General features: G+C 33.3%; 49 protein-coding genes and 1 tRNA gene (1 of these 50 running past the window's edge). 20 read left to right on the forward strand and 30 right to left on the reverse strand.

The window, feature by feature from the left end:
- Nucleotides 1–53: 53 nt before the first annotated feature.
- From nuoF to aspS, 9 genes are all read right to left on the reverse strand, one after another.
- Nucleotides 54–1421, reverse strand: coding sequence for an NADH-quinone oxidoreductase subunit NuoF (gene nuoF, locus BC748_RS09740; protein WP_133533298.1), 1368 nt, complete (start codon nt 1419–1421; stop codon nt 54–56).
- A 4-nt stretch (nt 1422–1425) separates the two neighbouring features.
- Nucleotides 1426–1956, reverse strand: a complete 531-nt coding sequence (locus BC748_RS09745) for a complex I 24 kDa subunit family protein (protein WP_133533299.1) — start codon at nt 1954–1956, stop codon at nt 1426–1428.
- 74 nt (nt 1957–2030) lie between these two features.
- Nucleotides 2031–3266, reverse strand: coding sequence for an NADH dehydrogenase (quinone) subunit D (gene nuoD / locus BC748_RS09750; protein WP_133533300.1), 1236 nt, complete (start codon nt 3264–3266; stop codon nt 2031–2033).
- A 109-nt stretch (nt 3267–3375) separates the two neighbouring features.
- The gene (locus BC748_RS09755) at nt 3376–3900 is read right to left on the reverse strand and encodes an NADH-quinone oxidoreductase subunit C (protein ID WP_133533301.1); all 525 of its coding nucleotides are present in this window, start codon (nt 3898–3900) and stop codon (nt 3376–3378) included.
- 1 nt (nt 3901) lies between these two features.
- Nucleotides 3902–4447, reverse strand: a complete 546-nt coding sequence (locus tag BC748_RS09760; protein WP_133533302.1) for an NADH-quinone oxidoreductase subunit B — start codon at nt 4445–4447, stop codon at nt 3902–3904.
- 32 nt (nt 4448–4479) lie between these two features.
- On the reverse strand, nt 4480–4845 hold the full coding sequence (locus BC748_RS09765; RefSeq protein WP_133533303.1) for an NADH-quinone oxidoreductase subunit A: 366 nt from the start codon (nt 4843–4845) through the stop codon (nt 4480–4482).
- A gap of 203 nt (nt 4846–5048) precedes the next feature.
- Complete coding sequence (locus BC748_RS09770) at nt 5049–5249, reverse strand: cold-shock protein (RefSeq protein WP_133533304.1); 201 nt, start codon at nt 5247–5249, stop codon at nt 5049–5051.
- 149 nt (nt 5250–5398) lie between these two features.
- Nucleotides 5399–8080 carry a T9SS type A sorting domain-containing protein gene (locus BC748_RS09775; protein WP_133533305.1) on the reverse strand — a complete coding sequence of 894 codons (2682 nt, stop codon included), beginning with the start codon at nt 8078–8080 and terminating at the stop codon, nt 5399–5401.
- 6 nt (nt 8081–8086) lie between these two features.
- Nucleotides 8087–9832: an aspartate--tRNA ligase gene (aspS, locus tag BC748_RS09780; protein WP_133533306.1), complete on the reverse strand. Its 1746-nt coding sequence runs from the start codon at nt 9830–9832 to the stop codon at nt 8087–8089.
- Nucleotides 9833–10001: 169 nt separating this feature from the next.
- Here aspS and BC748_RS09785 point away from each other — a divergent pair, with 169 nt between their 5' ends.
- Both BC748_RS09785 and BC748_RS09790 read left to right on the forward strand, forming a co-directional pair.
- Nucleotides 10002–10994 (forward strand): TlpA family protein disulfide reductase, encoded by a 993-nt coding sequence (locus tag BC748_RS09785; RefSeq protein WP_133533307.1) that lies wholly within the window; start codon nt 10002–10004, stop codon nt 10992–10994.
- Between the two features lie 163 nt (nt 10995–11157).
- The gene (locus BC748_RS09790) at nt 11158–11502 is read left to right on the forward strand and encodes a toxin-antitoxin system YwqK family antitoxin (protein WP_133533308.1); all 345 of its coding nucleotides are present in this window, start codon (nt 11158–11160) and stop codon (nt 11500–11502) included.
- Nucleotides 11503–11571: 69 nt separating this feature from the next.
- Here the strand turns inward: BC748_RS09790 and BC748_RS09795 are convergent, their stop codons facing one another.
- The 7 genes from BC748_RS09795 to BC748_RS09825 all read right to left on the reverse strand — a co-directional run bounded on the left by BC748_RS09795 (nt 11572) and on the right by BC748_RS09825 (nt 20493).
- Nucleotides 11572–15042 (reverse strand): efflux RND transporter permease subunit, encoded by a 3471-nt coding sequence (locus tag BC748_RS09795; RefSeq protein ID WP_133533309.1) that lies wholly within the window; start codon nt 15040–15042, stop codon nt 11572–11574.
- 45 nt (nt 15043–15087) lie between these two features.
- The gene (locus tag BC748_RS09800) at nt 15088–15450 is read right to left on the reverse strand and encodes a four helix bundle protein (RefSeq protein ID WP_133533310.1); all 363 of its coding nucleotides are present in this window, start codon (nt 15448–15450) and stop codon (nt 15088–15090) included.
- A 39-nt stretch (nt 15451–15489) separates the two neighbouring features.
- Nucleotides 15490–16629 (reverse strand): efflux RND transporter periplasmic adaptor subunit, encoded by a 1140-nt coding sequence (locus BC748_RS09805; protein ID WP_133533311.1) that lies wholly within the window; start codon nt 16627–16629, stop codon nt 15490–15492.
- Nucleotides 16630–16640: 11 nt separating this feature from the next.
- Nucleotides 16641–17981: a TolC family protein gene (locus tag BC748_RS09810; protein ID WP_133533312.1), complete on the reverse strand. Its 1341-nt coding sequence runs from the start codon at nt 17979–17981 to the stop codon at nt 16641–16643.
- 6 nt (nt 17982–17987) lie between these two features.
- The gene (locus BC748_RS09815; protein WP_133533313.1) at nt 17988–18584 is read right to left on the reverse strand and encodes a TetR/AcrR family transcriptional regulator; all 597 of its coding nucleotides are present in this window, start codon (nt 18582–18584) and stop codon (nt 17988–17990) included.
- Nucleotides 18585–18686: 102 nt separating this feature from the next.
- Nucleotides 18687–19958: an NAD(P)/FAD-dependent oxidoreductase gene (locus tag BC748_RS09820; RefSeq protein ID WP_133533314.1), complete on the reverse strand. Its 1272-nt coding sequence runs from the start codon at nt 19956–19958 to the stop codon at nt 18687–18689.
- 4 nt (nt 19959–19962) lie between these two features.
- The gene (locus tag BC748_RS09825; protein ID WP_133533315.1) at nt 19963–20493 is read right to left on the reverse strand and encodes a YceI family protein; all 531 of its coding nucleotides are present in this window, start codon (nt 20491–20493) and stop codon (nt 19963–19965) included.
- 152 nt (nt 20494–20645) lie between these two features.
- Here BC748_RS09825 and BC748_RS09830 point away from each other — a divergent pair, with 152 nt between their 5' ends.
- Together BC748_RS09830 and BC748_RS09835 are read left to right on the forward strand one after the other, a co-directional pair.
- On the forward strand, nt 20646–21620 hold the full coding sequence (locus BC748_RS09830) for a polyprenyl synthetase family protein (RefSeq protein WP_133533316.1): 975 nt from the start codon (nt 20646–20648) through the stop codon (nt 21618–21620).
- Nucleotides 21613–21975, forward strand: a complete 363-nt coding sequence (locus BC748_RS09835) for a hypothetical protein (RefSeq protein ID WP_133533317.1) — start codon at nt 21613–21615, stop codon at nt 21973–21975. Before BC748_RS09830 ends, BC748_RS09835 begins: the two co-directional genes overlap by 8 nt.
- Before the next feature lie 50 nt (nt 21976–22025).
- On the opposite strand, the gene BC748_RS09840 is transcribed toward BC748_RS09835, so the two are convergent.
- Nucleotides 22026–22565, reverse strand: coding sequence for a hypothetical protein (locus BC748_RS09840; protein ID WP_133533318.1), 540 nt, complete (start codon nt 22563–22565; stop codon nt 22026–22028).
- A 114-nt stretch (nt 22566–22679) separates the two neighbouring features.
- Between BC748_RS09840 and BC748_RS09845 the strand changes: the two genes are divergently transcribed.
- From BC748_RS09845 to BC748_RS09855, 3 genes are all read left to right on the forward strand, one after another.
- Nucleotides 22680–25451 (forward strand): 2-oxoglutarate dehydrogenase E1 component, encoded by a 2772-nt coding sequence (locus BC748_RS09845; protein ID WP_133533319.1) that lies wholly within the window; start codon nt 22680–22682, stop codon nt 25449–25451.
- Between the two features lie 26 nt (nt 25452–25477).
- Nucleotides 25478–26698, forward strand: coding sequence for a 2-oxoglutarate dehydrogenase complex dihydrolipoyllysine-residue succinyltransferase (gene odhB, locus BC748_RS09850; RefSeq protein WP_133533320.1), 1221 nt, complete (start codon nt 25478–25480; stop codon nt 26696–26698).
- Between the two features lie 93 nt (nt 26699–26791).
- Entirely contained in the window at nt 26792–28003 is a 1212-nt protein-coding gene (locus tag BC748_RS09855; RefSeq protein ID WP_133533321.1) for a TCR/Tet family MFS transporter, read from the forward strand.
- Between the two features lie 116 nt (nt 28004–28119).
- Here the strand turns inward: BC748_RS09855 and BC748_RS09860 are convergent, their stop codons facing one another.
- Entirely contained in the window at nt 28120–28557 is a 438-nt protein-coding gene (locus tag BC748_RS09860; RefSeq protein ID WP_133533322.1) for a retropepsin-like aspartic protease, read from the reverse strand.
- Nucleotides 28558–28667: 110 nt separating this feature from the next.
- Here BC748_RS09860 and BC748_RS09865 point away from each other — a divergent pair, with 110 nt between their 5' ends.
- The 4 genes from BC748_RS09865 (at nt 28668) to BC748_RS09880 (ending at nt 31817) form a co-directional block, all read left to right on the forward strand.
- Entirely contained in the window at nt 28668–29450 is a 783-nt protein-coding gene (locus tag BC748_RS09865; RefSeq protein WP_133533323.1) for a TatD family hydrolase, read from the forward strand.
- A gap of 64 nt (nt 29451–29514) precedes the next feature.
- Nucleotides 29515–30651 carry a 1-acyl-sn-glycerol-3-phosphate acyltransferase gene (locus BC748_RS09870; RefSeq protein WP_133533324.1) on the forward strand — a complete coding sequence of 379 codons (1137 nt, stop codon included), beginning with the start codon at nt 29515–29517 and terminating at the stop codon, nt 30649–30651.
- Entirely contained in the window at nt 30641–31669 is a 1029-nt protein-coding gene (locus BC748_RS09875; RefSeq protein ID WP_133533402.1) for an asparaginase, read from the forward strand. Before BC748_RS09870 ends, BC748_RS09875 begins: the two co-directional genes overlap by 11 nt.
- A 61-nt stretch (nt 31670–31730) precedes the next feature.
- Nucleotides 31731–31817: transfer RNA gene (locus BC748_RS09880), tRNA-Ser, on the forward strand.
- Between the two features lie 13 nt (nt 31818–31830).
- Here the strand turns inward: BC748_RS09880 and bioA are convergent.
- The 11 genes from bioA to BC748_RS09935 form a co-directional block, all read right to left on the reverse strand.
- Nucleotides 31831–33105 carry an adenosylmethionine--8-amino-7-oxononanoate transaminase gene (bioA, locus tag BC748_RS09885; protein ID WP_133533325.1) on the reverse strand — a complete coding sequence of 425 codons (1275 nt, stop codon included), beginning with the start codon at nt 33103–33105 and terminating at the stop codon, nt 31831–31833.
- Nucleotides 33106–33206: 101 nt separating this feature from the next.
- Nucleotides 33207–33824 carry a dethiobiotin synthase gene (bioD, locus tag BC748_RS09890; protein ID WP_133533326.1) on the reverse strand — a complete coding sequence of 206 codons (618 nt, stop codon included), beginning with the start codon at nt 33822–33824 and terminating at the stop codon, nt 33207–33209.
- Nucleotides 33825–33828: 4 nt separating this feature from the next.
- On the reverse strand, nt 33829–34236 hold the full coding sequence (locus tag BC748_RS09895) for a putative signal transducing protein (RefSeq protein WP_133533327.1): 408 nt from the start codon (nt 34234–34236) through the stop codon (nt 33829–33831).
- 4 nt (nt 34237–34240) lie between these two features.
- On the reverse strand, nt 34241–35413 hold the full coding sequence (locus BC748_RS09900; RefSeq protein ID WP_133533328.1) for an aminotransferase class I/II-fold pyridoxal phosphate-dependent enzyme: 1173 nt from the start codon (nt 35411–35413) through the stop codon (nt 34241–34243).
- Between the two features lie 290 nt (nt 35414–35703).
- Nucleotides 35704–35985 carry a F0F1 ATP synthase subunit delta/epsilon gene (locus BC748_RS09905; RefSeq protein ID WP_133533329.1) on the reverse strand — a complete coding sequence of 94 codons (282 nt, stop codon included), beginning with the start codon at nt 35983–35985 and terminating at the stop codon, nt 35704–35706.
- A 74-nt stretch (nt 35986–36059) separates the two neighbouring features.
- The gene (gene atpD, locus BC748_RS09910) at nt 36060–37571 is read right to left on the reverse strand and encodes a F0F1 ATP synthase subunit beta (RefSeq protein ID WP_133533330.1); all 1512 of its coding nucleotides are present in this window, start codon (nt 37569–37571) and stop codon (nt 36060–36062) included.
- A 186-nt stretch (nt 37572–37757) separates the two neighbouring features.
- Nucleotides 37758–39320 (reverse strand): SGNH/GDSL hydrolase family protein, encoded by a 1563-nt coding sequence (locus BC748_RS09915; protein ID WP_133533331.1) that lies wholly within the window; start codon nt 39318–39320, stop codon nt 37758–37760.
- A gap of 24 nt (nt 39321–39344) precedes the next feature.
- Nucleotides 39345–42152, reverse strand: coding sequence for a TonB-dependent receptor (locus BC748_RS09920; protein ID WP_133533332.1), 2808 nt, complete (start codon nt 42150–42152; stop codon nt 39345–39347).
- Nucleotides 42153–42433: 281 nt separating this feature from the next.
- Nucleotides 42434–44281, reverse strand: coding sequence for a glutamine--fructose-6-phosphate transaminase (isomerizing) (gene glmS, locus BC748_RS09925; RefSeq protein WP_133533333.1), 1848 nt, complete (start codon nt 44279–44281; stop codon nt 42434–42436).
- A 12-nt stretch (nt 44282–44293) separates the two neighbouring features.
- Entirely contained in the window at nt 44294–46129 is a 1836-nt protein-coding gene (gene bamH, locus BC748_RS09930; protein WP_133533334.1) for a BamH family beta-barrel-assembly machinery protein, read from the reverse strand.
- 14 nt (nt 46130–46143) lie between these two features.
- Nucleotides 46144–46947, reverse strand: coding sequence for a glycogen/starch synthase (locus tag BC748_RS09935; RefSeq protein ID WP_133533335.1), 804 nt, complete (start codon nt 46945–46947; stop codon nt 46144–46146).
- Between the two features lie 105 nt (nt 46948–47052).
- On the opposite strand from BC748_RS09935, the gene panC reads away from it, so the two are divergent.
- The 9 genes from panC to BC748_RS09980 all read left to right on the forward strand — a co-directional run bounded on the left by panC (nt 47053) and on the right by BC748_RS09980 (nt 54892).
- Nucleotides 47053–47901: a pantoate--beta-alanine ligase gene (gene panC, locus BC748_RS09940; protein WP_133533336.1), complete on the forward strand. Its 849-nt coding sequence runs from the start codon at nt 47053–47055 to the stop codon at nt 47899–47901.
- 14 nt (nt 47902–47915) lie between these two features.
- Nucleotides 47916–48266 (forward strand): aspartate 1-decarboxylase, encoded by a 351-nt coding sequence (gene panD, locus BC748_RS09945; RefSeq protein WP_133533337.1) that lies wholly within the window; start codon nt 47916–47918, stop codon nt 48264–48266.
- 4 nt (nt 48267–48270) lie between these two features.
- Entirely contained in the window at nt 48271–49236 is a 966-nt protein-coding gene (locus BC748_RS09950) for a lysylphosphatidylglycerol synthase transmembrane domain-containing protein (RefSeq protein ID WP_133533338.1), read from the forward strand.
- Between the two features lie 60 nt (nt 49237–49296).
- On the forward strand, nt 49297–50553 hold the full coding sequence (locus BC748_RS09955; protein WP_133533339.1) for an alpha/beta hydrolase: 1257 nt from the start codon (nt 49297–49299) through the stop codon (nt 50551–50553).
- A gap of 23 nt (nt 50554–50576) precedes the next feature.
- Nucleotides 50577–51938 carry a DNA repair protein RadA gene (gene radA, locus BC748_RS09960; RefSeq protein ID WP_133533340.1) on the forward strand — a complete coding sequence of 454 codons (1362 nt, stop codon included), beginning with the start codon at nt 50577–50579 and terminating at the stop codon, nt 51936–51938.
- Nucleotides 51938–52450, forward strand: coding sequence for a hypothetical protein (locus tag BC748_RS09965; protein WP_133533341.1), 513 nt, complete (start codon nt 51938–51940; stop codon nt 52448–52450). The genes radA and BC748_RS09965 overlap by 1 nt, the downstream gene beginning before the upstream one ends.
- A gap of 31 nt (nt 52451–52481) precedes the next feature.
- Nucleotides 52482–53126, forward strand: coding sequence for an HD domain-containing protein (locus BC748_RS09970; protein ID WP_133533342.1), 645 nt, complete (start codon nt 52482–52484; stop codon nt 53124–53126).
- Nucleotides 53127–53201: 75 nt separating this feature from the next.
- Nucleotides 53202–54467, forward strand: a complete 1266-nt coding sequence (locus tag BC748_RS09975; RefSeq protein ID WP_133533343.1) for a Y-family DNA polymerase — start codon at nt 53202–53204, stop codon at nt 54465–54467.
- A complete protein-coding gene (locus tag BC748_RS09980; protein WP_133533344.1) occupies nt 54458–54892 on the forward strand; it encodes a LexA family protein in 435 nt (144 codons plus the stop codon). Before BC748_RS09975 ends, BC748_RS09980 begins: the two co-directional genes overlap by 10 nt.
- Before the next feature lie 55 nt (nt 54893–54947).
- On the opposite strand, the gene BC748_RS09985 is transcribed toward BC748_RS09980, so the two are convergent.
- Nucleotides 54948–57671: the 3' portion of a T9SS sorting signal type C domain-containing protein gene (locus tag BC748_RS09985; protein ID WP_162846443.1), read on the reverse strand. Its footprint extends 762 nt past the window's final position; only the last 2724 of its 3486 coding nucleotides appear in the window; its start codon lies off the right edge, out of view; the stop codon is at nt 54948–54950.

The following is a 57671-nucleotide window of genomic DNA, read 5'->3' on the forward strand; positions in this document are numbered from 1 at the left end:
AAAGCGGGAAAATGGATTGTTGAAAATGCCCAAGCCATTCGCTTCTAATTATTTTAAACTTCTTGCTTTGCTACTAAATGTTTCACTTTTTCAAATGGTTCAGCAACAAAATGATCTCTATTTTTTATTTTTTCTGGGAAACGAATGTGGTATTCAAACTCGTCTCTGAAGTGACGAATTGCCGCAGCAACTGGCCATGAAGCCGCATCACCTAGAGGACAAATCGTATTTCCTTCAATTTTGGACTGAATACTCCACAACAATTCGATGTCTTCTTCGCGTCCTTGACCGTTTTCAATTCTCCATAAAACTTTTTCTAACCAACCTGTTCCTTCTCGGCAAGGCGTACATTGTCCGCAGCTTTCGTGGTGATAAAAACGTGAAAAATTCCATGTGTTTCGGACGATACACGCTCTGTCATCATAAACAATAAATCCGCCAGAACCTAACATTGAACCTGTTGCAAATCCGCCATCAGATAAACTTTCGTAAGTCATTAATCTATCTTCACCTGCAGCCGTTTTGTAAATTAAATTGGCAGGTAAAATCGGCACCGAACTTCCTCCTGGAACTAATGCTTTTAATGGTCTATCGGTTTGCATTCCGCCACAATATTCATCAGAATTCATGAATTCGTAAACCGAAACGCCTAATTCGATTTCGAAAACACCTTGATTTTTGATGTTTCCAGAAGCTGAAATTAATTTGGTTCCAGTAGAACGACCAATTCCAATTCCTGCATAATCGGCACCCGAATTATTGATAATCCAAGGCACAGCAGAAATAGTTTCTACGTTATTTACTACGGTTGGATTTTGCCAAAGTCCTTTTACAGCAGGAAATGGTGGTTTCAAACGAGGATTTCCACGATTTCCTTCAAGACTTTCAATTAAAGCAGTTTCTTCTCCGCAGATGTAAGCTCCGCCACCAATTTGAACAAAAAGCTCTAAATCATAGCCTGAACCTAATATATTTTTACCCAACCAACCAGCAGCTTTAGCTTCGGCGATGGCTCTTTCTAAAATTTTGTAAACCCACATATATTCTCCACGAATGTAGATATAGGAAAGGTTTGCACCCAAAGCATAACTTGATGTAATCATTCCTTCTATTAAAAGATGCGGAATGTACTCCATTAAGTAACGGTCTTTGAAAGTTCCTGGTTCCGATTCGTCAGCATTGCAAACTAAATGTCTTGGATTTCCCGATTTTTTATCGATAAAACTCCATTTCATTCCAGCTGGAAATCCTGCGCCACCACGACCACGAAGTCCCGAAGTTTTTACTTCTTCAACCACTTCATCGGGTGTCATTTTTTTCAAGGCTTTTTCAACTGATGCATATCCGCCTTCACGACGATATACTTCATAAGTTTTAATTCCTGGAACGTTGATTTTGTCTAATAATATTTTTCTTCCCATGATACTATTTATCGTGTAAAGTGATTTTTCCGTCTTTGCAATCAGTAATTAACTGATCGATTTTTTCTTTGGTCAAATGCTCTTGGTAGAAATCGCCCAATTGCATCATTGGCGCATAACCACAAGCACCAAGACATTCAACGCCACGAACTTCAAATTGTCCATCAGCTGTTGGTTCGCCAACTTTTACACCTAATTTAGAACAAGTGTAATCCATTAAATCTTCCACTCCGTTTTGGCAACAAGGAGAAGTTTGACAGAACTCAAACATAAATTTTCCAATTGGTCGCTGATTGAACATGGTATAAAAAGTAACCACTTCATATACTTCAATTCGTTGAATTCCGAGAATTTCAGCTACTTTATTTTGCAATTCAATACTCAACCAATTGTCATGAGCATCTTGAACTTCGTGCAAAACAGGTAATAAAGCCGATTTTTGTTTGCCTTCAGGATAGTGACTAATCAATTCATTGATGCGGTTCATCAACGATTCGGTTATGTTTATCTCTTGTTTTATGTGTGATCTTTCCATTTTTTTCTAATTTAGAAATTTGAATTTAGAAAGTAGAAGGTCATTCTGAATTCTAAATTCTTAGTTCATAATTTCTATGCGTCTAATTCTCCTGCTATTACATTCAAACTTGACAATATTACGATGGCATCTGATAACATTCCGCCTTTAATCATTTCAGTATAAGCTTGGTAGTAGATAAAGCAAGGTCTTCTCATTTTTAATCGATAAGGTGTTCTGCTTCCGTCGGTTATTAAGTAGAAACCTAATTCGCCATTTCCACCTTCAACTGCGTGATAAATTTCCGCTACTGGAACTGGAACTTCGCCCATCACAATTTTGAAATGATAAATTAAACTTTCCATATTATTATACACATCTTCTTTTGGTGGAAGATAATAATCGGGAACATCAGCATGAATTGGACCTTTTGGTAATTTGTCTACTGCTTGTCGAATGATTTTCAAACTTTCCCAAACTTCAGCATTTCTCACACAAAATCTGTCATAAGTATCACCAGATTTTCCAACTGGAACATCAAACTCAAAATCTTCATAAGATGAATATGGTTGTGCTTTTCTAACGTCATAATCGATACCAGCCGCACGAAGATTTGGACCTGTAAATCCATAATCCATAGCTCTTTCAGCCGAAATTGGACCAACATTTACTGTTCTATCAATAAAAATTCTGTTTCTTTCAAAAAGATTTTCAAATTCTTTCCAAGCAATTGGGAAATCAGTTAAGAAAACGTCTAATTTTTTGAAAGCTTCGTCAGACCATTCTCTTTCGAAACCACCAATTCTTCCCATGTTGGTTGTTAATCGAGCTCCACAAATTTCTTCGTAGATTTCATAGATTTTTTCTCTGAATTGAAATACATAAAGAAAACCTGTATAAGCACCAGTGTCCACTCCAAGGATAGAATTACAAATTAAATGATCTGCAATACGAGCCAATTCCATTACAATTACTCTTAAATATTGAGCGCGTTTTGGCACTTCAATATTTAATAATTTTTCTACTGTCATCCACCAAGCCATGTTATTGATAGGCGAAGAACAATAGTTCATTCGGTCTGTCAAAACATTGATTTGATAAAAAGGACGATTTTCGGCAATTTTTTCAAAAGCGCGGTGAATGTAACCGATTGTTGGTTCGGCATCAAGAATACGCTCACCATCCATTAATAGAATGTTTTGGAAAATTCCATGAGTAGCTGGATGCGTTGGCCCTAAATTTAATACCGAAAGTTCGCTTCCATCTTCGTTGCGTTTCTTTTCTATTTCTTTAGCATATCGATGCTCTGGTGATAACAATAAGTCTGACATATATTAATTACGAATTACGAATTACGAATTAAAAATTATTTTAACCGCAATTGGACAATTAGTTTTATGTTTTTAAATTAGAATTACTTCTATTTGTAATTCTTAATTTTTAATTTTTAATTAAGCTTGTTCTTCCAAAAAATCTATCGTCTTTGTCAGTTCTTCCGCTATCTTCCATTGGGAATTCTTTTCTCATTGGATGTGAAATCATTTCATCCATATTTAAAATTCGTTTCAACTGTGGATGACCAATGAAATTTATTCCATAAAAATCCCAAGCTTCTCTTTCCATCCAATTCGAGCATTGAAATAAATCAATTATAGATTTTGTTTCAGGATTTTCGCCATTTAAAAAAGTTTTGACACGAATTCTAACATTTTCAATCCAATTGTGCAATTGATAACTAACGGCGAATTGCTCATTAATATCATTATCTGGATAATGAATTCCGGCTAAATCAGTTAGGAAATGAAAGTTTAATTCGGATTCTGTTTTTAAAAACTGAATTACTTCATAGACTTTATCTGGAGTAATCTCAAAGCAGAAAATATCTTTTTGCATTCCAAAATTGGAAGCTGAATTTCCAAACTTTTCAATTATTCTTTCTTGTATTGTGATTGTTTCTAATGCCATATTATAAGTTATATGATGCTAACAATTCTTTGTATTCAGGAGAATTTCTTCTTCTTACGGATTCGTTTCTAACTAGTTCTTGCAATTGCATAACACCGTCAACAATTTGTTCAGGTCTTGGGGGACAACCAGGAACATAAACATCAACTGGGATTACTTTATCAATTCCTTGCAGTACAGAATAAGTATCAAAAACTCCTCCTGAACTTGCACAAGCACCAACAGCAATTACCCAACGAGGTTCTGACATTTGTTCATAAACTTGACGTAAAATAGGTGCCATTTTTTTGGAAATTGTTCCCATTACCATTAGCATATCGGCTTGGCGTGGAGAAAAACTTACTCTTTCAGAACCAAAACGCGCTAAATCATAATGTGAAGCCATTGTTGCCATAAACTCAATACCACAACATGATGTTGCAAATGGTAATGGCCAAAGTGAATTAGCACGCGCCATTCCAACAACGTCGTTTAATTTTGTAGCAAAAAACCCTTCGCCAACAACTCCTTCTGGTGGAGCAACCATGTTTATTTTAGAATCACTCATTTATAACGTGTAATTAAAATTTCGTAATTAATTTATTCCCAATCTAGCGCTTTCTTTTTGATGATATAAAAGAATCCAATCAATAAAAGCGACATAAAAATGACCATTTTAATCATTCCTTCTACTCCTAAATCTTTAAAATTAACTGCCCATGGATATAGAAAGATAACCTCAACATCAAAAAGCACAAAAAGAATAGCCACTAGAAAATATTTTACTGAAAACGGGATTCTAGCATTTCCAACAGATTCAATACCACATTCAAAGTTTTTATCTTTGTTCTTTGAACTTCTTTTTGGGCCTAAATAGCCTGATATAATAATGGTTCCAACAACAAATCCAACTGCTAAAAGCATTTGCATAAGTATAGGTAAATAGTCTAATTGATTTGATTGCATAACCTTAAAATTTGCTCAAAATTAAAATAGTTACAAATATACATCGCAATATTGAAAACACAAGAAACAAACCTTAAACGTTTGTTATTTATAGTTAAAAAAGTGTTTATTTAAAACGAATTTAAATAACAGTTATAACGAATAAAAAAAGCGTCCCAATTATGGAACGCTTGATTTGTCAGGTAATCAAAAAATAATATATATTAGTCTTCGATAGCTTCTACTTGAGCAGCTACTTTACCTTTTCTTCCCTCTTCTTCTTCGTATGAAACGCTATCACCTTCGTTTAACGAACCACCTTTAACTCCAGTAGCGTGAACGAAAATATCTTTTCCTGTTTCATCGTCTGTAATAAATCCATAACCTTTGGATTCATTAAAAAATTTTACTTTGCCTGTGCGCATTTTTGTAATAAAAAATAATTAATAATGTTCAAAGATAAATTTTATTGTGACATAACAAACAAAAAACATCTAAATTTTATAAAAAAAATATAATGATTTATGTTTGTAATTAAATGATTTTCAATAAAGTGTTTTTTTTGTTGTCAAATTTATTTTCTGATTAATTTTTGATTAATCGTAGTTCCATTTTCTAACTTCATTTGCAATATATAAATTCCAGTTTCTAAATGATCAAGTTGAATTGTATTATGATTGATTATAGAGTTTATTTTTTTACCTTGAATGTTAACTATTTCAACATCTTTAACATCATCTGATAAGTAGATAATATCAGTGGCTGGATTTGGGTAAAATAATGAAACAGGTTTATTAATAATGTCGTTATTAGACAGCTCATTTTCTAAATATAACTTACATATCGCAAAATCAAAGGTTTCATTATTTACTATGGTAACTCCAGTTAGTATTATGTTGTTATCGTTTGAAATTAATACATTTGAAGGTAAATCGTAATTGTTAAAGAAATCGACACTTGAATAGCCATTACTACCAAAACCGTTGTCAACTGAACCATTATTGTTAAATTTTGCCACAATAAAATCATTGTCTTCCGCTCCTAAAGTACCTGAAATTATAAATTTGTTATTAATAATCGGAAGAATTGAGGATGTATAACTAATTTTTGTTGGATCTAAGTATATAATACCATCTATATCAAATGTAGTATCCAAAGAACCATTTGGATTAAGCCTGAAAAGCAACGAGTTTGATAAATTATTATAATTGTCGGCTATCATTATTTTATCATCGCTTTGTATAGCAAGACTTACTGGAGAATCAGCTGAGTTGGGTATTCCAATTGTAAAGATTCCAGTAGTATTGAAACTTGTGTCTAAAGAACCATTAGCATTACATTTGAAAACAACAATATCCGCATTACCATTTGTATTTTGAAATGTTCCGATTGTAATAATTTTTCCATCGGATAAAGTATCTACTTTTAATAACTCATCGAAATTTGCAGTTGATGTTAGTGTAGTTGAACCGTTTGTTCCAAAGGATTGAACTAGGTTTCCATTGTTATCCACTTTTGCCAAAAAGAAATCAGTTGTTAAACTTTGACCAGTATTTGTTGTAGTAGTACCAACAACTAAAATGGAGTTATCATTTAATATTTTTAAATCATTTCCACTTGAAAATGAAGATGAATTAAAGTTTGCAAAACCATTTGTTCCAAAAGTTGTATCGACAGTTCCGTTACTATTTAAACGAAGTAGCTTGATAAAAGTTTGTCCAGAAACAATTACAATTTTCCCATTAGAGTCCACCTTTATTCCTTTTACTGTATCTGAAAAAAGGTTATTATAGGTAAAAAAACCATTTGAACCAAAAGTTGTATCAATGCTTCCATCTATATTATATCGACAAGCAGATAAAACTTCATTACCATTAACATGACTAATTCCAGCAAGTATAACTTTACCGTCATTTTGTTTTACAGAACATGTTGATTCGTCGTAAGCAAATTTTGAAAAAAAATAAAACAATCTTCCATCAACATTAAAGGTATTGTCAAAACTACCATTATTGTTTATTTTTGAAATAGCTATTTTATTAAGCAATAATGTTTCTTCGGTATTTCCTGTAATCAAAACTTGGTTTCCAATTGTTGAAAAATCGCGAGCAACATCATTATATGAAAAATAAGAGTATTCTAAAAATCCATTTCCGTTTAGAGTAGTATCTAAACTCCCATTGGAATTGAGACGATGTATTAAAATATTGTTATTTGAATTACCATTTACAACTGGTGATGTATTACAAACTATTAAAAATTTACCCTCACTTAGAATTTTAAATTTTGCAATTCCATTTCCAAAATTATTTGGAGCAGTATTTGCAATTATTCCATTTGTTGCAAATGTTGTGTCTAGAGAACTGTTTGAATTAAGTCGGACAACATTTATTCTTGGTACTGATGAAGTATAATTTGAAAAAACAAACACAATTTTGCCATCACTTTGGATATCTAAATTGAAAAAATTATTTATCAATGTATAACTAAAAACTCGTCGTCCATTTGAGTTAAAACTATTATCTAATGTTCCATTCGAATTGTATCGAGCAATAAATATGTTTGGAATAGAAGATATTAATGTTGTACCACCAACAAGAAATTTTCCATCAGGTTGTAAAATTATACATTTCGAAAATTCGGTATTACCAATATCCGTTGTAATACTTCCATTATTTCCAAAAGATGTATCTGCCAAACCATTGGTATTGTATCGTAAAACTCTATAATCTTGTGAACCGCTATTAAAATTAGACAAAGCTAGAATTTTACCGTCACTTTGTATAGCAAAATCATTAAGACCTCTATCGAAATTTGTACCAGTTTCGTTGATTAAACCATTGTTACCAAAGGTAGAATCTAACTCACCATTAGCTAATAATCGCATAAAGACTGGATTTCCTTCAACATTTCCACCTAAAAGTATTTTCCCATCAGATTGTGTCAGAACTTTAACAGCAAACTCCATTTGATCCAATTCTAATTTTCCATCGGTATCAAAACTTGTATCTAAAGAACCATCAGCATTTAATCTTAATACAAAAGTTTCGCTAATTTCACGATTTTCAATATTTCCAAAAATCAAGATTTTACCATCATTTTGTATAAATTGGCTAACTACAGTATAATCTGCTTGACCAATGTTAGTATTTACTTTTCCATTGGTTCCAAATTCTGTAAACAATTCACCCGCATTTTGAGAAAATGAAAAGATTGACAAAAAACAACAACAGATTAAAACGTAGATTTTCCTCATAATATTTTATTTAAGTTTTATATGCAATTCGTTCAATTGTGCTTCATCAATCACAGATGGCGCGTCGATCATTACATCTCTTCCTGAATTGTTTTTTGGAAAGGCGATAAAATCACGAATCGTTTCTTGACCTCCAAGAATAGCTACTAATCGGTCTAAACCAAATGCTAAACCACCGTGTGGTGGTGCGCCAAATTGGAAAGCATCCATCAAGAATCCGAATTGATTTCTTGCTTCTTCTTCGGTAAATCCTAAATATTTGAACATTAATTGTTGTGTAGCTTTATCGTGAATTCTGATAGAACCTCCACCAATTTCGTTTCCGTTCAAAACCATATCGTAAGCATTGGCACGAACTTTTCCTGGATTAGTCGCTAACAATTCCATGTCTTCTGGTTTTGGAGATGTAAATGGATGGTGCATTGCGTGCCATCTTCCAGATTCTTCATCCAATTCTAATAATGGAAAATCTACAACCCATAATGGAGCAAATTCAGCTGGATTTCTCAATCCAAGTCTTGTTGCTAATTCCATTCTTAAAGCAGAAAGTTGAGCACGAGTTTTATCGGCTGGACCAGAAAGTACAAAAATCATGTCTCCAGCCTTGGCGCCAGTAATTTCTGCCCATTTCTTAAAATCTTCTTGATTATAAAATTTATCTACAGATGATTTATAAGTTCCGTCGGCTTCACATTTTACATAAACCATTACAGAAGCACCAACTTGTGGACGCTTTACCCAGTCAATTAAAGCATCGATTTCTTTTCTTGTGTATGCTGCACAATTTGGAGCGGCAATTCCGACCACCAATTCTGCTGCATTGAAAACTGGAAAATCTTTATGTTGAGCAACTTCGTTTAACTCACCAAATTTCATATCAAAACGGATATCTGGTTTGTCGTTTCCGTAAGTTTTCATGGCATAATCGTAGGTAATTCTTGGGAATTTTTCTACTTCAATACCTTTTATTTCTTTTAGTAAATGACGCGTTAATCCTTCAAATACATTTAGAATATCTTCTTGTTCTACAAATGCCATTTCGCAATCGATTTGTGTAAACTCCGGTTGTCTATCGGCACGTAAATCTTCGTCACGGAAACATTTTACTATTTGAAAATATTTATCCATTCCGCCAACCATCAATAATTGCTTGAATGTTTGTGGCGATTGTGGCAAGGCATAAAACTGACCTTCGTTCATTCTACTTGGAACTACGAAATCTCTTGCGCCTTCTGGAGTTGACTTGATTAAATAAGGAGTTTCAACTTCACAGAAATCTAAATCTGATAAATATTTACGAACTTCCATCGCCACTTTATGACGAAAAAGCAATGAATTTTTTACCGGATTTCTTCTGATATCTAAGTACCGGTATTTCATTCTAATGTCTTCGCCGCCGTCAGTTTCATCTTCAATTGTAAATGGCGGAGTTAAAGCTGCGTTTAGAATTGTCATTTCTTTTACTAGAATTTCAATTTCACCCGTAGCCATGTTTTTATTTTTGGCTTCACGCTCAATAACAGTTCCTTTAACTTGAACTACAAATTCTCTTCCCAATGTTTTAGCCAATTCGAATACTGACTTTTCAGATCGACTTTCGTCAAATAACAATTGTGTAATTCCATAACGGTCGCGTAAATCAACCCAATTCATGAATCCTTTATCTCTTGATTTTTGAACCCAACCAGCAAGTGTAACTTCTTGATTAATATGTGAGGCGTTTAATTCACCACAATTATGACTTCTATACATTTGGAATATTTTTTTATTACTTACAAATCGACCTTTGGTCTCGGGTGCAAAAGTAAAAAACAAAAACTAATAAATTAACGATTCACTGAGTTGAAATTATATGTTAATCTTTAAAATATAAATAATAAAAAAAGTATATTTGATTTTTATAATTTTAAGATAAAAAAACATGAAAAAATCGCTTAGCTTTTTAGTGCTAATTTTAGTTTCAACTATATCGTTTGCTCAAGAAAATATGACATTTGAAGCAAAAATTACAAACAAAAATGGAGACATTTTATTCATTAAAAACAAACGAATTATTGTTCATGAAATAAAAATTGACGAAAAAGGAATCTTTAAAGCAACTTTCCCAATTAAAGAAGGTGTTTATCAATTATTTGATGGTGCAGAAAGTGCTCAATTGTTTTTAAAACCAGGTTTTGATTTAAAAATGACAATGGATGCCGCTCAATTTGACGAAACGATTAAATTTTCAGGTAATGGTTCCAAAGAGAATAATTTCCTTGCAGAATCTGCTCTTGCAGATGAAAAATTCAATTTTGACGCGATACTAGCATTAGATGAATCTGCATTTAATAAAGCAATTGATGAGAAAAAAACCGCTGATTTGAATAGATTAGAAAAAGCAGGTTTAGATCCAATCTTTGTAGATTTAAATAAAAAAGGAATTGAAGGAGGAATTTTAGGGCTAAAACAATATTACACTCAAATCTCTGGAAATAAAAAATTAAACAATACCAAATCACCAAATTTTGACTTTGAAAATCATAAAGGTGGAAAAACCTCTTTGGAAAGTTTAAAAGGGAAATATGTTTACATTGATGTTTGGGCAACTTGGTGTGGACCATGTAGAGCTGAAATTCCATTTCTAAAAGAAATAGAAGCAAAATATCACGATAAGAATATTGAATTTGTTAGTATTTCTGCTGATGTTCAAAAAGACTATGAAAAATGGAAATCTTTTGTAAATGAAAAACAGCTTGGTGGAATTCAGCTATTTGCTGACAAAAATTGGGAATCTGATTTTTTGAAAGCCTATGGAATTAACTCTATACCGAGATTTATCTTAATTGATCCGAATGGAATTGTTGTAGATGCTGATGCTGCAAGACCTTCAAGTCCAAAGCTAAAAGAACAATTGGATAAATTGGTTAAATAATTTTTCTAATCTTAATATAAAAAACCTTGCAAATTGCAAGGTTTTTTATTTTCCAATGTTAAGTTTTTCTCAATGTTACGAAATTGTTAAGTAAAAGTTTTTTTATTGTAAACTAATTAAATACATTTGTTATATAGTTTATTAATAATTAAAACCTACAACCATGAAAAAGATATTAATACTAAGCTCATTTGTGTTTTCAGGATTTGCATTTGCACAAGAAATAAAACCAATTTTAGAGCAAGAAGGTAACTTGGTGAAAGCAACATACTATTATGAAAATGGTAAAATTCAGCAACAAGGTTTCTTTAAAGAAGGAAAATTAGAAGGTCAATGGGTTTCTTATGATGAAAATGGAAATAAAAAATCTATTGGGGAATATAGTAACGGAGAAAAATCTGGAAAATGGCTTTTTTGGAATGACAAATCATTAAGTGAAGTAGATTATTCAAAAAGCAGAATAGAAAAGATTAAATCTTGGAAAGAAGATGCTGTTGTAAACAAATAAAACATTATTTAATTCAATAAAAAAGGAACTCAAATTTGAGTTCCTTTTTTGTTTAACCAATAACTAAAATTAAGCTTCAATCGCTTTTCGTTTTTCTCTTCTATCGCGAAGGAAATATTTGGTTCTTTTTACTAGGAAGAACATTACTGGAACCATTACTAAGGTTAGAATAGTTGCATAAGTCAATCCAAAAATAATTGTCCAAGCCAATGGACCCCAAAATATTACGTTGTCACCACCAATATATAAGTGTGGATTTAAATCGGTTACTAAACCAAAGAAGTCAAAGTTGAGACCAATTGCTAAAGGAATTAATCCTAAAACAGCAGTTAAAGCAGTTAACAATACTGGACGTAAACGGTTTTTACCACTTTCAACAATGATGTCTTTGATTTCATCAATAGTCAAATCATCATGGCTTTCTAGGTTTTTCTCTCTCACTTTTTGGTCTAGAAGCAATACGAAGAAATCCATCAAAACGATACCGTTTTTCACCACAATTCCGGCGAGTGAAATAATTCCCATCATCGTCATTAAGATTACGAAATCCATATTGGCAATTACATATCCATAGAAAACACCACTAAAACTCAACAATACCGTAAACAAAATCACTACAGTTTTTGAAATTGAGTTGAACTGCAACACGATGATGATGGTAATTCCAGCCATAGCTAAGAATAAAGCATACAACAAGAAACTTTGGTTTTTCCCTTGTTCTTCTTGAACTCCTGAAAACGAATACGTAATTCCTTTTGGCAATTCATATCCTTTTAATTCAGATGCAATTTGCTTGGTAATTTCATCAGCATTATAACCTGTAATCACGTTAGAGTAAACGGTCATAATACGTTTGTAATTCTTTCTCTTGATTTGGTTATAGGTTGTCGTTTTTTGCGTTTCAGAAACTGCCGAAATAGGCACTTGCATCATCTGACCATTATTTTGGTTTCTAAAAGTCAACGATTGATTGAACAAAATGTTTTCATTTTTTCGTTGGTCTTCTTGCATTCTCACAATGATGTTGTAATCGTCATCACCTTCTTTATAAGTTGAAATTTCTTGACCATAAACCGAACGGCGAAGATTAAATCCTAATTGACCTGTAGAAACACCAACACTTCCTGCATTTACTCTATCTACAAGCACTTCCAATTCAGGACTTTGCTTGTTTACATCAACGCTTAATCGTTCAATACCAGGAATGTTTTTAGCATTGATAAAACCAATCATTTTATCAGCTTCTTTAATCATTTGATCATAATCCGTTCCGGTTAACTGAACACTGATTGGATAACCCGCTGGCGGACCATTTGCATCTTTTTCAACCGTAACAGTTGCTCCAGCAATTCCTTTTACTTTTCCGCGAATTTCTTCCAAAATATCAGAAGTATTTACACCTCGACGAAGTTTAAATTCGGTAAAACTAACGGTTACTTTTCCTTTAAAAGGCGTTTCAGAAGCGGAACCAGCATCTACATTTGGATTTCCAGCACCAACGCCAACTTGCGAAACGATACTTTCTGCGATGTAGTTTTCCTCTTTATTATTTTCATCTACATATTTTTCCAAAATAGCGATAACTTGCTTTTCTACAAATAAGGTTGCCTTATTCGTTTTTTCAATATCAGTTCCTTGTGGATATTCGATGTAAACAATGGCTTGATTTGGAATATTATCAGGGAAGAACAATACTTTTCTTGGGAAAACTCCAAGCAGAATAAAGGATAAGAACAACATTCCAATGATACCAACTAAAGCATACCAAGCATTTCTACCTGTTAATATTTTGGTTAAGAAGCGTTTGTATTTTTCTTCCATTTTTGGGAAAAATCCATGTTGGAAATCTTGTGTCCATTTGTATAATTTCCATTTATAAAGCCACATTAATCCTAATGAAATCAGAGCTAAGTGACCAATTCCTCTAGCTGCTTTCGAATCGTTTACGTTTCCAATGATGATGAAAATAATCGCTACTATTCCAAAAATGATAGAATACATTTTGGCTGATTTTTTGGTTACGTTTCTATCTTCAATATCCATCGAACCACCAGTCATTGCGGCGTTGATAATCATCGCCACAAATAAAGATGCTCCAAGAGTTACCGAAAGTGTTACTGGGAAATAAATCATGAATTTACCCATTGTTCCAGGCCAAAGTGCAAACGGTAGAAACGCCATTAATGTAGTTGCGGTTGATGAAATTACTGGCCAAGCGATTTCGCCAATACCAATTTTTGAAGCTTGAACGCGCGACATTCCTTTTTGCATATTGGCAAATACATTGTCGACTACCACAATTCCGTCATCCACAAGCATTCCTAATCCCATTACTAATCCGAACAAAACCATAGTATTCAACGTCATTCCGAATGCCGAAAGAATACTAAACGCCATCAACATCGAAAGTGGAATTGCCGCTCCAACAAATAATGAATTTCGCAATCCCATGGTGAACATCAACACAATCATTACTAGGATAATACCAAAAATAATGTGGTTGGACAATTCATCAACTTGGTGTTCAACTCGTGAAGATTGATCGTTTGTTAAGTCTAGTTTTAAATCTTTTGGCAAATAAGTTTCTTGAGCCAATTCGATTTTTTCCTTCACTTGCTCAATGGCAGAAATCATGTTTTGTCCCGAACGTTTTTTCACGTTGAGCATCACTACTTCTTTTCCTTTTTCGCGGGCATAAGTGGTTTTTTCTTTTTCTTTAAACGAAACTGTAGCAATATCTTTTAAATAAACTGTTCCTCCGAAAGATTTTACAATAACATTTTCTAGTTCTTTCGGATCCTTAATCTCTCCAACAATTCTAATGTTGTTTCTTGAACCTTGAGACGTTAAATTTCCTCCCGAAAGCGTCATGTTCTCATACTTCACAGCATTTTGAATGTCGTCAAAAGAAACTTGAGCTGCCGTCATTTTGAAAATATCAACTGCAATTTCAACCTCTTTATCATCAACACCCAAAATGTCAACTTGTTTTACTTCGGGAATTTCCTCAATGTCGTCTTCAAGTTTTTCTCCGTATTTTTTTAGCTGTTGTGTCGTGTAATTTCCTTTTAAGTTGATATTCAAAATTGGCACTTCTTCCGAAATGTTTAAGTCGAAAACACTTGGTTCAACTTTACTTCCGTTGTCAAGATTAGGCCAATCGGTATCGGCTTTTACAACATCAACTTTATCTTTAATTTTTACTTTCGCTTGTTCAACAGATACTTTATCCGAGAACTCAGCGATAATCATCCCATAATCTTGAAAAGCACTAGCAGTGATTTTTTCAATTCCACTGATGTTTTTAAACTCCTTTTCAAGTGGTTTGATAATTAATTTCTCAACATCCTCAGCTGAATTTCCAGGAAATACAGACGATATGTAAATTTTATTTTCGATGATTTCAGGGAAATCCTCACGTGGCATCGTGACATAGGCAATTAAACCTGTAACAACAATAAGAAAGGTGAAGATGTAAACAGTAACTCTGTTATCTACAGCCCAACTCGATATACCGAATTCTTTATTTTGGTGTGACATATATTTTGGTTTATGAGGTTATTTGTTTATTAGTTTATAAGCAAATCATTTTGGTAATTGAGATTTATGCAATCCATCAATTAACAAAGTCACCTCTGTTATTTTCTCTCTAATTTCAATATATTTTTTCTCTTCAATGTATTCAAAGTCAAATGATAATATTACTTGATTTAATAATTCTAAAGCTGAACCAAAAGCTATTTCTGTAAATCTAGCTTTATCCTTCATTGAACTTCTTCCTGAACCTTCGGCAAGATTTGAAGCAATGGAAACTGTACATCTTCTCATTTGACTAGTCATTCCAAAAAGTTCGTCTTTTGGAAAATGCTTCGTTATTTTAAAAATTTCCAATGCCAATTCACGTGATTTCTGCCAGGCAATAAGTTTTTCAAAACTAAATACTTTCATTATTCTACTTTTAAACTTATAAACACATCAACTTATAAACTAAAAATTCAATTTCATTCCTTCTGAAATGTTGTTAACGCCATCCGTTACGATTACATCATTTGTAGATAATCCGCTTAAAATTTCAGTTACATTATCAGATGATTTTCCAGTTTTTACCAATACTTTTTTAGCTTTTCCTGTTTTACCATTACTTCCGTCAACTACAAAAACAAATTGATCATGATTAGCATCTTCTTGGATTACTCCAGTTGGAACCACAATAGCATCTTTACTAACATAGTCAATAATTTTTAGTTTTGCTACTTGATTTGGACGTAACAAATTTTCTGGATTTGGAACACTTACTTCAATGCCAAAACTTCTATTGTTTGGATTGATAAAACTTCCCACTTGACGTACTTTTCCTTTGTAAGTTTTACCTAAAGAAGTTAGAAAAACATCTACTTGGTCACCAATTTTCAGTTTTCCTATATAGCTTTCAGGAATTGTGGTTGACACATACATGTTTCCTAAATTCACAATTCGCATCAAACCTTGTGCGCTTGGAGCTACAACTTCGCCTTTTTCTACAAAAACCTCATCAATTGTTCCAGAAAATGGTGCACGAATTACGGTTTTGGACAATTGAGCTTTGATTTGTGAAACTGCTTTTTGAGCCGAAACCATTTGGGTTTGTGCTTGTAAATATTGAATTTCAGAACCAATTTTTTTGTCCCAAAGATTTTTTTGTCTTTCGTAAGTTGTTTTTGCCAATTGATATTGATTTTCGGCACTTGCTAATTGTTGGCTCATTCCAGCATCGTCAACACGACCAAGGATTTGACCTTTTGAAACACGTTGTCCAGCTTTAACGGTTAACGAAGTTAATGTTCCGCTATATTCCGGTTGAACAACTATATTTTCTTTGGTATCAACATTTCCTTGCACTTCAAGATAGTGATTGAAAACGGTATCTTTTACAGTTGTAACGCCAACAAGAGCTTCATCTACTTTTACATCCAAAGTAGCTAATGCTTCTTCAATGGTAGCAATTTCAGCTTGCAAAGCAACTTTCTTTTCCTGAAGTGCTTTTACATTTTTTGAACTTATTAAACTATCGATTGATTGTTCTTTTTCACCTTTTCCACAAGCGAAAAGCATGAGTGATAAAACGGAAAGTAATATTATTTTTTTCATTATATTTTAGGTTAGTTTTTATTAATTATCTTTTCTAAAGTGGCTTTTTTATTGATGATGTTCACCATTGATTGTAAATAATTTTGTTGAGCCGAATACAATTGTCTTTGGGCTTCGCTAAAGTCAAAACTGGACGACAAACCTTCAGTGAATTTTATTTGTTGCTTTTTTTCAATACGTTCAGCTAAATTCAAATTGCTTTTTGCCGTAGCATATTCTTCAATACTGAATTCAAATTCGCTTTTGGCTTTTTCGTATTGAAGTTGTAATTGTTGCTCCACTTCAGTCAACTGAATTTTAGCTTGGTCTAAAGCAATTTTAGCTTGTTGTGTTTTGGCTTTTCGACCGAAACTGCTAAAAATAGGTACATTTAAACTTACTCCTAAGTTGGAATAATTCAACCATTTTTGGTTTTGAGTAAAAAAAGCAAACTGATCGTTGAAAGCATTATAACCAAAGTTCACATTAGCTGCCAATGATGGTAAAGCTTTGCTTTTTTGCAACTTTAATTCTAATGAGCGTTGTTCTTCAAAATTACTTGCCATTAAATAATCGATGTTATTTGAAACCGAGAATTCAGTTGAACCAAAAGCAATATCTAAATTGGATAACGATAAATTATCAAGTTTATCTGTTAGCTTCAATTCAGAATCTAGATTAATTCCTAAAGAATATTTAAGCATTTTTGTTGCTACATCTAATAAACGCTTGGTATTATTCAAATTACTATTGATAGTTGCCAACGTAATTTGAAGTTGCTCTACATTTTCTTCTTCGATTAAACCATTTTTATAAGTTTCCTCTGTGTCTGAAAGTGTTTTAGATAAAGTTGCTTTATTTTTTTCAAGAATAGCAATGCTTTCTTCTGCTAAAAGTACATTCCCATAGGCATTGATTACCATTTCGCGAATTTCGGTATTGGTTTTTTGCTTAGCGTTTTCATAATACTTCAAATACGTTTTTGAAGCTTGAAGTGCTACAATATAAGAACCATCAAAAATAAGTTGGCTCAATCTTCCATTAGCAACCATGTTGTGTCGTGTTCCGAAGGCAACCTCAGCAAATTCACCAGGATTCCCACCAAAAAACTCAGCAGGAACAACTGATTTTTGTAATTCAAAATTGTTTTGATAGTCTAAACTTGCACTAATTTGTGGCAAACCAGCAGCAGTTGTTTCCCATTTTTTCTGTTTTGCTGCATCAATGTCTTTTGAAGCACGAATGGCAGCATAATTGTTTTGAATAGCGTGTTCAATGGCTTGCTTTAAACTAAACGAATAGTTTTGTTTTTGTTCTTGAGCTTGTAAAACACTCACAAGTAAGAGAAAGGTTAATATTATTTTGTTTTTCATTGATGATTATAAATTATGGTTTTTTAATTGTTTTTCGAGTTCTGTAATTCCTTCTTTTGTAGCTATTGCTCTGGTGTGATATTCGAGTGCTTTGGCTTCAAGTTCGTAGGCATCTTTTTCCATCATGGTGTTTTCATTAATAGAGAATATGAGTGTGTAATAAAATTTTACTGCTGCCTCAACATCGGTTTCTTTTCTGTACAAACCTTGTGTTATTCCTTTTTCAATATTTTGTCGGAACATTTGACTACAATCTTCTATTTCATTGCACATCATTTTCTCATAAATCTCAGGATAATGCTTTTTCAATTGATATGCTGGAGATTGGTCAAAGGATTGAAACATTTCTTTGAACATTTCACGCATTTGAAAGTTTTCCTCAATGGCGTTAAAATTTTTCCCAACAATTTCATCCATCATAGCGTGAATTTTTTGATGGACTACTTCTGTTCCTTCTTCAATTAACCTTTCTTTATTGCTAAAATACTTGTAAATAGTTTTTTTTGAAATACACATTTCGCAAGCAATATCATCCATCGTTACACTTTTGAAACCTAATTTCAAAAACATATCTGTAGCTTTTTTGATGATTTTCTCTTTCATAATCTTGTTGAAATTTTCGGTGCAAATGTAAAACGGAAACTTTAAATACTAAAATAGTTTCCATAGTATTAACGTAAATTTAACACACGATTTATTATTAATTTATAACTTAATTTTTTTCTCAGGTCTAATAATCATTCTCAGTGATGAATTTTTAGAAAAATAAGCTAAAGCCCAATGATATAGTGTATTAACTTTGTTTCTTGGCATAGACAACGACATTAAATGAACAAACAGCCAAGCTAACCAAGCTAAAAATCCTTTAAAATGAACTTTAGGTTTTGGCAAATCAACTACTGCTTTATTGCGTCCAATAATTGCCATCGATCCTTTATCATTGTACTGAAAAGGTTTTTGAGTTTTATTGGCCAACGCTAAAATCAGGTTTTTGGCTAGATTTTTTCCTTGTTGCATTGCAGGTTGTGCAACTTGTGGATGACCATTTGGAAAATTTTTATCACTTTCCATAAAGGCAGTATCACCAATAGCAAAAATATTTTCTGTTCCGATAACTTTATTGAATTCATCAACTAATAAACGATTACTTCTTCCAAACATTTCGTCTGACAATCCTTTAAAACGCATTGCCGTAACACCTGCAGCCCAAATTAAATTTCGAGTTCGTATCGTTGAACCATCTTTAAAACTAACCGTTTGACCATCATAATCAACCACTTGCTTGTTGAGTAAAACTTCAACACCCAATTTTTTAATTTGTTTTAATGTTTCTTCTTGCGAATTCTTACTCATTGGTGCTAACAATGAATCTCCGCCATCAACCAAGTAAATTTTAGCATTTTTAACATGTGAAAGTTCTGGGTATTCTTTATGGATAATCGTTTTGCTCATTTCGGCAAACATTCCCGAAAGTTCCACACCAGTTGGTCCGCCACCAGCAACAACAATTGTCATTAACTCTTCTTGTTCTTTTAAATCTAAAGAATTAGAAGCGATTTCAATTCGTTGCAACATACTATTTCTCATGTTCAACGCATCTTCTAGGGTTTTCATTGGAATGGCATTTTTCTTCACATTTTCCATTCCAAAATAATTGGTAACAGTACCTGTAGCAATCACTAAATAGTCGTAGTTCAATTCGCCATTATTGAGAATAATTTTGCTTTCGTTGGAAATAATTTCTTCCAATTCGCCCATCCAAAATCGAATTTTAGAACCCGAAAGCATTTTTCTAAACGGATAACTTATTGATGATGTTTCTAAAAAACCAGTTGCTACTTGATATAATAGAGGTGGAAAAAAATTATAATTTAATTTGTCAACAAGTGTAACTTCAAATGCGTCACTATTATAAAAAGCTTTTGCAAAATTCAATCCTGCAAATCCACCACCAATAACTACTATTTGTTTTTTCATGATTTTAATTATTAGTTTCGAATTCTAAATTGGCAGTTATGTTAATATTTGAGCCGATTAACAAACCATTGTTTTCAAGATTTGAGTTAGAATACAAACCAAAATCTTGACGATTAATTTCTCCAATAATCTCAACTAAAACTTTTGAAGACGCAGGATTTGTTTCAAGTTCAACAATTTTAGCATCAAGCTCAACTATTTTAGTGATGTTGTTTATGGTTAAGTTACCTTTCACAAAATTGATGTCGTTATTCACTTTTTCAAACGAAGTAGATTTAAAACTCACATAAGGATATTGACTTAAATTAATAAAATCTTTCAATTTTACATTGGCATCAATATGTTCCAATTTCCCTTCTTTTTTGTTTACATCCAAAACAAATTCAACGTTAGCATTTACAAGTTGGTTATTTTCAATAGCTATTGAACTTGTAAGTTGGTTGAAGGAACTATCCAAATAAGCTATGATTGAATTTCTAGCTCTAATCATAAAATCTGATTGGCTAGTATTTAAATTCCATTCAGTTATAGTCATTGTAATTGTATTTTAATGTTGTAATTTTTTTTGCAAAAGTAAATAGGAAACTTTTAATACTAAAATAGTTTCCTAAGTATTTACATTTTTTTAACATTTTGTTATTATTTGATAAATTATGTTTTTGACTTACTTTAGCAAAAAATAAAGCAATGCAAAGCATTTCATATTATCAGGGAATAATTTCTTCCCATTTCGAAACTTTATCGCTTCAAAAAGAACCAAAAAATCTTTACGAACCGATAGAATATATCCTCTCACTTGGTGGCAAAAGACTGCGTCCAGTTTTAACCTTATTGACTTCTGAAATTTTTGATGTTGAGTGCAAAAAAGCACTCGATGCTGCCACAGCAGTAGAAGTTTTTCATAATTTCTCTTTAATCCATGACGATATAATGGACGATGCGCCATTGAGAAGAGGAAACGAAACAGTACACGAAAAATGGAATATCAATACTGGAATCCTTTCAGGCGATGCGATGCTTATTTTGGCGTACCAATTTTTTGAAAATTATGAGCCAAAAACATTTCGAGAATTAGCCAAATTGTTTAGTAAAACAGCTTTGGAAGTTTGCGAAGGTCAACAATATGATGTTGATTTTGAAACTCGTGATGATGTATCGATTCCTGAATATTTGAAAATGATAGAATACAAAACGGCAGTTTTGGTTGGAGCAGCAATGAAAATGGGTGCAATTGTAGCCGAAACTTCAGAAGAAAATAAAAATTTGATTTATGATTTTGGTCTGAATTTGGGTATTGCTTTCCAATTACAAGATGATTACTTAGATGCTTTTGGCAATCCTGAAACTTTTGGAAAACAAGTTGGTGGTGATATTATCGAGAACAAAAAAACGTATTTATACCTAAAAGCGATTGAATTTGCAAAGCCAGAAGTTAAAGAACAATTGTTGCATTTGTTTTCCATTCAGCCTAACGACAATACCGACAAAATTGCTTCGGTGAAAGAAATTTTTAACCAAACTGGTGCAAGTGAAGCAACTCAAAAAGCCATACAAGATTATACTTTTAAAGCATTTGAAACCTTAGAAGAAATGCAAATTAGCGCTGACAAAAAAACAGTTTTGAAAGCCTTTGGTGAAAAATTAATGAACCGTAATGTCTAATTTTATTGTTCCAATATCAGCAGATAATTTACTTTCGGAAGCCGAAAAAGAAAACTTGTACTCAAAACTGATTGAACAAATTAATAAAGATTTCAATTTTGCCAATGAAGCAATCGATTTTCCACAAAACACTTCGCCCAACGAGTTGAAAATTCAACTTCACGAAAAAATATATCGATTGATTCAGTACAAATTTGCTGAATATTTAAACTTACTGTACATCATTGATGTTCCTGAAGATCAAGTAAAAAAACTGGATGGAACTGATATAATGCAATTATCCGAACAAGTTTCTTTTTTGATTTTAAAAAGAGAATGGATGAAGGTTTGGTTTCGGAATAGGATGGAACGTTAAAAAAATGCCTAGTAGTCATTTTTAGTGAACAGGCCAGATGGCGCGATGGATCAAAAGAAAACCCTAACAAACGGCATAAACGCATCGCCATAAACGTTTTTATCTTCATTGAATAAAACATTATATCGTGCGCCAATAATTACATTTTCCATTCGATAACCTGCGCCAAGAAACAATCCTGTATTCCAAAAATCATCCGAAAAATTTGTTTCATCATAACTAACATTTACACGAAGTTGTTCTAATTCTACAGATAACTGAATTTCTTCAACAGGATTAACCAAACCAATCAAACTTGCTCCATATTGACTTGAAGAATAAAAATTTTTTTGTTTTAAATAACTATATTGAAGACCTAAACCTGCCGAAAAATACTTATTCACATTGTAAATTGCACTTGGAGCAACTGATATATTAGTAAATCCCGATCCAAAGCCAAGACCAAATCCACCGCCAAATTGTACTTTTTCCCAAAAAACACTTTTCTGTTTTTCTTGATTAACTTCTTGTGAAAAACTTGTTTCCCAAGCAAACAATAGAACAATAATTAAAACTGTTTTTATCAAACGAAGAAAACCATTCTTTTTCATTGAAATATATATTGTATTAACGTTATAAATATACTAAAATGATTGAAAAATTATTACAAAAGTCATACTTTTGCAAAACTATTTTTTTAACATAATGTTGATTAACCGAAAATTATGGATAGGTTTTCCTTTTTAAACGCAGCACACACACAATTTTTTGCCGATTTATACGAACAATATACTCAGAATCCTGACAGTGTAGAACCAAGTTGGAGAGCTTTCTTTCAAGGATTTGACTTTGGAATGGAAACGTTTTCTGAGGAACAATTTTTGGCTCAAATGTCAAAAACTGATTCTGATGGTCAAGATTGCAATTTAGTTTCTGGTAAATTACAAAAAGAATTCAACGTACTCAAATTAATCGATGGTTATAGAACTCGTGGTCATTTGTTTACTAAAACAAATCCTGTTCGCGATAGAAGAACGTATGAGCCTAATTTAGATTTAGAAAATTTCGGCTTAACTTCAGCTGATTTAGATACTGTTTTTGATGCTGCAAAAGTTATCGGAAAACAACCATCAACATTAAAACAAATTCTTGAGCATTTGAAAAACATGTATTGCCAACACATTGGTATCGAATACATGCACATGGAAAACCCAATTTTTGTAAACTGGGTTCAAGAAAAAATTAATGTAAACGATAATCTCCCAAGTTTTAACTCTGAAGAGAAGAAACACATTTTAGGCAAACTAAATGAAGCTGTTTCTTTTGAAAATTTTCTTCATACAAAATATGTTGGACAAAAGCGTTTTTCTCTTGAAGGTGGCGAAAGTTTAATTCCAGCTTTAGATTCTGTAATTGAAGCTGCCGCTGAAAAAGGTGTAGAACATTTCGTTATGGGAATGGCACATCGTGGACGTTTAAATACTTTGGCTAATATTTTTGGAAAACCTACGCAAGACATTTTCTCTGAATTTGACGGAAAAGATTACGACAAAGAATATTTTGACGGCGATGTTAAATACCACTTAGGTTTAACTGCCGAAAGAAAAACAAAATCAGGTAAAAAAATCAACATCAATTTAGCACCAAATCCATCGCATTTAGAGACCGTTGGTGCTGTTATTGAAGGAATTACCAGAGCAAAGCAAGACAAATATTTCCCAGACGATTTTTCAAAAGTATTACCAATTGCCGTTCATGGTGATGCAGCCGTTGCAGGACAAGGTATTGTTTATGAGATTGTTCAAATGGCTCAGCTTGACGGATACAAAACAGGTGGAACTATTCATATTGTAATCAATAATCAAGTTGGATTTACAACCAATTATCTCGATGCTCGTTCCTCAACTTATTGTACTGATGTTGCTAAAGTAACACTATCACCGATACTTCACGTAAATGCTGATGATACCGAAGCTGTAGTTCATGCGATGCTATTTGCATTGGATTTCCGTATGGAATTTGGTCGTGATGTATTTATCGATTTATTAGGTTACAGAAAATATGGTCACAACGAAGGTGACGAACCACGTTTTACACAACCGGTTTTATATAAAATCATTGCTCGTCATAAAAATCCACGTGAAATTTATGCCGAAAAATTAATCACTGATGGAATAGTAGATGCTGCTTATTTGACAAAAATCGAAAATGATTACAAAGCCAAACTAGACGAAAATCTTCAAGAGTCGCGCAAAAAAGACAAAACGATAATCAAACCTTTCATGCAAGATGAATGGAAAGGATTTGTTCAAGTTTCTGATGATGAAATGTTGAAAAAAGTAGATACTAAATTCGACAGAAAGAAATTAGATGCAATCATCGAAACCGTTTCAACTTTGCCTTCTGATAAAAAATTCATCAGCAAAATTTCTAAGATTGTTTCCGATAGAAAAACGATTTATGACAACAATACATTAGATTGGGGAACAGCCGAAACATTAGCTTATGGCTCACTTTTAACCGAGGGTTATGACATTCGTGTTTCGGGACAAGACGTAGAAAGAGGAACTTTTTCCCATCGTCATGCCGTTGTAAAAGTAGAAGACAGCGAAGAAGAAGTAGTTTTACTAAATACACTAAAAGACAAAAAAGGAAAATTCAATATTTTCAACTCATTCCTTTCAGAATATGGCGTACTCGGTTTTGATTATGGCTACGCATTAACCAATCCAAATGCATTAACTATTTGGGAAGCGCAATTTGGAGATTTCTCCAACGGTGCTCAAATCATGATTGACCAGTACATTTCATGTGGTGAAGACAAATGGAACAACCAAAACGGAATTGTATTATTGTTGCCTCACGGATACGAAGGTCAAGGTGCCGAACATTCATCGGCTAGAATGGAACGTTATTTACAACTTTGCGCACGTCATAATATGTATGTAGCCGATTGTACAACGCCAGCCAACTTCTTCCACTTGTTAAGAAGACAAATGAAAACCAAATTCCGCAAACCGTTAGTTGTGTTTTCACCAAAAAGTTTACTCCGTCATCCATTGTGCGTTTCAACAGTTGATGAACTAGCAAATGGTCAATTCCAAGAAACAATCGATGACAATTCAGTTGATAAGAAAAAAGTAAAAACAGTGGTTTTCTGTACAGGAAAATTCTATTATGATATTTTAGCCGAAAGAGAAAACTTAGGCAGAAATGATGTAGCTTTGGTTCGTATCGAGCAATTATTTCCATTGCCAACCGAACAATTAAAAGAAATTATTGCTGGTTATCCAAATGCAGACGATTTTGTTTGGGCACAAGAAGAGCCAAAAAATATGGGCGCATACAGTTTCATGTTGATGAATTTCGATTTAGTAAAATGGAGATTAGCATCACTAAAAGCCTACGCAGCACCAGCAGCAGGAAGTCACACTAGAGATAGAAGACGTCATGCTGATGCAATAAAAATGGTTTTTGATAAAAATTTATATAGATAATAACATACTTATAAAATTATAAAAGGATGATTTTAGAAATGAAAGTGCCTTCACCAGGCGAATCAATAAAAGAAGTAGAAATCGCAACATGGTTAGTAAAAGATGGCGATTATGTAGAAAAAGATCAAGCCATTGCCGAAGTTGATTCTGACAAAGCTACACTTGAATTACCAGCCGAAGCAAGCGGAATTATTACGCTAAAAGCAGAAGAAGGTGATGCAGTTGCTGTTGGCGCAGTGGTTTGTCTAATCGACACATCGGCAGCAAAACCAAGCGGTGATGCACCAGAAGCAGCACCTGTTGCAGAAGCAAAAGTAGAAGAGAAAAAGGTTGAAGCACCAAAAGCTGCTCCAGTTGCAGAAAAAACATATGCTACTCAAGCACCATCTCCAGCTGCAAGAAAAATATTAGACGAAAAAAACATCCAACCAACCGATATCGTTGGAACTGGAAAAGGTGGAAGAATAACTAAAGATGATGCCGTAAACGCTGTTCCATCAATGGGAACGCCAACTGGCGGAAATCGTGGTTCTGAAAGAACAAAATTATCAATGTTGCGTCGTAAAGTTGCCGAAAGATTGGTTTCTGCAAAAAATGAAACCGCTATGTTAACTACTTTTAATGAAGTTGACATGACAGCAATTTATGCTTTACGCGAACAATATAAAGAAGAATTTAAAGCCAAACATGGTTTAGGTTTGGGTTTTATGTCGTTCTTTACTAAAGCAGTCACAAGAGCATTACAATTGTATCCAGATGTAAACTCAATGATTGATGGTCAAGAAAAAATATCTTATAATTTCTGTGATATTTCTGTAGCAGTTTCTGGACCAAAAGGTTTGATGGTTCCAGTGATGCGAAGTGCAGAAACCCTATCCTTCCGTGGTGTTGAAGCTGAAATCAAGCGTTTGGCTTTGCGTGCTCGCGATGGACAAATTACAGTTGATGAAATGACTGGCGGAACATTTACCATTTCAAATGGTGGTGTTTTTGGTAGTATGTTGTCAACACCAATTATCAATCCACCACAATCTGGAATTTTAGGAATGCACAATGTTGTAGAAAGAGCTATCGTAAAAAATGGACAAATCGTTATTGCTCCAGTGATGTATGTTGCTTTATCTTATGACCACAGAATTATTGACGGACGTGAGTCGGTTGGTTTCTTAGTTGCTGTGAAAGAAGCATTGGAAAAACCAGAAGAATTATTAATGGATAACAATGTAAAAAAAGCATTGGAGTTATAATACCAACTTTGTCATTCTGACGAAGGAAGAATCTAATCCCAAATTCCAAAAGAGTTTGGGATTTTTCTTTTCTTTGTGTTTGATTTTTAATGTATGAAGCAAAACAAAAAACAAGCCGCAATAGGATTTATTTTTATTACGATGCTAATCGATATTACGGGTTGGGGAATTATTATTCCAGTAATTCCAAAATTGATTTCAGAGTTAATTAATGGTGATGTTAGTGAAGCAGCAAAATATGGTGGTTGGCTAACGTTTGCTTATGCATTTACCCAATTTATTTTTGCTCCATTAATTGGAAATCTAAGCGACAAATACGGCAGACGACCAATTATCTTAATTTCGTTGTTTGCATTTGCTTTGGATTATATTTTACTAGCATTTGCACCAACTATATTGTGGTTGTTTGTAGGTAGAATTATTGCAGGATTAACTGGTGCAAGCATTACAACGGCTTCGGCTTATATTGCAGATGTTAGCACACCAGAAAATAGAGCCAAAAACTTCGGGATGATTGGTGCTGCTTTTGGATTAGGATTTATCATTGGACCTGTTATTGGTGGTTTGTTAGGTCAATTTGGTTCACGAGTTCCTTTTTATGCCGCAGCAGTTTTATGTTTTTTAAACTTCTTATATGGTTATTTTATACTTCCTGAATCGTTATCTAAAAAAAATCGAAGAGCTTTTGAGTGGAAACGAGCTAATCCGATTGGTGCTTTTTTAAATTTAAAAAAACATCCTGAACTTTTGGGATTAATGCTTGCCATATTCTTGCTTTATGTTGGTTCTCATGCTGTTCATAGCAATTGGAGTTTCTTTACTATTTATAAATTCAATTGGGATGAAAAAATGGTTGGGATTTCGCTTGGTGCAATTGGACTTTTAGTTGGATTGGTTCAAGGTGGATTAATTCGGTGGACAAGCCCGAAATTAGGCAATCGAAAAAGTATTTATTTTGGTTTGATACTTTATACTCTAGGCATGTTTTTATTTGCAATTGCATCCGAAAGCTGGATGATGTTTGCTTTTTTAATTCCTTATTGTCTTGGTGGAATTTCTGGACCTGCACTACAAAGTGTGATTTCTGAAAAAGTTCCTGCGAATGAACAAGGTGAAATTCAAGGAACAATGGCTAGCTTAATGAGTGCTTCAGCCATTGTTGGTCCGCCAATGATGACTAATACTTTTTACTTTTTTACACACAAAGAAGCGCCTTTTCAATTTGCTGGTTCGCCTTTTGTTTTGGGAGGATTTTTAATGTTGTTGAGTACTATTATTGCCTATTATTCGTTAAGGAAACGATAACTTGACAAAAGACATTAATTCTTCAGCCCCGATTGTAACGGAAATCCTCGAAGAGATTGTAGTGGAAAGCGGGAATAAGGTTGACATAAATTCCTCCTGATTCGCTCCAAATTTTTTTATTTCAAATACAAACAATGATTGTAATAATCGATAATTGCTTTGCCTTCGAGTAGCACATCGGCGCCAATAATTCCATCTACTGGCTTGGCTTTATATTGTTGCAAGGCTTGATTAACGTGTGTCATGTCAAAAACGACTAAGTGAAAATCTTCTGTTTGCCAACGTCCGATTTTTAAAGAATTATTTTTAGCAATTTTAGTCAGCATTCCTGTTGCTCCAGCGCCAGAAGCTTTGGTTTTGGACTTTCCTGCTTTCAAATTGAAAAGCTCAATACTTTCAAAACCAACGCAGCTATTGGAAGCGCCAGTATCTAGAATAAAATTTCCGAGAACGCCGTTTATCCTTGCTTTTATTAGTAAATGCTGGGTTTTTGAAACCTTAAAATTAATTTTTTTGTACTTTTCTTTCTTTAGAACTTCGTGAAGGTTTTTCATGTTTTTTACCGCAAAGGTGCAAAGTTTGTCGCAAAGTACGCAAAGTTTTTAAATTCTACATAATCATTTAATAATCGTAAATTTGCTATGTTTAATTTGAAATCTGAAACTTGAAACCAACATTAGTTTTAACCGATACGCACACGCATCTTTACTCCGAAGAATTTGAAAATGATAGAACTGAAATGATTAAGAGAGCTATTGAAACTGGTGTTTCTCGCTTTTTTGTTCCGTCGATCGATTCTACTTACACTCAAAAAATGTATGATTTGGAAACTGAATTTCCTTCGAATATTTTTTTGATGATGGGTTTGCATCCGTGCTATGTGAAGCCCGAAAGTTATCAGTTGGAATTGGCTCATGTGGAAAAATCATTGGCGGAAAAAAAATTCTATGCTGTTGGCGAAATTGGGATTGATTTATTTTGGGATAAAACCACTTTGAAAATTCAGCAAGAAGCTTTTAAATTTCAAATTCAATTGGCAAAAAAACACAAATTGGCGATAAATATTCATTGTCGTGATGCATTTGACGAAGTTTTTGAAGTTTTAGAAAGCGAAAAATCAACTGATTTATTTGGGATATTTCATTGTTTTACAGGCGATTTTCAGCAAGCACAACACGCTATAGATTTAGGAATGAAACTTGGAATTGGCGGAGTTGCCACGTTTAAAAATGGAAAGATTGACCAGTTTTTAAACGAAATTGATTTAAAGCATATTGTTCTCGAAACGGATTCGCCCTATTTGGCTCCAGTTCCTTTTCGTGGCAAACGAAACGAAAGCAGTTACACCAAACTAGTTGCCGAAAAATTAGCCCAAATTTACAACCTTTCAATTGATGAAATTGCACAAATAACTACCGAAAATTCTAGACAAGTTTTTGGGATTTAATGGATTTATAACCTCTAATTGCGTTTTTTTTTGTTCATTTGTTTTTTGAAAATCTAACCCAATAATGTCAAAATTCGATTCTATTCGTCCGTTTTATGATGCTGAAGTAAACGAAGCCATTTGTAATTCAGTAAATCATCCTATGATGAAATCAATTATGGATTTTACTTTTCCAGATGTTGATGATGAAATATGGAAAAACCAACTAAGAAGAACTCATTCTATCAGAGATTTTCAGTGTAATTTCATCTATCAATCAGTTCAAAAAGTGTTGCAAAAATCATCTGAAGGTTTAACCACTTCAGGATTTGAAAAGTTACAAAAAAACACGTCGTATCTTTTTATTTCAAATCATAGAGACATCATTTTAGATACCTCTTTGTTAAACGTTTGTCTTTTTGACCACGGATTAGTGATGACTGCTTCCGCAATTGGAGACAATTTAGTTAAGAAAGATTTTTTAAAAACATTATCACGATTAAACAGAAACTTTTTAGTACAACGAGGTTTATCTCCAAGAGAATTACTAGAAAGTTCTAAATTAATGTCGGAATATATTGGACAGCTATTGCTTCGCGAAAATCGTTCGGTTTGGATTGCACAACGAGAAGGAAGAACGAAAGACGGAAACGATGCAACACACTCAGGCGTTTTAAAAATGCTTGGAATGGGTTCTGACGAAAAAAATCTAATTGATTATTTCAAAAAAATAAAAATTGTTCCCGTTTCTATTTCTTACGAATATGATCCGACAGATGCTTTGAAAATGCCTCAATTAATGGCTGAAGCCAATGCTGAGAAATATATCAAAGAAAAAAATGAGGATTTTATCACTTTAATCAGCGGGATTATTGGGCAAAAAAAACGTATTCATATTCACGTTGGTGATGTTTTAAATTCCGAATTGGACAATATTGCTACAGAATTTGACAACAATAACAAACAAATTCAAGCTTTGGCACAAGTAATTGACGATTCCATTTTGCAGAGTTATAAACTTTGGCCAACCAATTATATTGCTTACGATTTACTTCATAAAACAGATAAATTCAAAAATTTATATACTGAAAACGAAAAATCTCTTTTCGAAAGACGTTTAGAAATGCGAATTGACGAAAGTAATTCGCAAATCGTTGAAAGCTTTTTGGCGATGTATGCCAATCCTGTGGTTAACAAATTGAAATATGAAAATGCCATCTAAACCTAACATTCTTTTACTTTATACTGGAGGAACAATCGGTATGATGAAAGATTTTGAAACTGGTGCTTTAAAAGCATTTGATTTTAAAAAATTGTTAGAAAAAATTCCCGAATTACAACAATTAGATTGCCATATTGAAACCATTTCATTCGAAAAACCTATTGATTCATCCAACATAAATCTGGAACATTGGATTTCTATTGCTAGCATCATTGAGGAAAATTATTCCACTTTTGATGGATTTGTTGTTCTTCATGGTTCGGATACCATGTCGTATTCTGCATCAGCATTGAGTTTTATGCTAGAAAACCTCAACAAACCTGTGGTTTTTACTGGTTCACAATTACCGATAGGCGATTTGAGAACGGATGCAAAAGAAAACTTAATTACGGCAATTCAAATCGCTTCACTGCAACAAAAAGGAAAACCCGTAATTCAAGAAGTTGGTCTTTATTTTGAATACAAATTGTATAGAGGCAACCGAACAACCAAAATTAACGCCGAACATTTTAATGCTTTTTCCTCTCCTAATTTTTCTCCTTTGGCAGAATCTGGAGTACATTTAAACGTAAATTCGAATGTAATTTTAAAACAACAAACGAATAAAAAATTAATTGTTCACAAAGATTTAGACAACAATGTTGTTATACTGAAGATGTTTCCTGGTATTAACGAAACGATTTTATCAGCCGTTTTTTCAATTCCAAACTTAAAAGGAATTGTTTTAGAAACCTATGGTTCAGGAAATGCGCCAACAGAAGAATGGTTTGTTTCAATTTTGAAAAAAGGAATTAAAAAAGGATTGCATATCATCAATGTAACCCAATGCTCCGGTGGAAGTGTCAATATGGGACAATATGAAACAAGCACACAATTGAAAAAAATAGGTTTAATTTCTGGAAAAGACATCACAACTGAAGCTGCCATCACCAAATTAATGTATTTACTTGGTCAAAATGTTGCGCCTACAGTTTTCAAAACTATTTTTGAAACTTCACTTCGTGGAGAAATGGCTTAATAAATTGACAAACTAACTTTTTTTACTGAAAAAATTTGTTGTTCTTTGCATCCACAAAAAAAGAGAGGTGTCCGAGTGGTTGAAGGAGCAAGCCTGGAAAGTTTGTATATGGGTAACTGTATCGTGGGTTCGAATCCCATCCTCTCTGCAATTTTTTTAAATTAAAAAATTTCTTCTAAAGCTTTTTCTATAGTTGAATACACTTTTTCTAGCTGTTGATTTTCAATAATATAAGGTGGTAAAATATAAACGATATTACCAACTGGTCTCAATATCACTCCATTTTCAATAAAAAAATGATAGAGCTTATTTCTAAAATTTCCATAATAACTTTCTTGACTTTCTCTTTTAATTTCCAAAGCAAAAATTACTCCTAAAACTCTTGTTGTTTGTACTCTTGGATGTAATTTTATTTTTTCTTGAAAACTTAAATGACTTTGATTAACACGAAGAATATTAGCTTCAATTTCATCTGTTTGTAATAAAGAAATACTTGCTAAAGCTGCGGCACAACCTGTTGGATTTGCTGTAAAAGTATGTCCATGAAAAAGTGCTTTGTTAGTGTCATCATCATAAAATCCATCAAATATTTCTTGACTGAAAGTCGTAATCGCCATCGGGATTGTTCCTCCAGTTAAAGCTTTTGACAGACACATCATATCAGGTTTTTGTTCTAAATAATCACAGGCAAATGTTTTTCCAGTTTTTCCAAAACCGGTCATAACCTCATCGGCAATAGTGAAAACATTATTTTGTTTGCAAATAGTAATTAATTTATCCAAAACTTCAGGTTGATACATCACCATTCCTGCCGCACCAAGAACTAAAGGTTCAAAAACAAAAGCAGCAAATTCGTTAGTTTCAACTAATTTTTTTAGTGCTTTGATTGACTTATCTTCGTTACCATTAGTTGGAACCGGAATTCGAACCACTTCCAGCAACGAACCTTTAAAAGCTTCTGTAAAAAATGTAATTCCGCTAGCGGCCATTGCACCAAAAGTATCACCATGAAAAGCATCTTCAAAAGCAATGATTTTTAACTTTTTAATTCCTTTATTATAATTGTATTGTAAAGCCGATTTTATAGCAATTTCTACAGCTGTTGAGCCATTATCAGAATAGAAGATTTTCTTTTGATTTGAAGGTAAAATTTCCATCAATTTTTCAGACAACTCAACTGCTTTGTTATGCGTAAATCCACCAAAAAGAACATGTTCTAAAGTGGTTAACTGCTTGTAAATAGCATCAGCAATTACTTGATTGGAATGTCCAAACGGATTTACCCACCAAGAAGCAATAGCATCGATGTATTCATTGCCATTTTCATCCCAAAGCAATGCGTCTTTTCCTTTAACAATTGCCGGAAAATCGGCTGCTGTTTTATGTTGTGTATAGGGATGCCAATTGTGTTTTTGATCGCGTTTTGAAAAATTCATTTTACTAGAATATAGAAAATAGAGAATAGAATACAGACTATTCGCTAAATGTTTTTGCAAAGATAGGTAAGTCTGTTTTCTTTATTCTATTTTCTATTATCTTATAATGATAAAAGTGAATCACGAAATTGATCAGCATAATATTGAATTACATTTTGGTCAAAATAAGGTTCGTTGTCAATTCTTCCAATGAATTTTGCTTTGGTTTTAGACAATATTATTTCCTCTGTAGCTTGATTTTCATCACCTGAAAAAATAATTCCTGCTAGTTTTAGATTCCGACTTTTTAATGCTTCAAATGTCAATAAGGTATGATTAATGCTTCCAAGATAATGACGAGAAACTAGAATTATTTTGTAATCGGGTTGAATTAAATCAATAATGCAATCGTTATCATTTAAAGGAACAAGAATTCCACCTGCGCCTTCAATCACGAGATGATTGGTTGTTTTTGGTTCTATTATTTTTTTTATATCGATGGTGATTCCATCAATTTTTGCAGCTAAATGTGGACTTGCTGGAGTTTTCAGTTCATAAGCGTTTGGATGAACTACTGACTTTTGACTTTTGACTTTTGATTTTACTTTATGACTATCGGAATTGTCTAAATCTCCTGCTTGGATTGGTTTCCAATAATCGGCTTCGAGTGCTTGGGTTACAATGGCTGATGTGATGGTTTTGCCTACATCTGTTCCAATTCCTGTGATGAATAGTTTCATAGTATTAACTAAATTCAAATTTACATGATTGACATTTATACTTATATCTAGAATAAAAAGGAATTAAAACTATCAATATTGAAAACAGTAAGGTAAGTAATGATTTGAAATCATTAATTGAAGTTACCATTTCTATCTGTTCTTCATTGCATTTAGGACACTTCATTAATTTATTATTTTCATCTAAAGAAAAATCACTTATTTGAGAAAGAATAAATTTTGCTTTTTCTTCATTCTCAAAATTTACGAAAAGTTTAACTCCGCCAACAGCATTACTGTATAGAGGATTTGAGTCTACAGTGTTATTATCCATAATAAATACCTCAATTTCTTCTGACTCTAATTTACTTTTATAAATCAAAGCCTCAGAAGTATATTGGTAACGTCCAATTAATTTAAAAGTTTCTTCCATATCTCTAAAACACAAAACTACTCAATAACTTCAATACTCCAGAAATTTCTTTTTCAGAATTATAGGAATGCAGACAAAAACGCAATCGTTCTTGACCTTCTGGAACGGTTGGTGAAAGAATTGGTTTTACATCAAAACCTTTTTCTTGTAATTGATTTGCGATTGCTTTTACCTTCTCATTTCCTGGAATTATGGCGCATTGAATGGATGATTTGCTATAAACAAATAAAGGTTTTAAACCCAATTGCATTTTCTCTTGATTAAAGAAATGGATGTTATTTCTAAGATTTTGAATGGCTTCTTTTTCGTCTTCTAAATGTTGGTAAGCTATTAAAATGGTTGCAACAGAATGAGGAGAAAGTCCTGTGGTATAAATAAAACTTCGGGCAAAATTGACTAAAAAGTTTTTCAATTCCTGACTTCCTAAAATGGCTGCGCCGTGACAACCTAATCCTTTTCCGAAGGTCATAATTCGAGCAAAAACTTTGTCTTGTAATCCTTGATACTGAACTAAACCTTGTCCTCCAGAAATTTCGGAATTACCAAAAACACCTATTGCATGTGCTTCATCAATCACTAAATGGCAATTGAACTTTTCGGAAAGATGTACTAATTCTTCAAGATTGGGTGAGTCGCCATCCATGGAGAAAACGGATTCGGTGACAATAAATATTTCAAAAAAAACACCTCGACTGCGCTCGGTGTGACAACCATTTAATCTTTTTTCTAACTCTTCAAAATTGTTGTGCTGAAATTTATATGATTTGGCATTACTCATTTGAATTCCGTCGCGGATTGAGGCGTGACATAGTTCATCGTATAGAATAACATCATTTCGTTGCGGAACGGAACTGAAGAAACCGACATTGGCATCGTAACCGGAATTAAAAATCAACGCTGTTTCCGATTGATGAAAACGAGCTATAACTTCTTCTGTGATTTGATATAGATTGTGATTTCCTGAAATTAATCGAGAACCTGTTGCGCCATTTATTTTTATATTATTTTCTAAAAGGTATTCGTGTGTTTGGTTGAAGATTGTTTCGGACTTTGCAAAACCGAGATAATCGTTGGATGAAAAATCAACTAAATCTTTGTAAACAGGCAGTTTTCGAAATGCATTATTTTGCTCTCGTTGTTGGAGTTTTTGGCTTAATGCTTTTGGGAAGTTTTTCATAGATTACAAATGTAGAGAAAGTTGATGAAAAATTTTAGCAGGATAAATTTCAAATGTAGCAGATTTTAGCCCAGATAGAAGTGGAAAGCATTTTGGCCTTAAAACTTATTTTTCTTGGTTTAAAAAAGCGACTAACAGAAGCTCTTTTTTAACCGTAGAAAAATTGTTTTTAGGGTAAAATCTTGGAACGAATAGCTGGATTAGCTTCAAATGAAAAAGCCAAACATTACTGCTTGGCTTTCTTACTTTATTTTTACTTCGTACAGTTCGCTACGCTCGGGTGAATTGTCTTAGTCGGCTAAAACAATTACTTTATTGTCTTTCATTTCAATAGTTCCTGAGTTGATTTGCAACGTGTAGTTTTGATCGTTCACTTTGGTGAATTTTTCAACTACGTCTTTTTCAAATTTAAAACTAGTGGCGGCAATTTGTACTGTTCCTTGTTTTAAGATAGAAACTATTGGTGCGTGGTTGTTCAATATTTGGAATGAACCATCAACACCTGGCAAGGAAACCGAAGTAACTTCGCCTTTGAATAATGTAGCTTCTGGTGATACTATTTCTAAAATCATAATTAATTTAATTACGAATTTGAAATTACGAATTACGAAAATTTATAATTCGTAATTTGTAATTCATAATTCTATTAAGCTTCTGCTAACATTTTTTGTCCTGCTTCGATAGCGTCTTCGATTGTTCCTTTTAGGTTGAAAGCTGCTTCTGGCAAGTGGTCTAATTCACCATCGATAATCATGTTGAATCCTTTGATAGTATCTTTAATATCAACTAAAACTCCTGGAATACCTGTAAATTGTTCAGCAACGTGGAATGGTTGAGATAAGAATCTTTGAACTCTACGAGCACGAGATACAGAAAGTTTATCTTCTTCAGACAATTCTTCCATACCAAGGATAGCGATAATATCTTGAAGTTGTTTGTATTTTTGAAGAATTTCTTTTACTCTTTGTGCACAATTGTAGTGTTCGTCACCTAAAATTTGAGCTGTAAGAATTCTTGAAGTTGAATCTAGTGGATCAACCGCAGGATAAATACCTAACTCAGCAATTTTACGAGACAATACAGTTGTAGCATCAAGGTGAGCAAATGTTGTTGCTGGTGCTGGATCGGTTAAGTCATCCGCAGGAACGTAAACCGCTTGTACAGATGTAATCGAACCTTTATTAGTAGAAGTAATTCTTTCTTGCATTGCACCCATTTCTGTTGCTAATGTTGGTTGATAACCTACCGCAGATGGCATACGTCCTAAAAGAGCTGATACCTCAGAACCTGCTTGTGTAAAACGGAAGATATTATCAACAAAGAAAAGTACGTCTTTACCTTGATCAGAACCTGCACCATCACGGAAATATTCAGCGATAGAAAGTCCAGATAACGCAACACGTGCTCTTGCTCCTGGTGGTTCGTTCATTTGTCCGAAAACGAAAGTAGCTTTCGAATCTCTCATTCCTAATTTATCTACTTTAGACAAATCCCATCCACCGTTTTCCATAGAATGCATGAAATCTTCACCGTATTTAATGATACCTGATTCTAACATCTCACGCAATAAGTCATTTCCTTCACGTGTTCTTTCACCTACTCCTGCGAATACTGAAAGTCCACCGTGACCTTTTGCAATATTATTAATCAACTCTTGAATCAATACTGTTTTACCAACTCCAGCACCACCGAATAATCCGATTTTTCCACCTTTTGCATAAGGCTCAATCAAATCGATTACTTTGATACCAGTAAATAAAACTTCTGTAGAAGTTGATAAATCTTCAAATTTTGGAGCTGGTCTGTGGATTGAAATTCCGTCATTACCTGCTTTAGGCAAATCTCCTAATCCATCAATTGCATCACCAATAACGTTGAATAAACGTCCGTAAACGTCTGCTCCTATTGGCATTTGAATTGGTGCGCCAGTTGCATTTACAGCTGTTCCTCTACTCAAACCATCGGTTGAGTCCATAGAGATTGTACGAACTGTATTTTCTCCAATGTGAGATTGAACTTCAAGAACTAATTTAGTTCCGTTTGCATTATTGATTTCTAATGAATCATAAATTTTTGGTAACTCAACATCTTTAGTATCAAATACTACGTCAACTACTGGACCGATGATCTGCGAAACTTTTCCTATTGCTTTTGACATTATTTATGTATTTATTATATAGCTATTTAGGTTTGAAAAAAACACCTCTTTTTTCAGAGTGCAAAGGTAAATTTTCTATTTTAAAAATCAATATTTATTTTAATAAAAAAGAGTATTTTTTTAATAAGCATAAAAAAAACCATCTCTTGTTAACTAAGAGATGGTTTTTTTTGATTTTTAGAGTATCTATTGTAAAACTGGTGGAAACATAATTCTGTAATCAGAAAACTTTACCCCTTTGAGGTTGGAGCCATATTTTGAATTAATAGATTTTATAAATTCATTGGCAATTAATGCATATCCTCTAGGCGATGGATGAATTCCATCCAAAGAGAAAGCGCCACCTGAAACATAAGTTGAATTCAAAGTATAACCGCTATCAGAAATACCTGTCGTACTTAATCTTGCCATAATATCTTTAGCATTAACAAAAGCTAAATCGTTTGCAGTAGCTGCAGCTTCAATTGTTGCGTTATAACCATTAGTTGCAGCTTCTATTTCTGTAACTTCTGAAGGTATTAAAACATATCTATCAGGAAGTGGGAAAGTAACGCCTAACTGTCCTAATAATGAAGGAGCTGGAGATGCTATTCCGTCTTGAGCAACTGAAGGAAGACGTCCAATTCTTGTAGAAGCACTTAAACAAATTAAGTCTGTTGGACGTGTTTGTCTTGCTCGACCAAATACTTGACCTAATAATGTTCCTTGTGCAGTTGCTTGTGGTACTGGAACTCCTTGTAATATTAAACCTTGAGTTATAACCTGAGTTAAAGGTATAGTTAAATCAGCTAAAGTTTCATCAACCATTAGCATAGGATTATTTCCAGTTGAAGATAAAAGATTTATTCTATTTCCTTGACCTAAAAAAGTAAGTGCATTAAGAAGTGGTCCATATAACTGAGTATTTAAGGCATTAACTTGATTAACATTATTTACTGTTAAATTACTTTGAGTTAATTGGTCATATTTTATAACATAGAAGTAAGGTAATGTTGTAACGTATGGTAAATTAGCGATAACTCCTTTGCGGCCGCCTGCAGTCATTTGAGAGATTAAAGTATTATATGCGCTGTCAAAAGTGGTTTGTGGTGTTAATGGATTAACCGTTTCGTCTCCACCAGCAGTAGCATATCCCAATTCATCATTTCCACCAATCCATAGCGAAAAGAAAGTTGGCGATTGACTTAATGCATCAGCTAAAACTGTGGTTCCTGCATTTGATGCAAAACGAGCAAAATATGGATTACCAGCAGCACTTCCATAACCTGGAGTAACTAAATGAAAACTTTTTGCCCCTGGAATACCCATGTTATTAAAAGTACTTCCTAGAGAATTAAAAGTTGTAGAAGAAACTTGACTGTATGGTGGTAAAGCGACTGATGAAGGCGAAGGACTTTGTCCTGGACCAGCTGGTGGAGCCAAATAAAGTCTTGGTGTGTAAATGGAACTACCTAAAAATCCACCAACGTTATCTGCCATAAAAGGAGTCGTGAAATCACCACCTCCAACAAGAGAAAATTGTTGCGCTAGAATATTTGGATAAGCACCTTTTTGTGCCTCTATAAATAAAGCACCATCACTAAATCCTGCTGCAAATGAGTCACCAAGTGCGACATATTTAGAAAAATCAGCAGAACCCGCAGTTAATGGCAAACCGTCAGCGGTATCATTAACAACGACCTTTTCATCATCACTACAAGCTATTAAGGTCACTGATGCCAGAAATAGCCATTTAATATTTTTTATCATGATATTTTAAATTTTAAATTATTATTAAGGAGTTACCGTCCAAGAAACGAAATATTGTTGACCAATTAATCCTGCTCCTAATACTTGACCATATTCTCTACCACCAATATTTGTAGCTCCAACTTTAATTATAGACTTTAAAGATTTTAGAGAATAATTAGCTTGTACATCAATAACTGTTGCTTCTTCGATGATACCATCAGCAAAAGACGACTCCCATTCGTATTCTGTATTCCATCTCGCGCTTAATGACAATCCAAGATTTCCAATTAATTTATCATTACTAATTGTTCCTTTTACTCTGTGTTTAGGCGTATTGAAACTTGCTTCAAAACCTGGATCTGATGCTTGATCAAAATCAAAATCAGCAAAATTGTAGTTTGCGCTTAGTTCAAAATCTTTATATACTTTTTTGGAAACTCCCAATCCAAAACCTACAGAAGTTATTTCTGATTTTGTATTTGTATACACTTGGTATTCTCTAAAGTCTCTATTAGATAATGCTTGTGCCGCTGAACCAGGAGCTACATTAGTAGGACTAGTTTCGGCAGTACCAAAATAAGGCGCAATTACAAGATTATTACCAATAAAGTCATTGTATATATTATAATATCCATTAACATCTATTGAGAAACCTTTAACATTTCCTCTATATCCCAAATCAAAAGCTTTGACTGTTTCAGGCTTAACTAAGTTTGGAGTTGCTTTCACAAGAAGAGTAGCTGCATTTGCCAAACCTGATGGTGGTCCAGATCTGTATGTATTATCAAATGCATTAAATGACTCAATAGTAAATGAATTTAAATAAGCAGCTTCTCCGGTTAGAGTAGCGAAACCACCACCACTTTGAGGAGATATTGGTAATGTTTCTGTAAAACGGGTTAAGTTATCAGGTGCTGAACCAATTAAAACTCTGTTTCCAATATTGAACCCTATGTATTGGTCTTGAGTTACTGGATTTCTAAAACCTGTTTGAAATGAACCTCTAAAATTATGATTTTTTTGTTCATCCGCAGAATAAACAAATGAAACTCTTGGAGAGAAATTACCATCAAAATTTTGAGCTTTATCGTATCGAACAGAACCTGTTAATTTTAATTTATCATTTAATAGCTTTTTTTGAACTTGGGTATAGACACCATATTCATCATAGTTTATTGGTCCTGATGCATCTGTATAAATCCTTCCTCCAGAATCTAATCTATATGCTCTGTAAGAACCACCAACTTGGATTTCTGCTGGTTTAAATAAATCTCTAAAATTGTAGTTTGCATCTGAATGATAAATAGTTGAATTATCAACTAATTTAGATCCTTGTAGCACATCTGGATTAGCAATTACTTCATTGAAAGCTTGTTTAAAAGCTGGTGTTCCTGGTATTAATCTTCCAGTATCGGCAACACTTCTAGCATAAGCATGAGCTTCAGCAGGTGTAGTACCAACATTAGGAACTAAACCTAAAGTTGCAGCTCCAAAAGCTCCACCATATTCAGAAAACCACTGTTGATCGGATTTCCATTTTCTATTAATATTTAATGCAGTAAATGTCATGTCATAAGATTTACCACCATCTTCAGTAGTTGTATAACCTCTCAAGAAAAAGTTCTTCCCTTTCAGTTCTAATTTATGTTGTTGCATAAAAAATCCATTCAAGTTATATCTACTTGCACCTTGATATATGGAATTTCCAAAACCAAATTTAGATTGCCAAATAATTTCTATATCATTATCCCAAGGTTTGAAGTGTAACGAAAAATCAATTTTTGAATTTTGAACTTTACTCTCTGTTAAATCGGTTTCATTATAACCAGTTCTAGTGATATCTTCATTTGGCAACAAATTGTATGCGGTTGAACCAAAAGGGTTTCTATTCTTAAGATTTAATTTAGCTTCATCACCATAAACATTTATACCATTATAACTATGATGACTTCTATCTCTTCCTTCAACAGAAATATCATCATAATTTGTTGCAAACCAATCTGTTCCATTCATAAATGTAAAGTTAGCTTTTGCAGCAAAATGTTTTGAAAATGCATGTGCTACACGGACACCATAATCATAGTATAAATTATTTCCTGCTGCATTTTGACTTGTCATACCGTATTTTGCATAGGCTGTTATTCCTTGACTTGTAAATGGACTTTGACTGTTCATGAATAAAATTCCATTAAAAGCATTTGCGCCATATAAAGCTGATGAAGCACCAGGAAGTAATTCAACGCTTTGTACATCTATCTCAGAAATTCCAATTAAGTTCCCTAAAACAAAGTTTAAAAGAGGTGAAGAATTATCCATTCCATCAACTAATTGCAAGAAACGTGTATTTGCAACCGTTGCAAATCCACGAGTATTGATTGATTTAAATGACATACTGCTTGTATTCATTTGAACCTCTTTCAGGTTTTCTAAACCATCGTAAAAAGTTGGAGAAGCTGATTTTTTGATGTCTTTGATAGTCATCCTTTCAATTGTAACAGGAGATTCCCTGATTTTTTCAGGCGCACGCGATGCAGAAACAACAATTTCATCTAATTGTGTTTCTTGCTCAGACATTACAGCAGTAATTTTTTGATTGTTTGATGTAATGCTAACTGTCTTTGATCCATAACCCACTGTAGAAATTTCAATTTCAAAAGGTGGCTTTTTGGAAGTTGATAGTGTGAAATTACCATCTAAATCTGTAATGGTTCCTGTAGATTCTCCTTGAACCTTAACATTTGCACCAGGAACTGGTTCGTTTTTACTGTCTTTTACCGAACCTGAGACTGTTGTTTGAGCAAAAGATATGCTGCAAAAAAACAATGACACGATAAATAAATAAATCTTCATTTGGTTTTTAATTTTGTTGGTTTATGTAGCCAAAGTACAAATATTTTTTTTACATTTTCAAAAAAAACAACCTATTTTTCACAATTATATAATTATACGATGCTAATTTGTTCGTTTACTAATAATTCCATTTTTATCTTTTTATTAACGTTTTGGCAATTTTGATAAATAAAATACTATGCGTAACTAATATTTCGGATTTTCATTTCATTAATGATAATTTTTTCCACAAAAAAAGCGAGATTACTCTCGCTTTAAAAATTATACTATTTTATTATTTTTTATTCAACTGTAACTGATTTTGCCAAGTTTCTCGGTTGGTCAACATTACAACCTCTCATTACGGCAATATGATATGATAATAATTGCAATGGAATTGTTGTTATTAAAGGCGATAAAGCATCTGAAGTCTCAGGAATTTCAATTATATGATCTGCTAATCCTCTTACTTGTGTGTCTCCTTTTGTAACAATAGCAATGATTTTTCCACTTCTAGATTTTATCTCTTGGATATTACTTACTACTTTGTCATAATGACCTTGTTTAGGTGCAATTACTATTACTGGCATTTGTTCATCAATTAATGCGATTGGTCCATGTTTCATTTCTGCGGCTGGATAACCTTCCGCATGAATATAGGATATCTCTTTTAATTTCAAAGCGCCTTCCAATGCTACAGGGAAATTATATCCTCTTCCCAAATAAAGACAATTTGTGGCATCTTTATATATCGCTGCAATTTCTTTGGCTTTATCATTAGTCAATAATGCTTCGGCAACTTTTTCTGGAATAATTTCTAATTCTTGCAAATATCTGAAATAATCAGAATTTGAAAGTGTTCCTTTTGCTTTTGCTAAACGCAACGCAATCATAGTTAACACAGTGATTTGTGTTGTAAATGCTTTTGTTGAAGCAACTCCAATTTCTGGTCCTGCGTGAGTGTATGCTCCAGCATGAGATTCTCTAGAAATTGATGAACCAACTACATTACATACTCCAAAAACAAACGCTCCTTTTTCTTTAGCTAATTTTATAGCAGCTAATGAATCGGCTGTTTCTCCTGATTGTGAAATTGCTATTACAACGTCTTTCGAAGTTATAATTGGATTTCTATATCTGAACTCTGATGCATATTCTACCTCAACAGGTATTCTTGCAAATTCTTCAATGATATATTCTGCTACTAATCCTGCATGCCAAGATGTTCCACAAGCTACAATTAAGATTCTTTCTGCTTGAAGGAATTTTTCAATATTATCTTCAATTCCAGCCATTTGAATAATTCCTTCGTTGGCATGAAGTCTTCCTCTGTAAGTATCTTTGATTACATTTGGTTGCTCATAGATTTCTTTTAGCATGAAGTGATCATAACCACCTTTTTCAATCTGCTCCAAATTCATTTGAAGTTCCTGAATATATGGATCAACTAAAGAGTCATCTTTGATTTTTCTTATTTTTAATGCTTTGTGCAAACGTACAATTGCCATTTCTTCATCTTCCAAATAAATAGCGTTTGAAGTATATTCAATAAACGGAGATGCATCAGAAGCAATGAAAAACTCATCTTTTCCAACTCCAATTGCTAATGGACTTCCTAATCTTGCCACAACAATTTCATCTGGTTTTTCTACATCAAAAACACAAATAGCATAAGCTCCAACAACTTGATTTAAAGCAATTTGAACTGCTTTTCCTAGTTTGATGTTTTCTTTTTTCTTTACTTCTTCAATAAGATTGATAAGCACTTCAGTATCCGTATCAGATTGAAATGTATATCCTCTTTTGATTAATTCTTTTTTTAATGGCTCATAATTTTCAATGATTCCATTGTGAATTATAGCCAGTTTACCAGAGTTAGATAAATGTGGATGTGAGTTTACATCATTTGGAACTCCATGAGTTGCCCAACGTGTATGTCCCATTCCAACAGTAGCTTTTGAGGAAGCAATTTCTTTTGATTTTTCTTCAAGGTCAGAAACTTTTCCTTTGGTCTTTGATACTTTTAGTCCACTTTCATCATACAACATGATTCCGGCACTATCGTATCCTCTATATTCTAATCTTTTTAGTCCTTTTATAACTATAGGATAAGCTTCTCTATATCCTATATATCCAACAATTCCACACATAATTTTTTGGTATTAATCAGGTTTTGTATAATAAATTTCTAGTTTTAGTCTTTTGTCTGCTGGAGCATCCAAACTTGAGCCATAAAGTATTGTTCCTACTGGAGATAATACTGACATGGTTGGTGCGCTATTCGTATTTGAATTAGGAGTTTTCAATTTTGAAAATGCTGCATTGTTGATTGTTTCGGTAACAGCTAATCCTAATCTAACATTAGTCGAATCGTTTTTAATTAAATTTCTAATATGGTTCGTTAATCTGATTTTGTATTTGTGTCCTTTATTTTCAACTTCATCTGTTGCTTCGTCTTTAATTTGTTTTACTACGCTTCCATCTTCATTCAATAAAATACCACCATGTACAAACTTATTTCTCTTTGGGTAAGTTCCGTTTGTAGTTCCGTCTAATGCATAATCAATTAAGACTCTATTATTATTCAAATCATACAACATTAACCTGTTAGGCTCAATTGACTTTAAATTAGACATAGAAGTTTTGTCAACATAGAATGTTAAATTGGCTTCATTAATCAGCCAAGTTTTAGCTTTTGAATAATATACACTTGAACCGTCTGAATTTACATTACCATATCTCAAATCATCTAATTCGTCTGAAACACCATTTGGAGTATTTTTTCTTAGATACAATACATTTCCACTTGTATCTTTAATTTGATTTCCACTTCCGTCTAATGCTGGTGAATATCTGTATAAATCTGTTGTTCCAAATAAATCTATAACCGCTATTGAACCTTGTCCACCTTTTAGAAAAAGTTTACTTGCTTCTGCAGTTGAACTCATTGCTGATTGATAATCTGTATTTTCATTTGAGTTTGATTGTAAACTAACAGTGTTTCCAGTCATGTTTAAAACAAGTGTTTTTTTAACTTTATCTACTTTATATTCGTTTACAGTCGTTGTTGTAGGATTGTCAGGTGTTATTTTGTCTTCTTCATAAAAAATAGTAACATTACCTCCTTTGAAGTTAATCATTGCCATATTCCCAGGATTTCCAATGCTTTCTGCTTTGAAATACAATCCTCTGAAATAGTTTTTAAAAACGGAGTTGTTAGCCAATTGTCCACTTGGCGCATTTATTATTTTATTGTAAAAAACACTTTTATTTAAATTTAATCGCATCGAAGGCACACTTCTAGTTGCTACATCTTCTCCATCTTCATCCTTTACGGTTGTTCTGTGTTCTCTTTTATCAAAATAAAATTGAGAGTTTTCTCTACCGTCTGTGTTGTTAGGATGATTAGTTGGTCTATCATTCAATAAAACAGGAATCTTGTTATTTTCAACATCTTGATTATCAGTATAAAAAAGTTGTTGACCAGTAAGTGATTGACTTGGATCTAAATCTCTTAGAAAAAAATTAGATTGATAAATACTCAATTTAAATCTAGAACCACTTGCTCCATAAATAGAATCTAATCGATATGTTTTTTTACCATCACTATCGGTAGAATTCAATTTACTGAAGTAAGGAATGTTCAATACAACGCTATCTACCACAGGAAGATCTACATATTTTGTTGGATCAACATTATTAAATGTTGGATTTACTGTAGCAAGTTCGAGTTGAGTCACAAAACTAGCTGTCGTAGTTCCAAAAGGTGGATTATCAAATATTCCCAATGGATTAATTGGCAAATTGTTACTTGCAATAGCATCTAACTTTTGGTTATACGATTTTACCGTAGCGTCTGTGTAATCATCAAAAAGATAATGATCGTTATCACCACCAACTATGTCAGTTCCAATCTCATTAAAATCTTTATCACAAGAAGTTAATAGAACAATTGATAATAAAACAACAATTTGTTTAAAATAGGTATGTAAATTCATTTGGGTAAAAAATATTAAAGCAAACTTTTGTAAAACTCTGTGTATGCCGAAGCAAAATTTTCTTTGGCGGTGAAAGGTAAAAAAGGTTTTTGTGAAGATTCTATAAAATTTGTTAAACTTGTCGAAATACTCGATGAAGCGACAATTATACCATCAGAATGGTTGATAGCCGACATGATTAAATTATCATAATTAGGTGCTTCTAATTCTTTTACAGCTTCGTGTGGAATGTTATCAAACTTAACTTTATTTATCATTTCTGCATCCAAAGTTCCGTCAAATGACTGTCCATAAACCGATGTTATAATTTTTGTTTCAGAAAAAAGCGCTTCATTTTTATAAAAATGTTTCATATAAACTGGAAGCATACTTGCCATCCAACCATGAACATGAATGATATCTGGAACCCAATTTAGTTTCTTAACCGTTTCAACAACACCTTTTGCAAAAAAAATCGCTCTTTCGTCATTGTCTGGGTACAAAACGCCATCTTCATCTGTGAAAGTGGCTTTTCTTTTAAAATACTCATCGTTATCAATAAAATAAACCTGAATTCTTTCTTTAGGAATTGATGCTACTTTTATAATCAAAGGCATGTCTAAATCATTCACCACCAAATTCATACCCGATAATCGGATAACTTCATGCAATTGATGTCTTCTTTCGTTAATATTGCCATATCTTGGCATAAAAATTCTAATCTGTCCGCCTTGATCATTAATCATTTTTGGAACATCATACGACATTAAAGAAACCTCATTTTCAGCCAAATACGGCACTACTTCAGATGATACATACAATATCCTCTTGTCTTCCATAATCTATTTTAATTTATTTATTGGCAATAAAAAGCATGCAAAAGTACAAAATTTTATGGAGTTATTTATGAAAATAGTAAGTTTGCAACTCATTTACAAAAGCGTATGCTCATTTTTAACACTAATAATGAATTAGTTTCTCATTTAAAATCGGTTACTAACTCAAAAACTTCAATAGGTTTTGTACCAACAATGGGTGCGTTACACCAAGGTCATTTATCGCTATTAAAGACTGCTTTAAAGCAAAATTCATTAGTTGTAATAAGCATTTTTGTAAATCCTACACAATTTAATAATCCCGAAGATTTAGCAAAATATCCTAGAACTCTGGATGCTGATGTAGAAAAAACAAAAAAAGTTTCTTCTGAAATCATTGTTTATGCACCAAGTGTAAATGATATTTATGAAGGAAAAACCGTTTCTCAACATTTTGATTATGATGGAATTGAAAACCAAATGGAAGGAAAATTTCGTCCAGGACATTTTAATGGTGTTGGTACAATTGTAAAACGTCTTTTTGAAATAGTAAAACCAACCAATGCTTATTTTGGCGAAAAAGATTTTCAACAACTTCAAATTGTAAAAAAACTGGTTTCTAAATATAAAATTCCTGTCAATATCGTTGGTTGTCCTATACATAGAGAAGCAAACGGTTTAGCTATGAGTTCACGCAACGAAAGGCTTTCCTCCGATGAACGAAAAGAAGCAGCAATGATTTATCAAACCATTTTGGAAGCTAAAAAACAATTTGGTACAAAATCTGCTACCGAAGTGACTAAATGGGTAGAAAGAACATTTGCCAAACAAAACCGATTTGAACTAGAATATTTTCAAATTGCCGACGAAGCAACATTATTGCCTTGCGTCAGAAAAAATAAAAATAAAAACTATCGAATATTCATTGCTGTTTTTGTCAACAAAATTCGATTGATTGATACCATTTCAGTAAATTAATTTAACTTTGCCGCATGCAAATACAAATAGTAAAATCTAAAATTCACCGAGTAAAAGTAACTGGTGCCGATTTAAATTATATTGGTAGCATAACCATTGACGAAACATTAATGGATGCCGCTAATCTTATCGAAGGTGAAAAAGTATATATCGTTAATATCAACAACGGCGAGCGTTTTGAAACCTATGCAATTAAAGGCGCAAAAAATTCAGGCGAAATTACACTAAATGGTCCAGCTGCAAGAAGAGTGCAAAAAGACGATATTATTATCATTATGTCGTATGCCATTATGGAATTTGAAGAAGCAAAAACCTTCAAACCTTGGTTGGTTTTCCCTAACGAGAAAGACAATTCTTTGACCTAAAATTTTGAAAAAGCAATTAGGCAAATGGCTCACCATTTTTATTCCTCTTCTTATAGGAATAGGAATTATATACTATCAATTTAACACACTTACTGCCGAGGAAATTGAAAAAATTAAACTGAGTTTTCAAAAGGCAAATTACAACTATATCTTTTTATCGTTAGTAATTGCTTGTGTTGGTTATTGGTCAAGAGCATATCGATGGAAATTTGCGCTCAATCATTTGGGTTATCATACAAAATTTTCAAACAATCTATTAACCGTTTGTGTTTCTTATCTAGTCAATCTAACCGTTCCTCGTTCAGGCGAAATATCTCGTGCTGCTTTAATAAAAAAATATGAAAATGTAGCTTTCGATAAAGCTTTTGGAACCATCGTTGCCGAGAGAATTGTCGATTTATTAATTTTTCTATTATTCGTTTTTATTGGTTTTGTATCACAGTTTGACACTATTTATCAGTTTTTAATGGACAAAAATGTCTCGTTAGAATCATTGATTTACACAGGAATAATTGGAGTGATTTTATTTGTGATTTTTATCGTAATTTGGATTTATGCCGAATGGAAAATCATCAAAAAACTAAAGAAAAAACTATCTGGATTAATAGAAGGAATGACAACCATTTACAAAATGAAAGACAAATGGAAGTATATTTTTCATTCTTTCTTTATTTGGTTTTCATATTTAGCAATGTTTTATGTTGCCAAATTTGCGCTTCCCGAAACTACAGAAATCGGTTTTGATATTGTAATTATGGGATTTGTTTTTGGAAGCTTAGCCATCGGATTTTCGAATGGCGGATTAGGTGCTTATCCTTTTTCAATTGCTTTAATTTTTTCACTTTACGGAATTTCCAATGATGTTGGAACCGCTTTTGGTTGGTTAGTTTGGACATCTCAAACCATTTTAACCATACTTCTTGGTTTGATTTCTTATGTTTTACTTCCTATTCTAAATAGAAATAAATAATTTACTATCTTGCTAATCATTTTTAGCAATGATTTCTATTTAACCAAAAAATCAATTTTCATGAAAAAGCTGTGTGTTCTTTTACTGCTAATTTGCTCCAACAGTTTATTTGCCCAAAAAACAATAGTCGACACTATAACCTCGCAAAAACTCAATGAAGACCGTGAAATAAAAATTTCGCTTCCGCCTTCCTATGACAAAAACAAAACGCAAAAATATCCGCTACTTGTTTTATTAGATGGCGACTTTCTTTTTGAACCTTTCTATGGAACGTTGAGTTATGGTTACTATTGGGATGATTTACCCGAAATAATTATTGTAGCTATTAGCCAAAATAAAAATAACGAACGTGAAGCAGATTGTATGACTGATGCCGATACTGGTTTGCCAACCGAAAAAGGAGAAAAATTCTTTGAATTTATTGGAATGGAATTGATACCAACGATACAAAAAAATTATAGAACAGCACCTTTTAGAATCGTTGCTGGACTTGATGTAACGGCTGGATTTATGAATTGCTACTTGTATAAAGATGATCCTATTTTTAACGCATACATCTCATTAAGCCCAGAACTTCCAACAGGAATGGAAGAACAAATTCCAGAGCGACTAGCAGCAATTCAAAAACGTATTTTTTACTATCACTGTACATCTGATGGCGATTTAAAAAAAATGAGAACTCGCATTCAAGCAATGGATGAAGCGATAAAGAAAATCTCTAAACCTACACTAAATTACAGGTATGAAGATTTTAAAGGCGCATCGCATTATTCATTGGTTCCACATGCAATTCCAAGTGCTTTGTATCAAATATTTTCAGTATATCAACCTATTTCAACAACCGAATTTCAAGAAAAAATTGCAATACTTCCCGAAGGTTACGTTGATTATTTAATTGCAAAATATGATGTTTTAGAAAAAGAATTAGGGCTTAAACTCCAAATCAGAATGAACGATTTCAAAGCTATTGAAGCCGCAATCATAAAAAACAAAGCGTATAATGAATTTGATTTACTAGCGCAATTAGCTGAAAAAAATTACCCAAAAACAATGCTTGCCGATTATGAAATGGCTCAGATGTATGAAAAAAAAGGTGATATAGCTAAAGCAGTTAAGACATACATGAGAGCTTATCAACTGGAAGAAGTAGGTGATTTAACTAAAGACATGATGATTAATCGTGCTGACGAACTAAAAGCAACTTTACCTAAAAAAGGTCAAAAAATGGAAGAACCAGTAATTGAAGAAACACCTGTAGAAGAAGTGCCAACTGAAACTCCTGCTCAAACTCCAACAGAAGAGAAAAAACAAGAATAATTTCAAAAAGAATTACAGCATACATGTCCAAACTAAAAACAACTTTTTTTTGCCAAAACTGTGGAAGTCAATATGCTAAATGGCAAGGTCAATGCAATTCCTGCAAAGAATGGAACACCATTGCTGAAGAAATAATTCAAAAAGAAGAGAAAACATCTTGGAAACCATCAACTGCTGAAAGCAAAAGAGTTTCCAAACCATTAAAAATTAAAGAAATCGATTCGACTCAAGAAGTGCGAATGGATTCAACAGATGGCGAACTCAATCGTGTACTTGGTGGCGGAATTGTTCCTGGTTCATTAATCCTTTTGGGTGGCGAACCTGGCATTGGGAAAAGTACTTTACTATTACAAGTTTCCTTAAAATTACCTTATAAAACCTTATATGTTTCAGGAGAAGAAAGCCAGAAACAAATAAAAATGCGCGCCGAAAGAATAAATCCAAACAGCGAAAACTGTCTTATTCTAACCGAAACCAAAACACAAAATATCTTCCGCCATATTCTTGAAGTAGAACCCGATATTGTCATCATCGATTCCATCCAAACACTTCATACTGATTACATCGAATCAACAGCTGGAAGTATTTCTCAAATTAGAGAATGTACAGCCGAATTAATAAAATTTGCCAAAGAAACGAATGTTCCCGTAATTTTGATTGGTCATATAACCAAAGATGGAAACATTGCTGGTCCAAAAATTTTAGAACACATGGTTGACACTGTATTGCAATTTGAAGGCGATAGAAATCACGTGTACCGAATTTTACGCAGCCTAAAAAACCGTTTTGGATCTACGGCTGAACTTGGAATTTATGAAATGCAAGGTTCTGGTTTACGTGAAGTTTCTAATCCATCGGAAATATTGATTTCGCATCGCGAAGAAGAACTTTCCGGAACAGCAATTGCTTCCACACTCGAAGGAATGCGACCATTAATGATAGAAATCCAATCCTTGGTTTCCACAGCAGTTTATGGAACACCACAACGAAGCACAACGGGTTATAACGCCAAACGACTGAATATGATTTTGGCGGTTTTAGAAAAACGTGCTGGTTTCCGATTGGGAACCAAAGACGTTTTCCTGAATGTTACTGGTGGAATTTCGGTTGATGATCCAGCCATTGATTTAGCTGTTGTTGCCGCTATTCTTTCCTCCAACGAAGATATTGCCGTTGGTAAAGATGTTTGCTTTGCTGGCGAAGTAGGATTGTCAGGAGAAATTCGTCCTGTAAACCGAGTAGAACAACGCATTCAAGAAGCTGAAAAACTAGGCTTTTCAACCATTTTTGTTTCAAAATATAATAAAATTGCAACTCAATTTCCTGGAATAAAAGTGATTTTGGTCTCTAAAATTGAAGAAGTTGTAGAACAATTATTTGGGTAATGAAACCCTATTCAGAAATAGTACAAAATATTCAAACATTGCACGAATTGGGCGAAACCATTCAAGCTGCCTATTTTGTGTTAAAAGAATATGATCTAGAACATCCAAAACTCAAAGGATTTGAACTGAGAGAAAAAGCCAAACCCGAGTATGTTTTAATGACTACCGAAGGAAATTTTGGCGAAAGCCAAATCATAAAAATTCCTGAAAACACTTTTGAATTTGAATTTATTTTGATGCTCAATCTTTTGGCTCACGAAATGGTTCATGTTATTCAAAAATCATCCGAAAATTGTCCTCGCGATAGAAACGAACGCGAGTGGCAAGCGTATTATGAAATGCTGTTTCACAAAATATTTCCATTGGTTCCTAATGCAAAAAGTCATCAACTAAAGTCTTTTGGCAACAAAGCAATCGAATATTATAATCGAATGGAAAAAGACGGCGAACTCCAACAAAAATATGCTACTCAAAAAGCCGAAGTAGAGCATTTGATTTCAAAAATAACCTAGTATTTTTGCCAATCATTCTTAAAATATCCCAATGACAATTATTGACAAAACCATTCAATTTGTAAAACAAAAACTTGAAAATGCTGAAGGTGGACACGATTGGTTTCATATTGAACGTGTGTATAAAAATGCTTTATTGATTGCAAAAGAAGAGGATTGTGATTTGACAGTTGTACAACTTGGCGCATTGCTTCACGATATTGCTGATAGCAAGTTTCACGATGGCGATGAAAGCATTGGTCCAAAAACAGCTAGATTTTTTTTAGAAAAAGAAAATGTTGAGGAAGCCACTATTCAACATATAATTGCTATCATAGAAAATATTTCTTTTAAAGGCGGTAATTTTGAAAAGAAATTTACATCAAAAGAACTCGAAATCGTTCAAGATGCAGACCGACTTGATGCCATTGGTGCTATAGGAATTGCTAGAACATTTAATTATGGTGGTTTTAAAAACAGAGCGTTATACAACCCTGAGATTTTACCAAACTTAACCATGACTAAAGAAGAATATAAAAACTCAGAATCACCAACTCTCAATCATTTCTACGAAAAATTACTATTATTAAAAGATAAAATGAACACCCAAACGGGAAAGAAAATTTCGCTAGAACGTCATGTTTACATGGAAAATTTCCTTTCACAGTTTCTTGCAGAATGGAATGGTGAAAAATAAACAGTAGTTAAAAAACAAATCCTGATTGGAATCAAAATGCGTTGGACTTATCTTTGAAATATAAATTTTGAATGTATGTATGCCTTAGTTGATTGCAACAATTTTTATGTTTCGTGTGAGCGCGTTTTTCAACCGCAACTCAACGGAAAACCTGTTGTTGTGCTATCCAATAACGACGGTTGTATCATTTCTAGAAGTTACGAAGCCAAAGATTTAGGCATTGCCATGGGTGCACCAGAATTTAAAGTGCGTCAAGAGTTAAAGCAACACCATGTTCATGTCTTTTCGTCCAATTATGCTTTGTATGGCGACTTGAGTAATCGCGTGATGACTTTGCTACAAAAATTCACACCACATGTTGAAGTATATAGCATTGATGAAGCTTTTTTAAACTTTGATGGGATGGCAATTGTTGATTATAATGACTATGGTCTACAAATAAAAAGAAGCATACAAAAGTGGTTGAGTTTACCTGTTTGTATTGGTTTTGCTGAAACTAAAGCGTTATCAAAAGTTGCCAATAAAATTGCTAAAAAATACCAAGAAAGAACGAAAGGCGTTTATGTAATTGATACCGAAGAAAAACGAATCAAAGCACTCAAATGGACAAAGATTGAAGATGTTTGGGGAATTGGTTTTCGGTTAACGAAGAAAATGCAAGCCAAAAATATTCTCACTGCCTATGATTTTACATTGCCACATAACGAAAGTTTTATCCAAAAAGAAATGGGAGTCGTTGGTTTACGATTAAAATACGAGTTAGAAGGCAAATCCGTTTTGGAAATGGAAGAACCAAAAGACAAAAAAAACATCGCCATTACCCGAAGTTTTGATGGCAACATTACCACATTAGACGAAATGAAAGAACGCGTATCAACTTTTGCTACCGTTTGTGCAGAGAAACTTAGAAAACAAAAATCATGTTGTTATGGTGTGATTGTCTATTTGCGAAAAGACAAATATAAAGTGCAAGCAAATCGGTATAATTTTTATAAAATGGAACTACTGCCGTTTGCCAGCAATTCTTCTATCACGATTAGCAACTTAGCTGTGAAAATGCTCAAAACCATGTTTGAAGAAGGCGAAATTTATAAAAAAGCAGGTGTTATCGTAACCGAAATTATTCCTGAAGATCAAAAACAGTTTCACCTTTTTGAAGAAGAAAATCCAAAGCATTTACAACTAATGAAGGTCATCGATGATTATCATAAAAAAATTGGTGAACGAAAAATACGTTTAGGCAATCAGGATTTACAAAAAACCTGGAAAATGAAACAAGACCATTTATCAAAAAAATATACAACCAATTTCAAAGAGATTTTAGAAATCAAATGTCAGTAAAAAATAAGATTACTTTTTTTCTTCCCGATTTAGAAAACACTCGAGAATTATATTATTTCTCGGGCGGTATCAAAGCTGGATTTCCCTCACCTGCTGCTGATTTTGATGAATCTAAAATCAGTTTGGATAAAGTATTAGTAAAAAATCATGAAACTACATTCTATGCTAAAGCCAGCGGAACATCCATGATTGGTGCCGGTATTGATGATGGTGATATCATGGTTATTGACCGAAGTCTAGAACCAAAAAACAATAAAATAGCCGTTTGCTTTATTGATGGAGAATTTACGGTGAAACGCATAAAAGTCACCAAAGAAAATGTGTTTTTAATGCCTGAAAATAAAGCATTTCAACCCATTGAAATCACAGAAGAAAACAATCTTATTATTTGGGGAATTGTTACTTATGTCATCAAAAAAGTGTAATAAAAAAAGACCATATCATTTGACATGGCCTTTTTTATTGCAATAATTATAAAAATTATCTAATCACTTTTTTAGTAACTACTGCTCCATCTACTGTAGTGATTTGTACTAACAATACTTCGTTAGATAATCCAGCTGAGATTGTAGTTTGTGTTGCGTTAATAGCTTGTCTTTCTACTAACAATCTTCCTCTGATATCGAATACTTTTACAGCACTCATTTCAAAGTTTCCAGTATTGATTACAAAATCATTCGCTTGATCTTTATAAATCACTACTTGTTTTTCAGTTAATACTGGTGTATCAACATTTAATGCTCCATCTCTATAGACTACTTCAAAACGAGTTCCAAAAGTTCCCGCTTCACTTGTAAAGTTGTAAGCACCTTGAGTTAAATTATGTAAAGATGATACTAAGTTGTCTTTTAAATAAATCGTTTGTCCACTATTGAATACTCCAACTGTATGATCAATTGCAATAGAATAGTTTCCTGCTGTTTCTACTTTCAAACTCATTGGAACAACGTCTGTATCAACAAATGATGCTTTTCCTTGAATTCCTAATTCTTGTCCTTCAACAGTAGATGCAAAAACAGTAGCTGGTGAACCAATATTCATACCATCATATCTATCAATACCATTTGTAGCATATTCTTTATAAGCAACAACCGCTTGAGAGAAAACACCCGCTGCGTTTGTTAAATTCAACCAATACACATCTTGTTCATTATTTTCACGGAAGAACTGATTTGCATTATCATCAACACGTTGGTTGTTATTAAAGACTAAACTAGTTCCTGTTGCTTGAACGAAGAATCCTTGTCCGGCACGGATAACACCTAGTGGATTAACCACGGCTGCTTGTCCGTTGCTTTGGAAAACACCATCATTCCATTGGCAATAAGCATTGTTACTTGTATTATTATTCGTTTCTCTCCAAAAATATAATGACGTAGTAATGTTAGCCGAGTTATCATCAACGAACGCTGTCATGCTAATTGGCGATGGATAAGGATTGCCAACTAAGTTAAATCCTGTTCCTGCCGTACTAAGTGTATAAGGAATATTTCCACTATTTGGAATACCTGTAAATTGACCTGCAAAAGTTGCTGGTGCAGTTGGATGATTCCAAGGAGTACGTATTAAATAACCTTTTGCTGTAGCGAATGGCACATTATTAATATCTGTTCCATTCACTCCATTTGGAGCTACTAATGGTGATGGATATTGCAAACCTGTTAAGTTGAACCCAACAGCATTGCTATATTGATTATTCGTTGTATTATAAGTATAAAAACGATTTGGTAATGTAAACTTAGAAAAAGCATACAATCCTTGATTAGCCACTGGCGAAGACCAAAGAGTGTAATCTTGACGCAATATTGCTGAACTATTTCTGTTTACCGTAATAGCACCAGAGTTTATATTGGTTGTTCCACCTTGCAATAGATTCGCATTATTATTTAAAGTAAAGCTACTTCCGCTAGCTACTGTCAAAGCACCACTTAAGTTTACCGTATCACCTGAAGCGATAACAACCGCTGCATTGGAATTAACTGTTAACGAACAAGCCGAAAATTCAGTTGCTGCTCCAACACCTGTTGTATAAGCATGAGAAATTACCGCTGGTGTAGTACTAATTGGTGTTCCGTTACTCCAACTTCCACCACCTGCTGATGTCCATGTTGTAGTTGTTCCTATAGCGATGCTCGTAGCAGCAGTTGCTGTACATCCATAACTATTGGTTGCTGTAACAGTATAATTTGTCGCTACACTTGCTGTAACACCTGTTGGATTTTGCAATGAAGAAGTAAATCCAGAAGGCGATGATGTCCAAGCAAATGTTGCTGTCGGAATATTAGTTCCTGTAACCACAACATTATCTATTGCCCAATACCATGACCAAACTGCAACGTATCTAAATCGAACATAAACAGTAGCTTGATTTAAGTACGAGTCTAAACTCACTGTAGCTTGTATAAAACCATTTCTTGCACCCTGAAGTGAATTATAGGTATTTAAAGTAGTCCAATTTGTTGCGTCAGTTGAAACTTCAACATAACCAAAATCAGTAGCATCATATTCTCTATAATAATGAAAAAAAGTTAAAGTAGCTGAGTCCAATCCAACAGTACTAAAAGAAGGTGAACGTAATATTGTTGCAGTATTAGTTGCTGAACCTTGAGCATCACTATCAGATAAATAAAACTGTGATGCATCATTACTACTAAAAGTTTCTCTAACATTTGCATAGTTATTACCTCTTAAAGTCCAAGCTGCATTAGCCGGAGTTCCTCCTACACTATTATTTGTTGTTATCCATCCTGCAGGTGTTCCATTAAAATTCTCATTAATAAGTGTTGTGGATAGAGGATTATTGCTTGTAGCACTTGAAGTCAAATTAAAACTTCCTCCAGGACAGATTGTATTGGTACTTGCAGCAGCAGTAACATTTGTTGGAGTAGGATTTACCAATTGCGTTTTAGTAGCTAAAACATTTGCTCCACATGTACTTCCTGTAGTTGTAAGAGTTAATGTAGCTGTTCCTGTATAATTTGATGGCGGAGTCCATGTAGCATTGAGTGTAGTAGCATTCGGTGAAAAAGTTCCACCAGCACTACTTGTCCATGTTCCTCCTGTAGCAGAACCACCAACACTTCCACCAAGAGCAACAGATGTTCCACCTCTACATATAGCAGTCAAAGCGGCACCAGCATTAACCGTTGGCGCAACACACGCTCTTATACTCATACCAGTCATTGATGCTAATGCAGTTGCTCC

Source organism: Flavobacterium dankookense, from assembly GCF_004362665.1.
GTDB classification, from domain to species: Bacteria; Bacteroidota; Bacteroidia; order Flavobacteriales; family Flavobacteriaceae; genus Flavobacterium; species Flavobacterium dankookense.

What these genes read in the sequence shown, in the direction of transcription:
- BC748_RS09920 (WP_133533332.1), bottom strand. Translation starts at nt 42,152, where the DNA reads ATGAAGATTTATTTATTTATCGTGTCATTGTTTTTTTGCAGCATATCT.
- BC748_RS09900 (WP_133533328.1), bottom strand. Translation starts at nt 35,413, where the DNA reads ATGAAAAACTTCCCAAAAGCATTAAGCCAAAAACTCCAACAACGAGAG.
- BC748_RS09805 (WP_133533311.1), bottom strand. Translation starts at nt 16,629, where the DNA reads ATGAAAAAAATAATATTACTTTCCGTTTTATCACTCATGCTTTTCGCT.
- panC (WP_133533336.1), top strand. Translation starts at nt 47,053, where the DNA reads ATGCTCATTTTTAACACTAATAATGAATTAGTTTCTCATTTAAAATCG.
- BC748_RS09870 (WP_133533324.1), top strand. Translation starts at nt 29,515, where the DNA reads ATGTCAAAATTCGATTCTATTCGTCCGTTTTATGATGCTGAAGTAAAC.
- BC748_RS09820 (WP_133533314.1), bottom strand. Translation starts at nt 19,958, where the DNA reads ATGAAAAAACAAATAGTAGTTATTGGTGGTGGATTTGCAGGATTGAAT.
- BC748_RS09935 (WP_133533335.1), bottom strand. Translation starts at nt 46,947, where the DNA reads ATGGAAGACAAGAGGATATTGTATGTATCATCTGAAGTAGTGCCGTAT.
- BC748_RS09835 (WP_133533317.1), top strand. Translation starts at nt 21,613, where the DNA reads ATGTCTAATTTTATTGTTCCAATATCAGCAGATAATTTACTTTCGGAA.
- BC748_RS09765 (WP_133533303.1), bottom strand. Translation starts at nt 4,845, where the DNA reads ATGCAATCAAATCAATTAGACTATTTACCTATACTTATGCAAATGCTT.
- BC748_RS09980 (WP_133533344.1), top strand. Translation starts at nt 54,458, where the DNA reads ATGTCAGTAAAAAATAAGATTACTTTTTTTCTTCCCGATTTAGAAAAC.
- BC748_RS09825 (WP_133533315.1), bottom strand. Translation starts at nt 20,493, where the DNA reads ATGACTATAACTGAATGGAATTTAAATACTAGCCAATCAGATTTTATG.
- BC748_RS09795 (WP_133533309.1), bottom strand. Translation starts at nt 15,042, where the DNA reads ATGTCACACCAAAATAAAGAATTCGGTATATCGAGTTGGGCTGTAGAT.
- BC748_RS09745 (WP_133533299.1), bottom strand. Translation starts at nt 1,956, where the DNA reads ATGGAAAGATCACACATAAAACAAGAGATAAACATAACCGAATCGTTG.
- BC748_RS09895 (WP_133533327.1), bottom strand. Translation starts at nt 34,236, where the DNA reads ATGGAAGAAACTTTTAAATTAATTGGACGTTACCAATATACTTCTGAG.
- atpD (WP_133533330.1), bottom strand. Translation starts at nt 37,571, where the DNA reads ATGTCAAAAGCAATAGGAAAAGTTTCGCAGATCATCGGTCCAGTAGTT.
- BC748_RS09965 (WP_133533341.1), top strand. Translation starts at nt 51,938, where the DNA reads ATGAAACCCTATTCAGAAATAGTACAAAATATTCAAACATTGCACGAA.
- BC748_RS09860 (WP_133533322.1), bottom strand. Translation starts at nt 28,557, where the DNA reads ATGAAAAACCTTCACGAAGTTCTAAAGAAAGAAAAGTACAAAAAAATT.
- BC748_RS09770 (WP_133533304.1), bottom strand. Translation starts at nt 5,249, where the DNA reads ATGCGCACAGGCAAAGTAAAATTTTTTAATGAATCCAAAGGTTATGGA.
- BC748_RS09815 (WP_133533313.1), bottom strand. Translation starts at nt 18,584, where the DNA reads ATGAAAGAGAAAATCATCAAAAAAGCTACAGATATGTTTTTGAAATTA.
- bamH (WP_133533334.1), bottom strand. Translation starts at nt 46,129, where the DNA reads ATGAATTTACATACCTATTTTAAACAAATTGTTGTTTTATTATCAATT.
- aspS (WP_133533306.1), bottom strand. Translation starts at nt 9,832, where the DNA reads ATGTATAGAAGTCATAATTGTGGTGAATTAAACGCCTCACATATTAAT.
- BC748_RS09760 (WP_133533302.1), bottom strand. Translation starts at nt 4,447, where the DNA reads ATGAGTGATTCTAAAATAAACATGGTTGCTCCACCAGAAGGAGTTGTT.
- BC748_RS09855 (WP_133533321.1), top strand. Translation starts at nt 26,792, where the DNA reads ATGAAGCAAAACAAAAAACAAGCCGCAATAGGATTTATTTTTATTACG.
- BC748_RS09845 (WP_133533319.1), top strand. Translation starts at nt 22,680, where the DNA reads ATGGATAGGTTTTCCTTTTTAAACGCAGCACACACACAATTTTTTGCC.
- BC748_RS09905 (WP_133533329.1), bottom strand. Translation starts at nt 35,985, where the DNA reads ATGATTTTAGAAATAGTATCACCAGAAGCTACATTATTCAAAGGCGAA.
- BC748_RS09970 (WP_133533342.1), top strand. Translation starts at nt 52,482, where the DNA reads ATGACAATTATTGACAAAACCATTCAATTTGTAAAACAAAAACTTGAA.
- odhB (WP_133533320.1), top strand. Translation starts at nt 25,478, where the DNA reads ATGATTTTAGAAATGAAAGTGCCTTCACCAGGCGAATCAATAAAAGAA.
- panD (WP_133533337.1), top strand. Translation starts at nt 47,916, where the DNA reads ATGCAAATACAAATAGTAAAATCTAAAATTCACCGAGTAAAAGTAACT.
- BC748_RS09975 (WP_133533343.1), top strand. Translation starts at nt 53,202, where the DNA reads ATGTATGCCTTAGTTGATTGCAACAATTTTTATGTTTCGTGTGAGCGC.
- BC748_RS09840 (WP_133533318.1), bottom strand. Translation starts at nt 22,565, where the DNA reads ATGAAAAAGAATGGTTTTCTTCGTTTGATAAAAACAGTTTTAATTATT.
- BC748_RS09830 (WP_133533316.1), top strand. Translation starts at nt 20,646, where the DNA reads ATGCAAAGCATTTCATATTATCAGGGAATAATTTCTTCCCATTTCGAA.
- bioA (WP_133533325.1), bottom strand. Translation starts at nt 33,105, where the DNA reads ATGAATTTTTCAAAACGCGATCAAAAACACAATTGGCATCCCTATACA.
- bioD (WP_133533326.1), bottom strand. Translation starts at nt 33,824, where the DNA reads ATGAAACTATTCATCACAGGAATTGGAACAGATGTAGGCAAAACCATC.
- BC748_RS09955 (WP_133533339.1), top strand. Translation starts at nt 49,297, where the DNA reads ATGAAAAAGCTGTGTGTTCTTTTACTGCTAATTTGCTCCAACAGTTTA.
- nuoF (WP_133533298.1), bottom strand. Translation starts at nt 1,421, where the DNA reads ATGGGAAGAAAAATATTATTAGACAAAATCAACGTTCCAGGAATTAAA.
- BC748_RS09785 (WP_133533307.1), top strand. Translation starts at nt 10,002, where the DNA reads ATGAAAAAATCGCTTAGCTTTTTAGTGCTAATTTTAGTTTCAACTATA.
- nuoD (WP_133533300.1), bottom strand. Translation starts at nt 3,266, where the DNA reads ATGTCAGACTTATTGTTATCACCAGAGCATCGATATGCTAAAGAAATA.
- BC748_RS09800 (WP_133533310.1), bottom strand. Translation starts at nt 15,450, where the DNA reads ATGAAAGTATTTAGTTTTGAAAAACTTATTGCCTGGCAGAAATCACGT.
- BC748_RS09775 (WP_133533305.1), bottom strand. Translation starts at nt 8,080, where the DNA reads ATGAGGAAAATCTACGTTTTAATCTGTTGTTGTTTTTTGTCAATCTTT.
- BC748_RS09915 (WP_133533331.1), bottom strand. Translation starts at nt 39,320, where the DNA reads ATGATAAAAAATATTAAATGGCTATTTCTGGCATCAGTGACCTTAATA.
- BC748_RS09790 (WP_133533308.1), top strand. Translation starts at nt 11,158, where the DNA reads ATGAAAAAGATATTAATACTAAGCTCATTTGTGTTTTCAGGATTTGCA.
- BC748_RS09755 (WP_133533301.1), bottom strand. Translation starts at nt 3,900, where the DNA reads ATGGCATTAGAAACAATCACAATACAAGAAAGAATAATTGAAAAGTTT.
- BC748_RS09875 (WP_133533402.1), top strand. Translation starts at nt 30,641, where the DNA reads ATGCCATCTAAACCTAACATTCTTTTACTTTATACTGGAGGAACAATC.
- BC748_RS09810 (WP_133533312.1), bottom strand. Translation starts at nt 17,981, where the DNA reads ATGAAAAACAAAATAATATTAACCTTTCTCTTACTTGTGAGTGTTTTA.
- glmS (WP_133533333.1), bottom strand. Translation starts at nt 44,281, where the DNA reads ATGTGTGGAATTGTTGGATATATAGGATATAGAGAAGCTTATCCTATA.
- radA (WP_133533340.1), top strand. Translation starts at nt 50,577, where the DNA reads ATGTCCAAACTAAAAACAACTTTTTTTTGCCAAAACTGTGGAAGTCAA.